The following is a 57,671-nucleotide window of genomic DNA, read 5'->3' on the forward strand; positions in this document are numbered from 1 at the left end:
CCCATCAGCAGGAGCAACAGCATATTTCCTGCCTGACCCCAACTCAATTCATCGGTCATCGCCACAGCCGCCCGATCCCCACACTGTTCCAGAAGTTCTCGGGCGCCTTTCTCGGTGCCGTGGAGCATTCCCTGGCTCCAATTCGCCTTGCAGAGTGGCGAACCGTCCACAACGTGTCCGAAATTCAGTATCTGCAATGGCTTTCGCACGAAGGCATCGACCATATCCGCCTGCATGCGCGCCAATATGTTCTGCGGATTCGGTCGAGTGTCTCCGGACAGGCCCGCTCCTACCGAAATACCCAGATTGCGGCCGAGCGCCAACCATCCGTCCGATCCGATCAGTTCGCCGATCGGATCCCGAAGAAACAAGGGTCCAAGCACAGCAGTCCCGCCCATGACCACTATCTGCATGGTAGCTTTACTATAGAAGCCTCGCATGATGAACCATGCGACAATGAATGCACCGATTCCCGCAAATGAAATGAGAATATAAGGCGATGAGAACATGTCGTACATCGAATTGGCGATCGACCGAACAGGTTTGCCGATAAATGCGATGATCCTGAGTCCGACACCGAAGTCCAGTATCCAGATCGCAAAGTTCGACCCGAGGATCCATATCAGAAACACGAAGCCGAAGCAGACATTCACTGCTACGCCGATCGGATTCAGGATGCCGGGTTTTTTGCTCACCACGAAATAGGAGGTGATGGGGACACCGCTCGAGTCCCGCACGGCCGGAATTCCCATTGCGGCGCTCGTCGAATCTCCGAGACTCCCGTCCGTCGTCGCGTTCGCCACCGCGTCCAGCAGGCCGGGAATTCCGAGAACGACCAGGAGCGCGACCACCGCCCGCGTGGTCCAGCGCCGCCGCCGCGTCGTATTGGCCCACACCCATGCCTGCCGCAGTAGCGCCGACGGCATGATCGTGGTCGGATGCCGATCCAAGAGATTCGCGAGATTCATGACAGGGCCCGGCTCGGTCCGCGCAGTGCTTTCGCCGAACTGGTCGGAGTGCTGGTGATGGCGGCGGCGCGGTCCGGTCGAGCCGGTCCCAGCACCTTCCCGCGTCCGATGCGATTGAGCGCATCCCGCATGAACATTTCGCCGCGGCGCTCCTCCGGCACCGTCCGCCCCGGCCCCACCGGCGGCGAGGTGTGCTCGCGCAGCACCTGCACCAGGAATTCGGCCTCCGCGGTATCGACACCGAGCCATTCCAAACTGTTGCGCGCCAAGGTTTCATCGCGCTGTCGGAAGACGAACCGATTGGGGATCAGGTTGTGTGCGGCGCCCTGGAAGTCGGTCGCCGGATCGTGCGAGGCCAGACCGATCGCGGCCAAGTGCTTACGACCGTCGCGACTGAAGTCGGAGGTGACCGCCGCGCCGACGGTGGTTTGGGTGAAATGATGCGCCTCGTCACCCACCAGTAGACCGAATCTTCCATTGTCGGTGAGGAAGGCCTCCCTGGCGGCGATGCCGACGAGTTCGTACAGTGCCGTCCCCAGGCGTTTGGTCAGCGGCAATCGGTGATAGAGATGGGGGGTTGTGAGTTCCTCGGCGGTCGGGAGCGCCAACTTGTGGCTGCGCACCACGGTCGCGGCGGCGTCGAGGTGCAGCGGCGGCAGCGTCGGATCGAAGAGGACGGGCACCCGGTCGACAATGGTCCCGAGCCGGGCGGCCAGATCACCGTAGTCGTGATCACCCGGCTGATCCCGCAGCCTGCGCGCCACCTCGAACAGGTCGAGCAGGCTCCGAATACGGTGCTCCGCGATACCTCTCGAACTCAGCAAGCTACTGGCCGCGGCACCCGCGCCGGAGGTGGGCGACAGATCGAGCAGCGGAAGGATGGAGTCGAGCGCCCGCTCCCCTGCTACTCGAGTATCGAACAGACGCAGTGGATCCAGCGATACTTTCGGCTCGGCCAAATCGATGACGACGGCATTGTCGATGGCCCGAGCGAAATGCTCCCACTCACCGACCTGGCTGCGATCGATGGCGAGGAATTGCCCACCCATATCGTGCACCAATACGGCGATGAGCTTCAGGAAATACGATTTTCCGGAGCCCAACTCACCGGTCACCGCGAACGATGCGGACAGGTCGTGCAGTGCGGCCTCCATGATGCCGAAGTGAATCGGCTCGAAATGCCCGGACATCAGGTTCAGTCCGATCACCGGCCCGCTGTCGTCGCCGATCGCACTGGTGGTGAAGGGCACGAATCCGGCCCACATATCCGATGGCACGATATGCGCGAAATCGTCGTAGGCCCGGCGCGCCTCGCTGCCGGGGATCAGCATGGACCACAGATCGACCTGGGCGCCGACCGGCGCCGTCAGCTCGATCTTGAATCGCCGATACCGACGTTTGAGCGTATTGACGGCGTCCAGGGTTGTTTCACGCGATGAGCTGCCGATCGCGATCACCGTCGTGAATGACACCTCGGACTCGCCGTTATTGACCTCGAAGTGGTTGTTGTATTCGCTGAGCAGGCGCGCCTTCGCGGCCAGCGTATTCTGCGCGAAAGAAATCTCCTGGTCGCGCTGATCCATCTGTTCACCGAGACGCCGCAGATTCAACTCATTGCCCTTGAGCACCTGCTCGGCCGTTCTGGTCGACACCCGGATACCCCAGTCGACCGTCACATCGTCCATACTCTCGAGCACATTGAGGAATTCGCTCCCGCCGGGAAAATTCATACCGCCGTAGGGAAACGAATTCGGCGTCAGCATCGTTTGATACGACGGGCGATAGGCGAAATCGGTCTGCACGACCTTGATCACGGGCGCGAACGAGGGACGCACCCGTCGGTTGCTGTCCGCCTGCGCCCCCTCGTCCAATGCGGCGGAACGGAACACCGCCGCCGTCGCGTCATCGAGCGCGCCCGCCTGCGTCGGCGCGACCGGATCCCCGGACGAACCACGAGACAGATGGTGCTCCCACAGCCATTGGAACAGGCTCGCCGGCACCGGAGTCGGCTCGAACTCACTGCCGATCTGCGACAGAATTTCCTTGGCCTTCTCGTCGAAGACCTCGAGTTCGGCCCGCGCGAGCGCGGTGGCGTCGATCGTCGCGGTGCTACCGCGCCACACCCGCGACAGCGCCGACATACCCTGACCGCTGGAGCCGACCGGAATCGACAGCAGGTAGATCCGCGTCTGCGGCATGATCGCCCGGACCCGCTCATACGAGGCGACCACTTCGTTGGCGTAATCCTCGCACTCGTCCAGGTCGACGCCCTCCACCATCTTGTTGAGTACGTCGAGAGTGTTGAGTTTGGCTTGAATTCCGAGCAGCAACGAACCGCTGGGCAAATTGTTGATCAGCGAGTGGTGCACCAACTTCACATCGTGCTTGTCCGACGCACGACGCAGACCGTAGCCGAGCGGGTTGACGAAATAGGTCGCCGTAACCAGACCTGCCGTGGTGAATTGCAGATTTCCGCGAATGGCCGCGGTGGGCTGCAGATCGCGCCGGAACGCCATCAGCGCCGACCTCCTCCCGCGTGCACCAACTCGGCGGGTAGCACGACAACAGTTGATTCCTCAATGAACAGTGTCATTCGCGTCGAATCCGTGGCAATCGGCATTCCGGAGGCGGAAACCGGTCGACGGACTAGTGCGAGTCGGATATACCAGAAGAGACGGGACAGGATCCGGACCCCGGAGTACGGAATCATGCTGGTGAGATAAACAGCAATGGCGGTGACCGCGAGACCCGATCCGAAGACGACGGCCGGATTCGCGGGCAATGCTTCGGCGCATATCGACACCACGACGATGCCGAATACCGCAACGACTATCTGGGGCATCGTATAGGGACCGAACGGCAAACGCTGACCGTTCGGCGCCTTGCCGATCATCGTGGGAACACGTTTGATCGGCGTGAAGACCCGCACCTCGGTTTGGCTCACGGGTAGTAGGCGCCCGGAGTCGAGTTGTGACCCACCGTATTCGCGTCCATGCGGCCGAGCGCCATGGCAGTCGGCAGCAGATAGAGTGCGACCGCACCGATTACAGCACCGGTCCCGAAGACCAACATCTTGGTCACCGAGAACTTGCTCTGAATACCCAACCCGACGAAATACGCGGTCGCGCCGGTGACATACACGATCCAGAGTATGGGTTGTGCCGCGTCGAATATATATTTGAAGGTCTGCAGGAAGTAGGACATGATGCCGCCTCCATTTTCAGTTCTGCGTCGGGGCCGGGATGCGCACCGAGGTCGGTGGCATCGAGGAACTGGTCGGACCCGATCGGGAATCCTGATCGGTGCCGAGGGTCAATGGGTTCGGAAGCGCGGGCAGCGAGTCGATGGAGCGCACCTGCCATCGACCATCCGCGCGCACCAACGTCAGCGGATAGGAGAGCGTCGGCGCGGGACCGCTGTCGGACTTCGGATTGATCGTGGCCATCAGATGTTCCGCGGTGCCGTTCAGCCCGCAGCCGGAGTCCTCGGCGGCGATCGTGACGGTGTCGACGGAACTGAACGGAGCGGGTTTCATGGCGGTCATTCCGGAGTCGACCGTGGTATATCTAGCCACGTCTCCGGTTCCGGTCAGGAAGGCGGACAGGAAGCCGGTCGCCACCTGTCCCAGTGGCGATTCCGGCGCGCAGGTCGTCGGGTAGTGCAGGGACAAATCCGGCCCCTTGGTCGGAGCCGTCACCAGCGCGGGTAGCGCGAGTGCGCGCAGACGTCCTTCCGTCAGTGACACCGAAACGCGGTAGTACTGACGAGTGTCCGCCGGCTGGGTGGCGGATTTCCCCGTGCGGACCGAGACGGTGACCGTCCAGATCTCGAGATTTCCCGCAGTATATGTGCGCGCGAGGTGGACCACGATCGGATCGGCGACCTGCTTCGCCGTGGCGGGCAGGCTCATCTGCGGCGTCGAAACGAATTCCGCGATCCGCTCCTGCTGGCCCGACGTGGCTCCCAAATAGGTGAGCAAATATTGTTCGGCGAATGACCCGGCCAATTGTGCGTGGCCGACGACCACCGGGGTCTGATCCACCGGCGGCGGTCCACCGGAACTCAGGAAATCCAGGATCGCATGGCCACCGCCCAGTGTCGCGAGAACGGCCAGGACGCCGACCAGTATATTCTCCCGACGGCGACGCAGAGCCATTCGGCGCAGCAATTCAGCGCCCGAATTCTCCTGCCCGGCTGCCGGTTTCCACATATACCGAATGGTAGAGATCGAACCGCCACCCCACCCCCGCGCTATCCCCAAGAACGGGAAGGTGATTCACCACATAGCGGTGCGAGACATCCCACCGCGCCGATGTCGTAGCTGATCATCGTATCCGCGCACCGCCAGCGCTGCGACGTCCTCCCGAGCCTGCGGCGGCGATGTCGGTAAATATCCGGCGACACTGACGAGTTGGGCAAGTGCGCGCTGCCTGTTGGAACATTCCGGATAGGCACTCAGCAACAATGAGGTCTCCGAATATCCGCCCCAATATCCGAGCGTACGCACAGTAATTCCCGCAGTATCTCCCGAGCCGAGTCGATCACCGATTCCGATCAGCCGGTCGCGGTCATCGGGATGAAATACATCGGCGGGACGGAACAGATAGTCCCACCGAATCCACGGCGCCGGATCGGTGAGCCAGTGCGCAATATTCGCATGTTCGAGTTGAATTACCGCCAGATAGGTTCCCGAGCGCCGGTGCGCTTCACGCAACCCGGCGCGTTCGAGCGTCGGACGCGCTACTCGATCATCCGAGATGGCCGCTTCGATCAATAGCCAGGCGCCATCGCCATGCTCCGTCGGGCGGTAGCGACCGGTGATACGCCACTTGGCGGGACGATCGGTATCGAGCCCGACGGCGACGTCACATTGGAGCCTGCCGTCCGGTTCCGGACTGTAGAACAGGTCGAGCATGTCGGCGTGCCGATCGAACGACACCTGCTGGAAGAATTCCGCCACCGAGATACGTGGTACGTACTGGTCGTCCGAAACACCGTGCACGAGCCTGGTGATCTCGCGGGAGAGCAGTAGCGTCTGCGTCTCGGCGTCCCAGACCACTCCGGCCGCCTCCGGAACCGGCGGCGGCTCCACGGAGGCGGGACCCAGCCAGAGCCGAACCGCGTGCACCCCTCCCGTCGGCCCGACAACCGGATGCAGTTTCACCTGATGCGGACCCGATCCCGTGCGAATCGTCAACTGGGTGACCTCGCCGTCCTCGCATGCGGCAGCGATCGCCGCACCGAGGGCGACGGTCGTCAAACCGTCATAGAGCGCAGGGGCCTTGGCGAACAGACGTTGCAGAACGCGCTGCCATCCGGCGAAATCGCGCGGTGTATCCCCCACCGAGACCACCGACATGGCGGCGGGCGCCAATGTCTCGATCGTCACCCATGGATTGACACCGTCGCTTCTCATCGCACTCGCCCGCACCAGCCCGTTCTTTGTGGATCACGCCTCCTCGGCCGCGAAGGGCGTTCGGGGAAGCATGCTCCGTGACTTATACAATGTACCGTTATCCAACGTATCGTTCAACAGATACTGAACGGCACGGGTCGCTAGTCGGGTAGCGAGGAGATGGCGATAATCCCGGCGCCCCGCAGAGCGGCGTCCGCGCCGAGGTTCGACGGCACCGCCCGTAGGCCCGGCAGAAAACTCAATCGGGCATGCGTGGCGATCGAGGCATTGAGCGGCTTCCACAGCGCGGGACCCGAACGCGCCAGTTCACCACCGATGACGGCGATTTCGAGATCGAGCAGCGCCGCGACCGAGACGATCACGCGACCGAGTGCGGTTCCCGCGCGCTCCATGGCGGCGACGGCGATCGGGTCTTCCGCCAGTGCGGCATCCACCAGGTCCGCCACCGAATCGCCGACCCAGCCGTGGGCGCCTGCCCAACGAACCAGCGCGGCCCCACCGGCGACCGCCTCCAGACAACCACGCCCGCCGCAGGTGCAACTCTCATCGAAACCCGGCACCAGCATGTGACCGAGATGCCCGGCGTTTCCGGTCCGGCCGACCACGGTGAATCCCCCCGCCACCACCCCTGCGACCACCCGGTTCGACACCGAGATCGCCAGCAGGTCGGCAGCCGACCCGGCCGCACCCACCGCTCGCTCGGCTATCGCCAGGCACGAACCGTCCAGCGCGAGTGAGACCGTTGCAGCGGGAAAGATCTTGTTCACCGCGCCGGCGATGTCGAATCCCGCACGCCACTCGCGAATTTCGGTTGGCGCGATGACACCGGCGCGCAGATCGATCGGGCCGACCGACGCAATGCCGACGGCCCCGATCTCGGCACCGGCCGCGAGCTTCAGCAACAGGTCCGCGCATTGATCCCACACCCGTTTGGCGGGCAACTCGACGCGCTGAGCCTCGGACTCGATGGCTCCCTCGTCGACGCGGCCCGCGGTGAAACCTTCGGGACCGATCGCCAAGGTGAGCACGCTCACGAGTGGCTCCCGATTCGCTGACCCAGCACAATTCGCCGCTTCGGGGTCGCCTTGACCGTTTCGGAACACATCGGGCGCGGTCCATTGCGCACGATCCGAATCGGCCGCTTGTGGTCGGCGGAGACGACGCGGTGGGCCTCGAGATTCTCCACGACTTTGCCTGCGGCATCATAGGCGACGCCCGCCCAGATCATGGCGCGGGGGCCGTCGCCGCGGGCGGTGAGTGTTTGGGCCAGTTGACGACATTGGGTCAGCAGGGGGCAGCCCTGGCACAGGCGCACTGCGGTGCGCCAGGTGTCGGGGGTTCCGGTGTCCATATCCCAGTCGCGGGGCAGGTCGGCGCAGGGGGGGCGCTGGGCCGATTTGGGCGCGACGGGGGCGACCGGATGCGCGTGGGTCAGTGTCATTGCGTACTCCGAGGGATGCCGAGGGCACGCCGCGACGAGGGGCGCGCTCTGGGTGAGGGTCTTCGTCAGGGCTGCTCAACAGTCCCCGGAAGCCGGCCGTGTCAGCCGGTGCACAGGCACGTTAACCGACCGATCGCCGCGCGGCAAGAGTTTATGCCGCTATGTAACGGCACGTTGACCAAAGGCAACATGTTATATATCATCACTTGACGGTCCGTTTTCGCACGGCTCGTTTTTCTTCGGCTCGAGGTTCGTTCCGGAAGTGATATGGGTGCAGAGACGGAATACACGATCGACGAGCTGGCACGGGTGGCCGATACCACCGTGCGCAGCGTTCGCGTGTATCACGAGCGTGGGCTGCTTCCCTCCCCTGACGTACGGGGGCGGATAGGCTACTACGGGACCGACCATGTCAGCCGATTGCAGACGATCAGTCGGCTGCTCGGCCGGGGCATGAAGCTCAACGGGATCCGGGAATTACTCGATGCCTGGGATCGCGGCGACGGGCTCGCCGATGTGCTCGGCGTACCCGTGCCGGAGGAGCCGCAGGCGAGTCCCGTTCCGGAGCTGCCCGACTACGCCAAGGAGGCGCTCGCCGCCACCGGCGATGCGCTGAGCACCTTCCGCATTACCAATCCGCGGGCGTCCGATCTGATAAACCGCCTGGTAGAGGCGGGATTTCGACTCGAGGACGCGCTGGGGACACTCGAGAGTCTGCGCCTGGACTGCGACCAGATGATCGACCGCTACGCCGCCGACCTGATTCATTGCCTGGCAGGACAGGGTTTCGAGAACTCCGCCCGAACTCCGCAGGACCGCACCAAATATGAGACCGATCTGGCCATTGCCCGGCTCATCGCTACTCGCGCCACCACCGAGCTGATCGACCAGGCCTTCGCCCGGCATATCGACCAATTCTCGGCCGCCGCCGACGTGCTGCCCGCCGAATCCGTCGACTGATTCGCCGACAACCCTTTCCACACCCTTCGCGCACCCGCCACGGGCGGCGTCGAAACGCGCCCTCGGTAGGCCGGATATACCCGGCCGACACGTCACGGTGACACATCCACCAACGCTCTGACGTCGCGGTTTACAGTGTACCGCTATCCGACGGCACGTTTGACAAGGGTTGATTCGGCCGGCATCGCCCGGCATTCGTACAGCGTCGAATCCCGGTCCGCGGCATCCGAACGACGGGGCGTATCGCGCACAGAAAAACGGCCGGTCGTGGATCGACCGGCCGTTCGAGATTCGAGCAATCCCCGCGTTCAGCGCCCCGCACCCAGGACGACGCCTTCGCGCCGCGGATCCGCACCGCCGATCCAGCCCCCTGGTTCGCGCTGTAACGCGCTGAGGCCGCTCAACTGAGGGGCGACATTCACTTGGTGTCCGAGCTCGCGCAGACGGCGCACCAGCGGGTCGTGGTCGCCGCGATCCGACGGATCGATGGCCGGGTGCTCACCGCCGATTCCCGTGACGGGGGTATTGGCCGCGCCGAAGTCGACCTCGGAGACGGCCTGCTGCGGGTCCAAACCCCAATCCAACATGCCGACCAGGGTTTTCAGCACGTACTGGATGATCACCCCGCCACCCGGCGAGCCCGCGACATGGGTGAGCTCACCGCGCGAACCGTCGGCGGCGCGGGCGAAGATCAGGGTGGGGCTCATGGAACTGCGCGGACGCTTACCCGGTTGGAGCCGGTTGGCCAGCGGGGTTCCGTCGGGGGCGTGCGGGTCGGCCGAGAAGTCGGTGAGCTGATTGTTGAGCAGGAAGCCGTCGACCATATGCATGGAGCCGAACGCGGATTCGACGGTGGTGGTCATGGCCGCGGCATTGCCGTAGCGGTCGACCACCGAGATGTGGCTGGTGCCGTGCTCGGGCTGTTGGGGACCGACACCGAGTGGCGACGGTCCGAATTCGCCCGCGCGGGCGGTGCCCATGCTGTGCGCGGGATCAATCAGTTTGGCGCGGCGGGCCAGATAGTCCGGATTCAGCAGGGTCTGCGGCGAGTTACCGGGCAGCGGCACGAAATCCGGGTCGCCAACGTAGCGGTCGCGGTCCGCGTAGGCCAAGCGCTCGGCCTCCGAGATCAGGTGCACCGCCTCGGGATTGGGGCGACCGCCATTGCGGTCCGCCGCCTCGGGGCGCAGCGCGGCGAGATCGAAGTGCGACAGGATGCCCAGTGTGGCCGCGACGGTGATCCCGCCGGAGGACGGCGTCGGCATACCGCAGATCTGGTGACCGCGATAGTCGGTGCACAGGGCCTCGCGCTTCTTGGCCTGGTAGCCCGCGAGATCGGCGAGGGTCAACTGTCCGGGGGTCCGACCGCCGGAGGCGGTGTTCGCCGCGTCGACGATGTCGTGGGCGATCGCGCCGCTGTAGAACGCGCCGACGCCGTCGGTGGCGATCGCGCCCAGCGTCTTCGACAGCGCCGGGTTGACGAGGGTGACGCCGACCTTCTTCGGCGAACCGTCGGGTTGGAAGTAGAGCGCGCGGGCCGCGTCGTCAACGGACAATTCCTTGGCCGAGTCGGCGATTTGGGCGGCCAGGCGCGGGCTGATGGCGAAACCCTGATCGGCCAGGGCTATCGCGGGGTTGAACAGATCACGCCATTTTTCCCGGCCGTGTTCGCGGTGGGCCGTCTCCAACATGCGCAGCACACCGGGCACACCGATCGAGCGACCGCTCGCTCGGGTATTGGGCGCGGGTTCGGTGCGATCGGTGTCCGACTTCCACCGCAGATAGTTCTCGGTCGCCGCAGCGGGGGCCACCTCGCGACCGTCGTATGCCTCGACGGATTTACGCGTCGCGTCGTAGTACATCAGGAATGCGCCGCCGCCGAGGCCGGAGGACTGTGGCTCCACCTGTCCGAGCATCAACTGCGCGACGACCAGGGCGTCGGCCGCGGTGCCGCCCGCGCTGAGCACCCGGCAGGCCGCCTCGGTGGCAATGGGATTCGCGGTCGACACCGCGAACGCGCCGGTATGCACCGCCGCCATGCCGGCGCGGTATCCGGTGGCGATCTCCGGGTTGGTGCTCAGATTCCCGATGGCGCCGACCTGCGGCGGCGGCGCGGCTGTCGGTGTGCCGCTCGCGGGCGTCACACAGTCCGCCGCTGCAGGCGCACCTTTGTCCGCGCACGCCGTCAGCAACCCCGGCACCAGCAGCGATACTGCCGCCGCGCGCCACCACACCTGTCGTCCGCGTCGCATCAGGGCACCGTATCCACCGTGCCCGATCCTTCCCGGCACTGGCAATGTCGCGCGGCTATCGCCGAATGCGGTGCGGCCCATGGAAATCGGGGGTATGCCCAGCGCAGACGCTGTCCGGTCGCCAAGACCACCGTCCCGTACGATCGACCAACTCGAACGATCCGCGGCGACGCATATTCCGCCGAGAATTCGCCCCCGGCGGGGTAAACTCGCCCTCGCGACGGAAATGGATTACCGCACAAATATTTTCGGGGGTGCTGTGGTCGCGAGGAGGGCAATACTGCGGGCAGGCTTGGCGCTGCCCCTGGTTTCGGCCTGCGGCGTGCTCTCGGGCGACGAGCGCAAAGTCCGAATCGCGGTGCCGTGGAGCGGTTTCGAATTGTCCGCTTTCCGAAAGGTGCTGCGGGACCGCGAAATCGAGGGCGCGGTCGAACTGCTACCACTCGGCGACGATATCGGGATCGCGCTGGGTGCGCGCGGCCGCTCGGCCCCGGATATCGTGCTGCTGCCCGAGGCGGGCCGGGTCGCGGAGTTGGCGGAGGAAGGGCTGCGTCCCCTGGACGAGAGCCTATGGGTCGATGCCGATGGTTGGCGGTACGCTCCCGAATGGCAACAATTGCTGTGGCGCAATGGACGTCCCTACGGTGTGCCGTTCAAGGCCGCCAATAAATCCCTGGTCTGGTACGACCGCTACGCATTCGGCAAGGAGCCCGGTGACGAGCCCCGCTCCTGGACGCTGTCGGAATGGCCGCAGCGCATGGAGGAGGATTTCTCCGGACCCGATCGACCGAATCTGCTCGCGCTCGGCGCGGCCGACGGCTGGGTGCTGGCGAATATGTTCGAGAACGTCCTTTTCGACGTATCCCTCTGGGAGAATGGCACACCTTGGGATTACCAGGATTTGGCAGGCCCCGGCGGCGGCGTGCGCTGGACGCGCCAGTGGGATCGCGATGCGGTGCGCGCCACGCTCACCGTACTCGGCCGAATATGGGGCAATAAGTTCGCATTTCCCGGCGGCGTCGCCGCGACGCTCACCCGTCAATACCCGGATGCGGTGCGCGATGTATTCGAACATCGCCGCGCCGCCATGGTCGTCGCCCCCGATTTCGCCGAACCGGTGGTGCGCCGCAGCCTGGCGCGCGCGGGTCGCCCGGCGGACGCGGTCGGCGTCATGCGCTTTCCCCCCGCGGTGCCGGGCGGGCACCGTCCGCTGATCGCGGGCGGCGATGTCATCGTGCTCACCGCAGGGGCGAAAAGCGCGGCCACACAGGTGGTCTCGGCGCTGGCGGATCCGGCGGCGCCGCTCACCTGGATCCGGGACAATGGCGGCTTCCTCGCCCCCAATCGCCGCACCCCGATCCGCTCCTCGGAGCTGCTGCGCGCGCTCGAACCGACGGCCTGGATCGATTCCTGGACCGAATTCGACCTGGCCGACCTGGTGGGCACGGTCGGCCGCCGCGATGGACTGTGGCGCATCCTCACCGAATTCCTCATCGCCGTCGGCGACGGCAAGGTGGACCGGCTGCGCGAGCAGACCGAGCGCGCCGTCGCCGCGCTGGCCCGATTCGAGCGGAAAACACCGTGACCCCAGTCGAATTCGAGGCGGGTGGCCTCATCATCGAGCTCGCGCCCAGGCGCATGAGCGGCCCTTTGGTGCCGGGGTGGAACCTGTGGGGCAGGCTCGTCTGGGTGCTGCTGCTGCCCGCCGCCGCGCTCACGGCCGTACTGGTCGTGCCCGCCGCGGCCACCGTGGTCGAGGCGGCGCGAGCGCGCTGGGTGGTGGTGCTGTGGTGCGCGGTCGTACTCGCGGCCGCGGTGGTGGCGCGCGGGTTGTGGTCTCGGTACGCGGCACAAATCCTGCGGCACAAGGCGATCGCGGTCGGTCTGTTCTCGCTGCCGGGCGTGGTCGCGATCGGCACACTGGCCGCGATCCTGGGCGCGGACGGGTTCCTCGCCTATGCCCGCACCACTGCGGGCGTCGTGGTCGCGGTCGCCGTCCTCGGTCTCGCCCTGCTGGCGGCCCGCAGGCTACGGCGGACCTGGATTCCCTGGTGGCCCTTGATCGTTCCGTTCGGCGTCGCCGCCTTCGTGGCGGGCCTGGCCTTCCGGCTGATCTTCGAACTGCCCATCGATGTCGCGAATGATATTGTCGCGCAGAATTTCCGGGTCCAGGCGCAGTGGTTGCTGTACGCGATCCTGCTCGGCGCGGCCTTCGGTTGGACCTGGGCGGGCGCGCTTTTCGTGCTGCTGCGCACCGCCATCGGCGAGATCGAGGCCGACCCGGTCCAGTCGGCGCACGTGCGCGGCCCCGACGGCCGACCCACCCTGCGCGGCCTGTATACCCTGCTGCGGCCGATGCTCTGGGTATTCGGCCTGGTCGTCGGGGTGGCCGCGGCGCGGCTGTTCGACGTGGTGCTGATCGCGGTGCCCGGCTCTCGCCAATACGTGCTCGACAGTGCGACGGTGCATTGGTGGCGGATGACCACCGATGGCGCGGATCCCGGTGCGGCGGCGGCCTTCTCGCTGCCCTTGGCGGTGCTGATCGGGGTGGCGGCCTGGCTGTCGCAGTCGCCGGGACGCGGCGCCGCGCGACCCGAACCGCTCACCCGCCCGGTGCCGGTGCGCATCCGACTCGAACCGACCGCCTCCCGCGCCGGTCGACTGCTTTCCGGCGCGCGGCCGCTGCTGCGCGTCACCCTGGTCGCGCTGGCTTTCCTGGCCCCGATCGTGGTCCTCGTCGTGGTCGGCTGGATCGGATTCGATGGTTCGGCCTTCGACGGTCCGTTCGCGATCTGGCACGACCAGGAGATCTGGCGCTCGCTGCGCAAGACTGCCGTCGTGGCCGTCATAGCGACCTGCCTGCTGCTCACCGCCGCACTGCCCGCCGCCTACTACACGGCCGCGCTGCGGCCCGAACACACGCCGGCCCGCATCGCGGTGACCTTCCTGATCGTGCTGACCGTACTGCCCGCACAGCTGTACGTCGGCCCCATCCACACCGCCATCGAACATCTCGGACTCACCGGAACCTCGTTGCCGCTCATCGTGACCCACGCGGCCATCGGCCTGCCGATCTCCACCCTCATCCTGCGCGGCGCGCTGCTCGCCCCCGCCGCCACCGCCGAACCGGAGGCCCCGCGCGGGCGCGCGCTGCGGCGCATCAGGACGACGGCGGCGCGCGCGGTGGGTGCGGTGGCCGTGCTGGAGTTGGTGCAGGTGTGGAACGACTTCTTCGTCGGGCTGCTCGTGAGCGGGGCCGATCTCAGCCCGTGGTCGCTGCTGCTGTGGGGTGAGGCCCGCCAATTCAACGAGGGCGCGGCGCATTTGGCCGCCGGTGCGCTGCTGTGTGCCGCGCCGCCGGTGCTGTTGGTGCTGCTCACCTGGCGGCGCCTGCTGGTGCCCGGACTCACCGGAGGGGTGCTGCGATGAGCCACGGCGCTCGCTCGGCCGACGAACCCGCCGTCGCCGTCCTCGCCAAATCCACGCTGTGGCAGGGGTTTCTGGGTGGTGCGTGGGTCATCTCCACCTCGATGCTGCTGGAGATCACCGCCAAACTACTGGAGATCTGGATCGGGGAGAATCACCTGCTCGCCCCGATCTCCGGATGGTTGACCGGGGTCGCGGTCCTGATTGTGGCGCTGGCGGCCGGATATGTGCTGTGGGGCAAGGCCGTGGCGCTGCGGCGGCGCGCCGAACTGCTGCGGACCGTGCGGTCGACCGCCGACCTCGTACCGCTCGGTTCGCTCAATACCGCCCCGGTGCGCGAGGATCCGCCGGATTTGCGGATCGATCCCGACCTCCCCCGCGATCCGATCGCCGCGATCCTGCGCGAAATACCGTGGCGCACCTATGAGATCGCCGCGCTGTACGACGTGCTGACCGCCGTGGTATCGGCGACGACCCGGATTCCCGGCGCGCGGATCGAATCGCGCACACCGGGCGCGGTCATCGCCCAACTTATCTATCAGGGTGTCCTAGCCAACGGCACACAGGATCGCGTCACATTGATCGCCGCGCCATCGGAACCGGGACCGGCCGAGGTGCGCGCCGATCCCGCATGGTCGGCGGCGCTGCCCGCACTGGTGCGCCACTACGCGCGGCTCGCAGGCCAGTGGACCATCGCGCTCGACGCGGCCGCCCTCAGCGCGGGCGCGCAACGGTGGTTCGCCGCCGAGGCCGACGGATTGCGCGATCTCGTCCTCGTCCTCGCCGCCCCCGGAGCCGGAACCGGAGCCGGAGCCGGAGCCGGAGCCGGAGCCGGAGCCGGAGCCGGAGCCGGAGCCGGAGCCGGAGCCGGAGCCGGAGCCGGAGCCGGAGCCGGAGCCGGAGCCGGAGCCGGAGCCGGAGCCGACGAGACACAACCACTCGAGCCCGACGAGACGCAACCACTGGATTCCGACGAGGTCCGCCCGCTCGTCCCCGATTTGGCGGTACTGGCCGACGCTTTGGACCGCTGGTCCGCGCGACTAGGCCGCGAACCGGATACAGAACTGACACAAGCTGTTTCGAGGCTGACCGCAGATCCGGAGTTCGCGATCGAGCACGAATTGGCCGAGATCAGGGCAGGCGCGCCTGCCCTGCGGTCGCGAGTCGCACCGCTGCACCGCTACGCCGCGGCCCTGCGTGCCCGCCGCACCCACCGCGAGGCGCTGCGACTGTCCGAACCCAATCCCGATGCGGCGCAACGCCTGCTGGACCAGGCGTGGCGGCAATCGCCCCGCGCCGATATCGCGGGCCGGATGTGCGTACTCATCGACCTCGCCGTGCTCCATCTACGCGGCATGCGCCTCGACGCCGCGCTGCACTGCCTGCGTTCGGCCGAGGAGTTGACCGCCGACGGGCGCGACCCGGCGGGCCGTGCCCGTATGTACGAGACTGCCGCCGCCCTGTTCTGGACCCGAGGCGAACACCGCCGCGCGCTGCGCCACTGGCAGTCCGCCCTCGTCGGCTACCGCGATCTGGACCACGCCCTCGGCATCTCCCGCTGCCTGCAGCATCTCGCCGGCGCAGCACTCATCGACACGTCATATGGCGGCCTGCTTCTCGACGGCACATCGAACCTGACGCACACCGAGGTGCTGCGGCAGATCACCGGCTGGCTGGCCGAGGCGCTGCGATTGCGCCCTGACGTCCCGCGCGATGGCGAGCTGCTCGCCGAGCGCTACCTCGCGGACGCCAACCGCAGACTCGCCGCTCCTTCTCCCCAGCCCCGGCAGGCGCTCACCGCCATCGATCGCTGGCCGCTCCCGCATACTCGATGAGTTCGAACCGAATCACGTTCGCGCCAAGCATGCCGACAGAACTGTCCGCTACGCGCCTACGCAACGGCCGGAAATGGCGAATATGTCGCCTCTCTTGCCTCATCGTGCCCAATATTGCATTTTTCTCCGAAATGGCAGTTCGGGATCCTCGCGCGGTGCGCGGTCGCGCTGCGGCATCAGATGGATAAACTCAGCACCCGCTGGTAGGCGGGAATCCCGGCCTGCGCCAGAGGTTCGGGCACGTCATCCAACCCGCCGGAGACGAAGCGCATCTTCTGTTCGTACCACTGCTGACCCGTCGAGCCTTCGGTGGTGTACAGCCACACTCTGGTCACACACATATTCGAGAGTTCGTTCAGTACGCGGTTCATCAACCGCTGTCCGATTCCGCGACCATGCCAGCCGGGCAGGACATAGACGGCGGCGATGTATGCGGTGCCGTTGTCCGGTGGCTCATGGTTGATGTAGCCGACGACAGCACCCCGTGATGTCCGCGCGACATAGATGGCCTCGCCGCTCGCGATCGCCCGCGCGCATCCGACAACTCTGCGCGGGCCGAGGGATCTCAACAAGAGGGTGCGCACATGCTCGTCGCGGTCGAGATGCCGAAATGCCTCGCGGCTGCCGAGCACGTAGGCGCGCACGATACCCGCGACATCGCAGGCACGTGCGCGTTCGATCCGGACGCGCGCATCCCCTTCGGGAAAGTCGCCGGGGAGATCGTCGAAATAGGTTTCGGGTAGATGTTTATTGGGCGCGGTATCCGATCCACTGGCGACGGTCACTGGCTCGGCGCTGCGCATTGTCACCTCTCGAACACGGTTTTGAGATTTCCTTCAGTATCATTCATTCCCGGCCGGGGGAATCGAAGAGAAAGCCGATTCGACAGTCGTTATCCCGCGTAGCGACCGCCGGGACGAAGATTGGCAACGCTGGGAACATTGCCTACCCAACCAAAGCGTTCGATCGAGTAGCGTTCGCCCGCGGTGATATTGCCCGGGCGAGCCGCTTCGGCCTCCGGCCCGCCCGGAACTGCGGCAGGCCACCCTGCCGATCAGCCGGCCACGTAGGCGATATCCGGCCGGCAGTCAACGATCCGGCAACGTTTCGCCACAACCCCCTGTCGCAAACACGCGATTAAGTACTCTTTGCGACATGGACGTCGCCGTTTTCGCAGTCAACGGGGTGGCCGATTTCGGTCTCTCCGCCGTCCTGGAAGCCTTCAGCACCGCCAACGGTGTGCGCGACCAGATCGAGAATCCGCCGGAGCCGTGGCGGGTGCGGGTGGTCGCGCTGGGCGACAGCGTCGAATCCGGGCGGGGGCATGTCATACCGACCACGCCTCTGGCGGATTTTCAGCGCACCGTCGACCTGGTGATCGTGCCCGCGGTGCAGGTTCTGCAGGCCGATGCGCTGGTCGAGTTGGTGTCGGATCCGTCGTCGCGTCCGGTGCTCGATCGCATCGCGGGTTTGAGTCGTGCGGGCGCGAGTTTGGCGGCGGCCTGTACGGGGACCTTCTTCCTCGCCGAATCCGGTGTGCTGGACGGTCTTTGCGCGACGACGAGTTGGTGGCTCGGTCCCACCTTCCGGCGGCGCTATCCGCGGGTGGCCGTCGAGGAGGGGCGTGCGCTGTGTCGGGCCGGTCGGGTCACCACCGCGGGGGCGGCGCTGCTGCATCTGGATCTCGCGCTCTCGCTCATCGCCGCCCGCAGCCCGGCGCTGGCCGAGCTGACCTCGCGCTACATGGCGGCGGGCAGCAGCAGGACACAGAGTGAGTACGCGATCCCGGAAGTGCTGGCGCGCGGCGATTCCCTGGTGGCCACCTTCGAACGTTGGGTGCGCGACCACATGGCCGACCAGTTCCAGATCACCGCCGCCGCCCGTTCGCTCGGTATCACCGCACGCAGTCTGCAACGCGCGACCAGGGCGGAGATCGGCATGTCGCCGCGCGATTTCGTGGACGAGATCCGGTTGCAGCGCGCCACCCAGTTGCTGCGCACGACGCCGCTCACCGTCGAGGCCGTCGCCACCAAGGTCGGCTATCTCAACGCGGGCACATTGCGCTCGCTGTTCCGGCGACGTCGCGGCCGGACCATTGCCGAGGTGCGCGCCTCGATGCTGTCGTGGGAGTAGGGACCGACGCGCGTCCAGCGGACTTGACGGAATGTCGCGAACGGCACCCAAAGTGTCGTTCGCGACACTCGGGTCGCGTCGAGCGGCGTCGTAATCTACGGGGACAGCCGACGCACGGGTCAGCGGGACTCGCTGCGACGGCACCCTCGGCGTCGGTCCGACGTCGTCTTCCGCCTCGGAGAGTTCGGAGTTGTCCATGGCCCTCGTCGCCACCGCAGGCATCCACCACGTTCGACTGACCGTCACCGATATCGATCGGTCCCGCCGCTTCTACCACGATGTGCTCGGACTCGCGATCGCGGCCGAATCGGCGGGCGACCCCGGCAACGAAGCGGTGCGCAACGATCCCGAACAGCTCTACGGCGGCGTCGTCTTCCAGATCGGTGACATGCTGCTGGGACTGCGCCCGGTAGCCCCGGCGGGCGACCGCTTCGACTCCGCCCGCGTCGGACTCGACCATCTGAGCTTCTCGGTCGACTCCGAGGCCGAATTGCACAGCGTCGCAGCGCGTTTGGCTGCCGCCGAGATCGAACACGGCGCGGTGACGCCACTGCCGCAGTTCGGTATCACCATTCTCTCGTTCAGCGATCCCGACGGCATTCACCTCGAACTGTCCGCACCGCTGCGATGACCTCACGATCGGAGCGGGCATGAGACTGCGCACCCGGCATTGCCGGATCTTCGAATACACGGTGCTCGCGGGCACCCCGGACGCGATCGACCTCGAACCGGCCGATATCGGTGTGCGCCATCCCTTCTTCGACTGCCTGCTGCTGACCGTCGGCGTCGAGCACGACAATCCTCGGGTCGCCGAGATCGCCGTGCCGGTGGTGCGCCGCATCGTGGCCCGCGCGGGCGCGTGGCAGATCGTGGTCAACGGTTTCCTCGACGCCGCCGAACGGGACGTCGAGAATCGCGCCGACGCCCGCGCCATCCTGTCCGAACTGAGCGAACGCCTCGAGGAGCGCGGCGAACTGGTTCACCTCATGCCCTTCGGCTGGGTCAATACCTGGTACGCGGACCTGCTGGACACCGCCGATACCGAGATCTCCATCCATGTACCGCTATTCGACGACACATACCCCAACGTCCCGCTCTCGCGAACCTGCCCGACCCCCTCCGTCCGATCCCGACATTGATCGCATGACCCACACGCCTTGCGTGTACGTATACATCTACTTATAGTGTGCTTATCCGCAGTCGTATACGTATATCCGAGGAATGGGTATGAGTGAATCCCTGCACACCGTCACCACGATGCCGACGGCGCGCCAATCCGGTTGTCCCTTCGATCCGCCCGCCGAACTGCTGCAGGCCCGCACCCACGGACCCATCAGCCGCTACCCCTTCCCCGGCAATCACCCCGGCTGGCTCGTCACGGGATACGACCTGGCCAGAGCGGTGCTGGCCGATTCGCGATTCAGCTCGCGCAAGGAACTGATGCGCCACCCGAGCATCGACGTCACCGGGATCGAGATCCCGCCCGCGCCGCCCGGCGAATTCCTGATAATGGACGAACCGCAGCACAGTCGCTACCGCAAACCGCTGGTCGGCAAGTTCACCGTGCGGCGGATGCGCCAACTCACCGAACGCATTCGGCAGATCACCGACGAGCACCTGGACGCCATGGCGGCGGCAGGCCCGCCCGTCGACCTGGTGAGCGCCTTCGCCAAACCCATTCCGACCATTGTGATCTGCGAACTGCTCGGCGTGCGGCACGAGAACCGCGAGCACTTCCACGAGTGGGCCGAAATACTCCTCGGCGGCGAGGCGAGCAATGACGAACAGATGACGGCCTACTTCGCCATCAATGACTACCTCGCGGAACTGGTCGCCGCCAAACGCGCGCAGCCCACCGACGACATCCTCAGCGACCTCACCGACACCGATCTGTCCGATGAGGAACTGCGCGGCATCGGTCTGCTCCTGCTGGTAGCGGGCCTGGACACCACGGCGAGCACGCTTTCGCTCGGCACCTTCGCCCTGCTGCGCAACCCGAAGCAACTCCACGCGCTGCGCACCGATCCCGACCTCATCGATCAGGCCGTTGAGGAAATCCTGCGGTATCTGAGCGTGGCCAAGACCTTCATGCGAACCGCGCTCGAGGATGTCGAACTGGGTGGCCATCCAATCAAGGCGGGCGACACGGTCATGGTCTCCTACAACACCGCCAACCGCGACCCCGACCGCTTCACCGACCCCAATGTGCTCGATCTGTCCCGCAGCGAGGCCAGGCATTTGGCCTTCGGCCACGGCATCCACCAGTGCCTGGGCCAGCAGTTGGCCCGCGTCGAACTGCGCACCGCCTTCCCGGCGCTGTTCGAGCGTTTCCCCACCCTGCGCTTGGCCGTCGAGCCCGAAGAGGTCCAGTTGCGCTCGGAATCCGCTGATATCTATGGCGCGAAGAGTCTGCCGGTCACCTGGGACGTATAGCGAACCGCCGTGTCTACCCGCCCCGAGACGGGACTGCGGCATGATCCCTGCGTATGGAGACGCTGAAAAGTCGTGCCGTTTACGACAATCCGTGGATGCGGGTGCGGGAGGACACGGTGCGCCGGGCCGATGGCGGTACCGGGATCTACGGTGTCGTCGACCGGGTCGACTTCGCGTTGATCATCCCGCTCGACGGTGACCGGCTGCATCTGGTGGAGCAGTTCCGGTATCCGGTGCGGCGACGCTGTTGGGAATTCCCCGCGGGCACACCACCGCCCGGCACCCATGACGATCCGCTGCGGTTGGCGCATCGGGAGTTGCGGGAGGAGACCGGGCTGCGCGCCGCGACCATGACCCCGCTGGGCGCCTTCGATGCCGCGCCGGGGATGACCGCGCAGCGCGGATATGTCTACCTGGCCACGAATCTCACCGAGGGAGCACCGCATCGGGAGGTGGAGGAGCAGGATATGCGCTCGGCCTGGTTCTCCCGCGCGACCGTGGAGACCATGATCAGCACCGGCGAGATCAGCGCCGCGAGCTCCCTGGCCGCCTACACCCTGCTGCTACTGCACGAGCGTTGATCACAGCACGTTCATGCCCAGGGCGCGGCAGATTTCGGCCGCCTGTTCCGGAGATATTGTCGCGCCACGCAATTGGCGCGGTGCGTTGGTGCTGATACCGCCGAGGTCGGCCCCGCGCAGATCGGCCCCTTGCAATCGCGTCTCGGAGAGTTCGACTCCGCGCAGGACGCAGTCCTCGAAAACCGCGTCGCGCAGGTCGGTTCGGTGGAGGTCGGCCTCGGTGAGGTCGGAGCCGGTGATGCGCAGCCCGCGCAGCCTGGCCTCGGCGAGGTTGGCCAGATGCAGATTGCAGTCCTCGATGGTGAAGGTCATGGCCAGTCCGCGCAGCGAGGTCAGATCGACGCCGACCATCCGGCAGCCGACGAAACGCGCGTCCGCCGGCAGGGCATCGTTGAATCGGGCCTTCCTCGGCGATGCGGTTTCCGACCAGCACCACGATCAGGTCGGCCATGCGGACCGCGGAGAACCGGTGCGAGATGAGAATCGTGGTGACACCGGCGGTTTCGGCGAGCAGCCGGGAGAACACCGTGGTCTCGCCCACCACATCCAGATTGGCCGTCGGCTCGTCGAGGATGACCAGCCGCGCGCCCGACCGGACACCGCAGAGCACGCGCGCCAGGGCCACCCGCTGCCACTGTCCGCCGGACAGCTCCGTGCCACCGGCGTAGCCCTTGGCCATCGGGGTGTCGAGATCGGTCAGGAAGTCCGCGCCCGCGTCCCGCAGCGCGGCCCGCACCTGTTCGTCGTCGCAGCGGCCCGCCGGGTCGACATTCTCGCGCGGGCTGCGGTCGAAATGGGCGAAATCCTGGAATACTGCGGCGATTCGGCCACTCCAGGCGTCCAGGTCGAAACACGAGTTCGGCATTTACCCGATCAATGCCATTCGCTATTGCCTGGAAGTCGCAGATTTCTATCGACGCCTGCGCGAAACCCAACCGGTCGACAAGGCAACGATCCGCCGACAGGAAAGGCAGTTGTCCACCGTCCATCGGGATACGCTGCGCACACTGCATCGACAGGAACTCGGGCGAATATTCGGCAGTGCCGATATCCCGGAGATCGTCGGCACCGAATACCACTACACTCACGCATTCCAGGCCGAATACGAGAGTCCCTACTCGGATGCGCACCTTCCATGCTTCCGGGATGGATGTCCTGGCCCTGGGGAATTTCGTCGTCCGAAAATCCCGGATGCGCTAGCGAATTCCGGGACAACCGGGACGAATGCTAGGCTCTGCGAATGCCGAAAGTACTGGTCACAGGAATGTCGGGAACAGGAAAGTCGACCGTTCTGGAAAAGCTCGGTGAAAATGGTCATCGCGTGGTCGACACCGATACCGACGCGTGGTGCCGATGGGTCACCGAGGACGACGGCGACACCGATTGGATTTGGCGCGAGGACGCGATCACCGAACTACTCGACGGGCATCGCGAAGGAAAGCTTTTCGTCTCCGGCTGCAAATCCAATCAATACAAATTCTATAAGTCCTTCGATCACGTGGTCCTGTTGAGCGCTCCGGAGCAGGTCATGCTGGAGCGCATCGCGCAGCGCAGCAACAACCCCTACGGCAAGAGCAAGCAGGAGCGCGAAATGATTCTCGAACACCGCGCCCTGGTCGAACCGCTGCTGCGCCGGGCCGCCACCGTCGAGATCGACACCTCCGTCCCGGTGGACGAGGTGGTGCGTCAACTGGAGCAACTCACGGCGTGATCCGCGCGCCGAGACAGTGAGGTCGAGATGGATCTGGAACAGGTCGAATTCCGCGGACACCGCATCCAGGTCGTGCGCCACCGCGACCGCCCCGTCCAGATTCCCCAACACTCGATATCCACTGTCCACCAACGCCTTCCGATCCTCGGCGATGAACCGGGCCGAACCACCGCCGAGAATCACATCCGCACAGGCCGTTCGCTGTCCGCCTCCACCGAGTAGGTCGACACCGCCCCCAGATGCTCCATATTCAACCGCCCACCCGCCCCATAGAACCGATCACGCGCCGCCGTGATCTGACTGCGCCCCATCCCATCCCCCAGCAGATAGATCACATTGCGCACCCCCTCTGCACGCTGCCACACCCCACCAGTCCCCACCCCGCCACCAACCCCACCGCCACCAACCCCGCCATCCCCCTACGATTCCGCCAACCCATCGCGCACCTCCGACCGCCGACGCCCCGATCCGGCCGCTCCGAATCCCGAGCGCGGCGACCGTATCCACCCAGCCCACCCACCACCAACCCCTCAACCGAACGGTTGAGCACCCGCCGGAACCGACGACCCGATACACTTCTGCACCATTCATCAAGACGGCGATGGGGTGTGCGTGCAAGTACAGCTCGGCGTTGAAGCGGACAGTGCCGCAAACGAATTGCGCTCGCTCTGGGGGCGATTGGTGGCCGAGGACGAGCTACGTCCACGGGTCGCGTCCACCGAGCAGGCACCGGAGCCTGGCACCCTCGGGTCGGCCCTCGGTGGTCTCATTTTCATTCTGACACCGAGTGGACTGGGTATCTTGGCGGCTCGAACGCTGGTCACCTGGATCCGCAGCCGGGTCGGCGATGTGACGCTGAGAGTGACGATGCCGGACGGAAAGCACTACGAACTCGAATCCACCAGCGTCCGAAAACTGGACGCCGCTGCCATACAGGCGCTCACCGAGAGTCTCGCGAAGGTAGGTGGCACGGACCCCGCCGCTTCGGAATGAGGTTGGGATCCAAGGGTTCTCGCGCACTGGTCGTAGGAACGGGCAGGCATGCGCCGAATTCCGCGCTGCCCGATATCCCTGCGGTATCCGACACCGTCCGCGCGCTGAGCGCCGTGCTGATCGACCGATGCGGCCTCGGCCCGGAGGAAGTGCACACCGTAATCGACCCGCACCCGGCCGATTTCGAGGCCGCGCTCGTACAAGCGGCCGCACGAACCGACGGCGTATTCCTGTTCTACTACGTCGGACACGGCCTCGTCGACGACCGAAACCAGCTGCATCTGGCGACTCACGACACCGACCACCACCGGGATCGGCTCGAGTTCAAGGCCCTTCCCTACTCGGCGGTGAGCCGAGCGCTGCGGCGGTCCGCGGCGCGGACGATCATCGTGGTGCTCGACTGTTGCTTCGCCGGACGGGCCTACGACGTGTTCGGCCCGGCCACCAAAGACGCCTTCGACCTCGCCGAATCGGGTGGTATGTATGTGCTCGCGGCCGCATCCTCGAGTGAGGTCGCGCTGGCTCCGGAGGGTCGGGAACACACCGCGTTCAGCGGGGAATTGATCACTGTGCTTCGGCACGGCGTGGCCACCGAGACACCCGATCTGACCCTCGAGGGAGCCTATCGCCATCTGCGCCGCGCATTGCCGCTGAACGGGAGTCCCGCTCCGGTCCGTCATCTCCGCGGCCAGGCAGGCGAACTCGTGCTGACGTCCAACCCGGCGCACGCACCGGCGCCCGTCGCCGCGGCGCCCGAACCAGTGCGGGGTTCCGATGAGCGTTGCCCATACCGCGGACTCGACACGTTCACCGCCGACGATGCCGCGTTCTACTTCGGTCGGTCGCGGTTGCTCGGCGAATTGCTTGGCAGGCTCGCCGAGTGGTCCGCCGACGGGAAACCGATCGCTGTGGTCGGCCGCTCGGGGGTGGGCAAGTCCTCACTGCTACGGGCCGGGCTCATCCCCGCTGTCATGGATGGCGAACTGCGGGTTCCTGATTCGCACCGGTGGCCGCACATGATCATCACCCCCGGTGAGCAGCCACTCGAGACACTCGCCACACGACTCGCCACACTGATTGATACGACGCCGGACACCCTCCGAAACCAGTTGACGGTCGATCCAGCGAGCCTGGCCACGATCATGCGCGGGCCGATGCCGAACGAGCAGGTGCTGCTCGTGGTCGACCAAATGGAAGAACTGTTCACCCTGTGCCGTGACGAGACGCAAAGGCGCCGGTTCATCGAGGCGATCCGCGCGGCCGCGCAGGAGCGGACGGCGCTGGTAGTGCTGGGTATACGCGCAGACTTCTACGGATCCTGTTTGGCCTACCCCGAATTGGCCGAAGCGCTCGCGGGGCGGCAGGTCACGGTCGGCCCCATGACCGAGGGCGAGATGCGCGAGGCGATCGAAAGGCCCGCTGCGCAAGCAGGTCTCGGGATCGAGCCCCGCTTGGCCTCGCGCGTCCTGAGTGATGTCGGCGCCGGTCGCGAATTCGCCGCCGGGGCGCTACCACTGCTGTCCTACGCGTTGCTGCTCACCTGGCAGCGGCGGCGCGACAAGACTCTCACTGTGCTCGGGTACGAGGCGACCGGTGGCGTGTGGCACGCGGTCACCCGAGCAGCCGAGGAGGTCTACCACCGACTCGACGAGGCCGGGCGCGACGCGATGCGGGTGATGCTGCTGCGGATGGTGCACCTCAACGAAGACACGGAGGACACCCGCAGGCGGGTGGATCTGCGCGCGCTCACCCGAGAGTTCCCGGCTGCCGCCCGCGCTCGGGAGGCGCTGGCGTCAGCCCGCCTGATCACGGTTGATGGTGATACGGCTCAGATCTCCCACGAGGCGTTGCTACATGCGTGGCCCCTGCTTCGCGGCTGGATCGATACCGATCGCGCCGGCCTGCTCGTTCACCAGAAACTGACCGACACCGCACTCGAATGGGAGCGGAACGGGAATGATCCGAACCTGCTCTACCGCAGCTCCCGGCTCCAACTGGCAGCTGACTGGGCGGACGCACATCCCACCGAGGTCAGTCCGCTCGAGCGGCGCTTCCTGGACGCGTGCGCGCGAGCGGAGCGACGCGCGAGCCGAATTCGCCGAGGCGTGATCGTGGCATTGGTGGTCTTGCTGGTAGGCGCACTGACCGGGATGACTGTTGCCATCTACCAGCGCGGCATCGCAGAGAAGCGGCAGCGCGCGAGTGTTGCTCGCGGACTTGTCGATCGAGCCGCCGCCACGCGAGAAAGCGGGCCGCAACTCGCGTTGATGCTGGGTATCGCCGCCGATCGACTCGACAGCACGACATCGACCACCGCCGGTTTGATCACCAGTCTGATACAACCCTACGCGGGCACGATCACGGGAAACGGTGCGGCGAGCGCGATCGCCTACAGCCACGGCGGGCAGTTGCTGGCAACCGGTTGGAGTAGCCGCGAAATCACGGTATGGAACGGCGCCCGCAAGGTCACGGCGTTCACCAGTGCGAGTGTCCCCATCTCCTTGGCGTTCGCTCCCAACGGGCACCTTTTGATGGTCGGCGGAACCGATGGCTCGGTGTCGCTGTGGGACTTCGCCGATCCGGCCCTGCCCATTCTCCTCAGCACACAGCCCGGTCATACCGCCAGCGTCAATACGGCCGGCTTCAGCCCCGACGGCAGGCTGCTCCTCACGAGCAGCCCGGACAAGTCCACGATTCTCTGGGATGTCGGTGATCCGGCGATCCCGAAGCAGGTCGGCCGGATCATCACACAGTCGAGTTGGTCGCGTTCGATCGCCTTCAGCCCCGACAGCCGCAGACTGATCACCGGAGACCGCGACGGGGAAATAGCCTTGTGGGACATCACCGATCCGGCCGCTCCGATCAGACTCACCGATCTCACCGCGCACGCCGATTCGATCGCCAATGCGGTCGTCTTCAGCCGGGATGGTCGCCGCTGCGCAGTCGCGAACGAGAACATTGTCCAAGTTTGGGATCTCACCGATCCCCGCAGGCCCGGCAGGCCGGCGCGGCTCACCAATCTGCCCAACACTGTCGAAGGCCTCAGTTTCGACCAGACCGGCGATGCACTCGACATCGCCACTATCGAAAGCGGATGGATCCACAGCGATCTCACCGATCCGACGAAACCGACTCGAGACATCGTGACCACCGGCGGGCACCGTCCCTACAGCGTGGTCACGATCGCCGATAACGGAAGCGAGATGGCTTCGGCGGGTGTGGGCGGGGCCGTAATCCTGAGCCGCCCCGCGGGGAGCGCTGTTCCGGCAAAGCCACCCGCACTCGGACATTGCGGTGCGGCCGTGCGCTCGACACGCTTCAGCGCGGACGGCGCGATGCTGGCCGCCGGATGTCTGGACGGCACCGTCGAACTCTGGACGACGGCGGGCCGATCCCAGCCTGCCCTGGTCGGCTCGCTCACCGGGTCGGCCGGGCCGGTCGGCGGCGTGAGCTTCAGCCCGGACAGCCGAATCCTCGCCGCAGGGCGGTATGACGGCAATGTGGATTTCTGGGATCTGCACGACCCGAGCGCTCCCCGGCTGCTGATGACTCGAAATGCCGGCATCGGTGATGTCAGTTCCGCAGCGTTCGCTCCGCAGGCCCGAATCCTCGCCGTCGCTGGAAACCTCGGCGCGCTGCTATGGGACGTCACCGACCCACAAGCACCCCGGCTGTCGACCAGGCTCGATACGGACACAACCGTTCAGGAAGTCGCCTTCAGCGACGACGGGCACACCGTGGCGAGCGCCCGCAACGACTACACCGCGACGCTGTGGGATGTCACCGATCCGAGCCGAGGCACGCGCCGAGGCACCATGCATCATGTCGGCGTGGTGAGCACGCTCGCTTTCCGGCCGCAGGGGCGCACACTGGTCACCGCAAGTCTCGATGGCAGCGTCATCGTCTGGGATATCGACGACCGTGACCATCCGAAAATGGCAAGCAGTCCACTGATGGAACACACGGACTGGGTGCGTTCGACGGCCTTCAGCCCGGATGGACGCCTCATGGCCACCACCGGCAATGACGAACGCCTCGTCCTGTGGGACACCTCCGATGTCACCAACCCGCACAAACTCGTCACGGTATCCTCCGAACAATCCGCGATCACCGTCACATTCAGTCCCGATGGACGCACACTCGCCACGGGTGGACTCGACAATCTCCTGCACCTGTCGGACCTGAGCGGAATCCTCGATGCTCGGGTCCACGCCGCCGAACTGGCATGCGGCGCGCGGGGCGCGGTTTGAACGAGACGGAATGGCACGATCAGATCCCGGATCTGCCGTATCAGCAGACCTGCCCGTAGCAGACAAACTCTCCGGACCGAACTCGGCCAAAAAAAGAAGTCCAGGTCAGGAAGTCTTTCAACTTCCTGACCTGGACATTTGTAGCGGGGACAGGATTTGAACCTGCGACCTCTGGGTTATGAGCCCAGCGAGCTACCGAGCTGCTCCACCCCGCGTCGGTAACACAACATTACACACAGCTACGCACAGAAGGCAAATCGCCTACTGAACGGGGGTGCGGCGCAGGTCGGCGGCTCATTGAGCGACACGCCCGACCCGCATATTCGGAGGGGAGGACGGGGTGGCGTGTCGCGCGAGCAGGGCGATTTCGGCGGCGAACGCCACAGTCGATCTAGGTCAAGCCGAAGAATGTGACACACCCCACGATTTCAGAGTGATCTCGGTCACATAACGACACTATTACAGACCGGCCGGATTCCATTCTTAAATTCGCAACTACCTGCAAAAACCGGGATTTCGGATCGATTCCCATCATAGAATGGTCTCGTTATCAAGATGTGATTGACAGTGATTTGTTCGTTACCGTCGTTTCACGGCCCGGATCAACCGTGATGGGCTCGAACTCGAACCGTCGCACACCGGCACGAACAAGCAACCCCTGCCCCGCGGCTAGAGGATCCCCGACGACCTTGGGGGCAGGGAACCGGCAGCGCAGTATCGGCCGGGCGGGTGGGCGCAGGGAGGGAAACGACATGTCTCACCACCGAAAGTTCAGCACCCGCGCCCTCGGTTACGTCGCCGTAGCAGGGGCATTCGTTGCGGTCCCGTTCGGTCTGTCCACCGCGACCGCGTCGGCCGCCGCCCACAACTGGGATGGCGTCGCACAGTGCGAGAGCGGCGGCAACTGGGGTATCAACACCGGAAATGGCTACTACGGCGGTCTGCAATTCACGCAGAGCACCTGGAGTGCGCATGGCGGTGCGGGCAACCCCTCGCACGCGAGCAAGGACGAGCAGATCCGTGTCGCGGAGAATGTGCTGAACTCCCAGGGCGTCGGCGCCTGGCCGGTCTGCGGCCAGTACCTCAGCTCGGGCGTTTCCCAACCCGAACCGGAACCCGAGCCCGAACCGGCCGTCGCCCCCGCGCCCTCAGCCCCCGCGCCCTCGGCCCCCGCGCCGGGCAGCCAGCAGGCACTGGTCGACCAGGCCAAGTCCGTCGGCACGGATCTGGCCCGCCAGTACGGCCTGGAGCAGCAGTACGAGCAGATCCTGCAGCAGAACAGCGCTTTGATCGATTCCTTCGGTCGCTGAGACCGAAATAGCAGGCAGATTTCAATGACCGAAATCCGCTAATCCCGAGAACGAAGCAGCGGTGCCACCCTCGCGAAGAGGGTGGCACCGCTGCTGTTTTCGGCGACTACTTCCCGGCCGCCTCGTAGGCCTTGATGGCCTGATCCAACCGGTTCAACGCCGCACCGAGCTGACCGAGGTCACCGCTGCGCTGCGCATCGTGCAGATTCCCGAGCGCCGCGTCCAACTCGCGCACGGCCGCGTCCTTGCCCGGAGTGGTGGACGGCCCGGGCGGCGGCGGATTGCCGCTGCTGGGCGCGGGTGCCGTCCCCTGCTCCGGCGCGGGCGGCGTACCGCCCGCAGGAGGTGTGGGTTCGCCACCGGGCGCCGTTGCCGCGCTACCGCTGCCGGGGAACAGTCGATCCAATGCCGCGGCAAGGGTCGGTTCGTAGCCGACCTTCACGGTTCCCGATTCCGGGTCGCGGTAACTCACCAGCACCCTGGCCAACTGCGGGAAGGTCGAGGTGTTGGGACCACTGTTGCGTTCGGTGTACAGCGGTTCGACATAGAGGATGCCGCCGTCGGCGATGGGCAGGGTCAGCAGGTTGCCGTAGCGGATCTTGTTGGAGCCCTGCAGCAGTGTTCGATCGCGGGAGACCTCGTCATTGATGGTCATGGTGTTCTGCGTCTGCTGCGGACCCAGCGTCTGCGAATCCGTGGGCAGTGTGAGCACCGTGAACTTGCCGTAGCTGTCGGGATCCGAACGCACCGAGATGTAGGCCGACAGGTAGTTCCGGTTGAAGCCGACCATCGCGCTGGTCAGGGTGAACACGGGTTTGCCGGTCTTCGGGTCGCCTGCGAGCACGTAGTACGGCGGCTGTTTGAAGTTGCCGCCCTCCACGGTCGGATCGCTGGGCACCGACCAGAACGCGTTATTGGTGAAGAATTCGCGCGGATCGTTGACGTGGTACTTGGTGAGCATCTCGCGCTGCACCTTGAACAGGTCCTCCGGGTAGCGGAAGTGCGAGCGCAACTCCGGGGAGATGTCGCTCTCCGGCTTCACCGCGTTGGGGAACACGCCACGCCACGCCTTGAGCACCGGATCGGTGGAGTCGACCTCGTAGAGGGTCACCGTGCCGTCGTAGGCGTCGACGGTGGCCTTCACCGAGTTGCGGATGTAGCTGACCTGCTTGCGCGGCACCAGCCGACCCGTCTTCTGGTCGATGCTGTCCTCGACCGCGCCCTCCAGCGAGGTGGACTGCGCGTACGGGTAGTTGTCGAGGGTGGTGTAGGCGTCGACGATCCAGACGATGCGCTTGTCCACCACGGCCGGGTAGGCGCTGCCGTCGGTGGTCAACCAGGGGGCCACCTTCTGGACGCGCTCGCGCGGATTGCGATTGAAGATGATCTTGGAGTTGTCGCCGATCGCACCGGAGAACAGGATATTGCGCTCGGCATACTTGGCCGCGAAGGCCAGCCGGTTGAACCAGTTGCCGATCGAGACGCCGCCCTGGCCGCCATAGGTGAATTGGGCCTGGTCGGTGTCGTATTCGCGGGCGGGCTGGCCGTCCACCCCGCCGACGATCGCGTAGTCGGCATTGGACTGCGAGATCAGCGGACCGTAGTAGATGCGCGGCTGCTCGACCTTGATGGCCTGGCGGTCGAGCGGGGTGAACAGGTCGCTGATGTAGCTGGTGGCCCCATCGGCGAAGACCGGGTAGCCGCTGTCGCCCGAGGCCGCGGCCTGCGCGGCGTCCTTGGCGGCCGCCTTGTTCACCCGGTTGGCGGGTGCGGCGACGAAGCCGTTGCCGTGGGTGTACACGGTGTGCCGGTTGATCCAGTCGGTCTGGTTGTCCTTGAGGCTCTGCGGTTCCAGTTCGCGCGCGCCGACCACGAAGTCCTGCACTTCGCCGTTGATCCGGTAGCGGTCGATATCGAGCGGGTTGGCGAACCCGTAGAAGTTCTTGCGCTGCTGCAACTGAGTGAAGGTGGGCGAGAGGATATTCGGATCGAGCAGCCGGATATTGGCGATGGTGGTGCGGTCGGCCGCGACATCGCGCGGATTCTTGGTGCCGTCGCCCTTGTAGTTCTGGTAGTCGATCTTGTCGGGGGTAATGCCGTACGCGTGGCGGGTGGCCTCGATATTGCGCAGGATGTACTCCGACTCCTTGGTTGCCGCGTTCGGGCGCACCGAGAACTGCTCGACCACCAGCGGCCACACCGCGCCGACCAGGATGGACGAGAGCACCAGCAGCGCCGCCGCCATGGCGGGCACCCGCAGATCGCGCAGCACGATCCCGGCGAAGAAGGCGACAGCGCAAATGACCGCGATGGACAGCAGGATCAGCTTGGCGGGCAGCACCGCGTTGATATCGGTGTAGGAGGCGCCGGTGAAGGTGGGTTCCTTGCGGCCGCTCGACAGCAGTTCGTAGCGGTCGAACCAATACGCGATCGCCTTGAGCAGCACGAAGATTCCGGCCAGCAGCGCCAACTGCATGCGCGCCGGCTTCGTGAGCGAACCCTCGCGCCCGGACAGGCGCAGACCGCCGAAGACGTAGTGCGTCACCAGATTCGCGAAGAAGGCGATCACCGAGGTGACGAACAGCCAGTTCAGCACCATGCGGTAGAACGGCAGGTCGAAGGCGTAGAAGCCGACGTCGAGGTGGAACTGCGGATCGGTCTGGCCGAAACTGCCGCCATTGAGGAACAGCTGCACCGTCACCCAATTGGACTGGGCGACAAGCCCGGACAGCAGCCCCAGCAGCACCGGGACAGCGATGCCGAACAGCCGCAACCTGCCCATCACCGTGGTGCGGTAGCGGGCGATCGGATCATTCGGGCCGTTGACCGGAACGAATACCGGGCGACTGCGGTAGGCCAGCAGCATCGCCAACCACACCAGCACCGCGACGAAGGCCGCGACCGCGAGGAAAAGCAGCACCCTGGTGCCGAGCACCGTGAGATACACCTTGCGGAAGCCCACCTCGCCGAACCACAGCCAGTTGGTATACGTATCGGTCAACCGGGGTCCGAGCAGCAGCAACGCCGCCAGCACGATGGCTGCCACCAGCAGCACGCGGCTGCGTCGGGACAGCGAGGGTAATCCGGTGGGGGGCCGCATGCCCACGGTGCCACTCTCCCAAGGGTCCGGCGGCGCGCGTCCGGCGGCCGTTCCGCCCTCCGCCGCACCGCAGTCCTATGTTTGCGTTTCCGGCCCACTCTACGGCGTGTGTCTGATTTGCCTGCCCACACCGCGATGCGCGCCATCGCGTGCGAACCCGCGGCGATCATTTGATTGGATGGGCACCGTGACCGCAGACCTGCACGCCGAACTCGTCCTAGCCCGCTGTGTCCGGGAGGTCGCCGAGTTCGTCGACGCCGAGGGGTGGGGCCGTCCGCCGCAGATGTTCGCGCTGGTGCCCACGGCCGATCTGGTCGCGGCCGAACCCGCCCTGCTCGACCAACTGGAGGACGGCAGCGAGCTGACGCCCGTCGCCCAGGAGGCGTTCCCGGACGATATCTCCGGCGGCTCGATGGCGCTCGACGAATTCCTGGCCACCACCAGTTGGCCGCCCGCCGTGCGCGGCTGCCTGCTGGTGCAGGAGATCGTCGTGCTACCGCCCACCGCCGAGAGCACGCTCGACGACGCGCTGACCCCGCTGCTGGCCGACCACGACGCCGCCGATGCCGCCGCCCGCGCCGCCGCGGTGGCGCATCCGGAGCGGCGCGAGGCGCGCCTGTTCGCGGCGGTGCTGCGGGAGGGTCAGTCGCTGTGTCTGCTGCAACTGCGCCCGGAGGACGAGGACGATTTCGGCGCCGAACTCGACCTGCGCACCTATCCGAATCTGGCCCCGAACCTGGTCGAGGCGCTGCTGAACACCTTCGAGTAGTCAGCCGCAGCCGACGACGTCGCGGCCGGCATTGAGGTCGTCGAGGGATTTGACCGCGCCCTCGAGATTGTCGACCTTCACCAGCCGCAACCCGTCGGGCGTGCGCGCTCTGGCCTCATTGCAGTTGCCCGCGGGCACCAGGAAGGTTTCCGCGCCCGCGTCGCGCGCGGCGATCATCTTGTACTGGATGCCGCCGATCGGGCCGACCTTGCCTTCCTGATCGATGGTTCCGGTGCCCGCAACGAATTTGCCGCCGTCGAGTTCGCCGGGTGTCAGCTTGTCGATGAGCGCCAGGCTGAACATCAAACCGGCCGACGGTCCGCCGATATCGGCCAGGTTGAAGGTGACCTGCATGGGCTGGCGCGCCCCTTCACCGGTGTTGATGCCCAGGTAGCCCTTGCCGGGATCGCCGGGTCGCGCGCCAAGGGCGACCGAGACGGTCTGTTCCTGGTTGTCGCGCAGCACCACGATGGCGACCTGGCTGCCCGGCGGTTGTGCGGAGACCGCGCCGACCACATCCTTGGGCGCGTTGATCGGCGCGCCGTTCACGCTGACGAACTGATCGCCCACCCGCAGCGCATCCTTGGCCGGACCGTCCTCGGTGACCTTGCGCACCAGGACCGCCGTCGGCAGGTGCAGGTAGCGCATGACCGCCATCTCGGCGTTGCTCTCCGAATCGGAGAAGTCCTGCTGGTTGGAGCGGTCGATCTCCTCGCGGCTCTTGTTCGGCGGGTACACCTCCGCGCGCGGGACCAGCCCGTGCTCACCGCTGAGCCAGAATCCGAACGCCTCGAAGATACTCAGCCCGTCGCGCACCGAGACGGTCGTCATATTCAAATGTCCGCTGGTGGGATCCAAGGGGACGCCGCGCACGTCGACGACCTGCTTGTCCTGCACCTCGCCCAGGGTGTTCACGGTGGGTCCCGGTCCGAGCGCGACGAACGGCACGGTGACCATGCTGCCCCCGACGCCGAGTACGACGATCGGGATCAGGGCGGCGAACAGGGTGAGGATCCGACGATTCACTCGGACCACAGTAGTGATGACCCTCGCGACGGCGCGGCACAGGCGCGGATTGTCCCGATCGCGGATTTCGCTCTGCGCGGACAGCGGCTATCCCACAGCCGCCGCTCATGATCCGGTAACACCGGCCGCGTAACGTTGTGACCATGAGTGACACTCCGTTCGGATTCTCCAATCGCGACGATGACGAGCGCAAGCGCGACGAGGATGCGGCGCGCGGGCGTGCGGAGAACCCGAGCGCGAGCAATCCGTTCGGCTTCGCCATCGGCGGATCCGGCGTCGGTGGATTCGATCCGGCACAGCTGGGTCAAATGTTGACCTCGATCGGTCAGATGCTCAGCGGTATGGGTGGCGTCGGCGGGCCGGGCATGCCGTCCGGCCCGGTCAACTACGACGTCGCCAAGCGGCTGGCCCGCCAGCAGCTCGGCGCGAGTGTGAACCCGATCTCCCAGGGCCAGGCCAAGGCCGTCGCCGATGCGTCGCACCTGGCCGAACTGTGGCTCGACGCGGCCACCACGCTGCCCGCCGGGGCCACCCGCACCGTGGCGTGGACCGGCAACGACTGGATCGAGGAAACGCTGCCCACCTGGAAGCGGCTCTGCGATCCGGTGGCCCAGCAGATCTCGAGCATGTGGACCGCCTCGATGCCGGAGGAGGCCAAGGAGTACGCGGCGCCGATGCTGGGCATGCTCGGCCAGATGGGTGGGCTGGCGTTCGGCTCGCAGCTCGGTCAGGCACTGGGCCAGCTGGCCAAGGAGGTGCTGACCTCCACCGATATCGGTCTGCCGCTCGGCCCCAGCGGCACGGCGGCGCTGTTGCCCACCGCCATCTCCGAATTCAGCGCGGGTCTCGAGCGCCCGGAGAGCGAGATCCTGGTCTTCCTCGCCGCCCGCGAGGCCGCCCATCAGCGGCTGTTCGCGCATGTGCCGTGGCTGCGCCAGCAGGTGCTGGGCACGGTCGAGGAGTACTCGCGCGGCATCAAGATGGACTTCTCCTCGTTGGAGGCGGCGGCCCAGAACATCGATCCTGCGGCGCTCGCGGATCCGGCCAGGCTGGAGGAGATCCTGGCGCAGGGTTCGTTCGAACCGCAGACCACGCCGGAGCAGAAGGCGGCGCTCGAGCGCTTGGAGACCCTGCTCGCGCTGATCGAGGGCTGGGTGGAGGTGGTGGTCACCGAGGCCATCGGCGACCGGCTCCCCGGCGCGGAGGCGCTGTCGGAGACGCTGCGCAGGCGCCGGGCCACCGGCGGTCCCGCCGAGCAGACCTTCGCCACCCTGGTCGGGCTGGAGTTGCGGCCGCGCAAGCTGCGCGAGGCGGCGGCGCTGTGGCGGCGGCTGACCACCGACGCCCGTATGGAGCAGCGCGACGGGGTGTGGGCGCATCCGGATCTGCTGCCCGATTCCACCGATCTGGACTCCCCCGCCGGTTTCATCGACCGGGTGATGGGCGGCGGCGCGACGGCCTTCGACGACCCGCTGGCACAACTGGCCGAGACGGAGGCGCGCGAGCGCGCCGAGCGGGAGCAGGGCCGCAAGCAGGCGGGTGAGGGCTCCGACAGCCCCAAGGACCAGTCCTGATCCCCACGTTGTGAAGCCCGCGAAATCCTGTGGATAACCGCAGGTTTCGCGGGCTTTCCGCAGCACGGCATCGCCCATACTCGTGGCCATGACGACACGACACGGCCCGATGCTGGATCCGGCGGTTGCCGTCCTGCGCCGTCCCGGTGGTGCGATCCAACTGGGCGTCGACCAGGAGTACGCCCTGCTGCTCACACCCAAGGATGTCGAGATCGAGGCCGTCCTCGGCTTCCTCCGTCTGCTGGACGGTCTGCGCTCCCGCCCGGAAATCATCTGGCGCGCCGGGGAATACGGTCTCGAACCGGGCCGTGCCGTGGCGCTGCTCACCGAGATCGACGCGGCGGGGCTGCTGGTGCATCCGGAGCCGCCCGCCGCACATATTCGCGCGATCCACGTGCACGGGCTCGGCCCACTGTCCGACGCGCTGGGCAACGGCCTGCGTCGACTCGGCCTGCGCCCCACCCGCTCCCGCGACTTCGACCCCGAAATCCGGGTCGACACCTGGCAATCCGATCTGGTCGTACTCACCGACACCGTCGTCCCGGACCCGCGCCTGGTGGCCGATCTACTGCGCTACCGGATCCCGCACCTGCAGGTCCGCATGCGAGCGCCCAAAGGCGTGGTCGGCCCGCTGGTGCTGCCGGGCGCCACCAGTTGTCTGCGCTGCGCCGACCTCACCCGCTGCGAATACGACGCCGCCTGGCCGCACCTGGCCGCCCAATTGCTCAATCGGGTCGGCTACGCCTCCCATTCCGGGATCGCCGCCACCGCCGCGCTGGCCCTGCGCGAACTGGAGGCTATCCTGCGCTGCTCCCCGCAGCAGGAGCCCGACACCCTGGACGCCACCTTGGAACTGGATCTCTGCTCGCATCAGGTCCATTTGCGGCGCTGGGAGCGCAATCCGGCGTGTGAATGTCGCATTGTGAGTGCGGTGCCCGCATGAGGGAGGGATCGATAGTTCCAGTCCGCCAAGCGAACACCTCGAGATGGGCATGGCCGATCGGTGGGTCTTTCGGCAATGATGGTTACGTGTCAGAGATCGTGCGCCGTCGCTCGTCCCGCAATGCCAAGTTGGCCAGTATTCCGCTCGGCATCGCCGGGCGGGCCGCCGTGGGCTTCGGCAAGCGGCTCGTGGGCGGGGATCGCACCGAGATCAGCGCCGAACTGAATCAGAAGGCCGCCGCGCAACTGTTCACCGTCCTCGGCGAACTCAAGGGCGGCGCGATGAAGTTCGGCCAGGCGCTCAGCGTCATGGAGGCCGCCATCCCCGAGGAGTACGGCGAGCACTACCGCGAGGCGCTCACCAAACTCCAGGCCGCCGCCCCACCCATGCCCGCCAAAACGGTGCACCGGGTGCTCGATCAGCAACTCGGCACCCGCTGGCGCGACCGTTTCCGCAGCTTCGACGACGAGCCTGCCGCCTCGGCCAGTATCGGGCAGGTGCATCGCGCGGTCTGGTCCGATGGCCGCGCCGTCGCGGTGAAGGTGCAGTATCCGGGGGCCGACGAGGCGCTGCGCGCCGACCTCAAAACCCTGTCCCGCATGACGGGTCTGATCGCCGCCGTCATTCCCGGCGCCGATATCAAGCCGATCCTGGCCGAGATCACCGAGCGCACCGAGGAGGAACTCGACTACCGCAACGAGGCCGCCAATCAGCGCGCCTTCGCCAAGGCCTTCGAGGGCCATCCGGAGTATGTGGTGCCCAGGGTGGTCGCGGGCGCGCCGAAGGTCATCGTCTCCGAATGGTTGGACGGCACCCCGGTCTCGGCCATTATCACCGCGGGCGCCCAGGACCCGGCGGCCACGCGCGACCAGCGCGACAGGGTGGCCTTCCTGATGGGTCAATTCCATTTCTGCGCACCGGAAATCGTCGGCCTGCTGCATGCCGACCCGCATCCGGGCAATTTCATGATGCTGCCCGACGGTCGCTTGGCGGTCATCGATTTCGGCGCGTGCGCCCCACTGCCGCACGGCATCCCGGACGAGTTGGGCCGCATTCTCGGCCTGGCGGTCGAAGAGAGGTTCGACACCCTCGCCGAACTGCTACATACCAATGGGTGGATCATTCCGGGCCGCACCGTCACCGACCGCGAGATCGCCGACTATCTGCGCCCCTTCACCGACCCGATTCGCACCGAATCCTTCCACTTCACCCGCAAGTGGATGCAGCGGGTCGCAGGCGTCGCCTCCGATATCACCAGCCCGGAGATGAAAACCGCCCGCGCCATGCAACTTCCGGCCGAATACGTGATGATCTGCCGAGTCCTGGCCGGATCCATCGGCATCTGCGCCCAACTCGACGCCACCATCCCCTTCATGCGTCTGGCCAATACCTGGCTCCCCGGCCTGCGCGAGGAGCGCTCCGCAAGCTGAACCGGCCCAACCCGCCCGCGAAGCGGTCGTTTCGAATCTCGCGAACCCGCGACCCGAAATCTATGCCACGCACAACCCGAATCCGACGAAAAGCGGCCTAGACTTCAACTCAGTTGTTGCCACAGAGACCGAGGAGAAGCTGTGAGTGCTGCGCACGACTTCGGCCCATCCTTCGGGATCGGGCCATACACTTCGGAGGATCTTCGCAACAGCCCCGAGGAGGGGAAAGGCTTCGAACTCTGGAACGGATGGCTGATCGAGAAGATGTCGCCCTCGCTGCGCCACAATCGGATGGGTCGTGGGTTGCGTCATCTGTTCATCGAGGCCGCTCGGCGTGCCAATGCCGATGTGTTGGTCGATGGGGGCGAGTACGAGTTCAAGCTTCCGTCCGGGATTCGGAAGCCGGATGTGTTCATTCTCGAAGCGAAGGCCGAGGAGACCGGGTTCGCCGAGGATGAGATCTTCATAGACCCCTCGGATCTATTGCTGGTGGCCGAAGTGGTGTCGCCCCGCAGCGGCAGTGAGGCGCACGATCGCAAGATCAAGCGGGACGAGTACGCGATGGTGGGGATTCCGCACTACTGGATCGTGGATTTTCGGCCGGTGCCTCGGATTCACGCCCTCGATCTCGAGCGGGGGCGCTACGTCACCAACAGCGTCGTGACCGCCGACGAGGTGTTGGTCGTGGAGCGGCCGTTTGAGATCAGCGTTGCGCCGAGCGCGCTCTACGAACTCGGTCGGCGCGACTTCGCCTGAGCGGATGCGATGACGCCCGGCACTGATCATGTTGTCGGGTACGTGATTTCGCCCGGGTCGAGGTATCCGGGTAACGATATGGGAACGCAGGCGTGCCGCCCACCGGATCTCGGGGTGGGCGGCGCGTCTGCTTTCTCGTTCCTGGACCCGCCGGGGTCCGTGAGGACCGCAGGCCGCAGCGACCGGAGGGAGGGAGGGTCGGGTGGCCGGGATCATGAGCCGTAAGCTCACGCCGGCACCGCGACCTTGCGCGGACGTCCGCGCGGGCGCTTGCGGGCGATCACGACACCCTGGTCGAAGATCTCACCGCCCCAAACACCCCACGGCTCGCGCCGATCGATGGCTGCGGTCAGGCAGCCCTTTCGGATCGGGCACGACTCACACAGGGCCTTCGCCTGTTCCAACTGGACCGGGCTCTCGGCGAACCACAGATCGGGATCGCCTACTCGGCAGGGCAGGGACAGGGACACCTCCCGGCCACGGGTCGGCCTTGCCACGGTTCGGCATGTTCCGTCAGCAGTGGCCGTGGGCCAGCACTCTGCGGTGAACACGTCGGTTCTCCTTCAACTCGTTTGCAGCGGTTCGTTTCGGTATCGCGAAACCGGTGCCAGTTGGCTGAGGAGCCGAAGAAATCTGGCCACGGTTTCGCGGTGCGCGATCCGTGGCCAGGAGGTCGGGGAGTTTGTTCCCTACCTAGGTCGACATCTGTGTCGAGACCTGTTCACGGACGCTGGGTGTGCGGCGCGGAGGCGTGCTGCCTGCTTATCGACGCCAAACGGCAGATATGCCTGCTTATTGGCGTTATCGATAGCGATGGCTCCGACTGCCGCTTCGGCGAATGCCGGGTGCCACCCCGCGTGGGACATGTCCTGAATGACGGATTCGATGGGCGACTGCGCGAACACATCGCGGCTGTCCGCGAGGTGGTGCATCGTGTCGAAGGCGCTGCCGAAGGACAGTCCGATCCCCTGCAAGGCGAGGATCCCCCTGGAGGCCGCCACGGGCGCAGTCATCCCAACGCCGATCGCGTTGAAGGTCTTGAAGCTCATCGTGGTGCCTCCCTCCTGTGCTCGTAAGTCCGATGGTCTGTCGTCGCGCAACGGAATGCCCTCCCGCTGCGTGCTATCCACCATATGCAAAGTAGCCGAAGTGGACAACCTATTTTCTACCTGCGGTTTTCGGGTCTTGCCGGTGTCTGGCCGCCACCAGTGCCAATACCTCCGCGCCGTACTGATCGATCTTCTTGGCACCGATTCCGGGGATGGCCGCCAGCGCCGCGTCGTCGGCGGGGAACTGTTCGGCGATCGCGGTGAGGGTGGTGTCGGTGAAGACCACGAATTCGCGCACCTGTAGGTCGGCCGCCTTATCGGTGCGCCACTCCTGCAGCAACCCCAGGAGTTCGGCGTCGAGTTCGGCCGGGCAGCGGCGGCAGCGGCCGAGCATGGTCGCATAGGTGCCGATCAGCGGTTTCGCGCAGACCCGGCAGTACGGGCGCGCGCCCGCACTCACGGATTCGGCGGTGGGGGCCGCGATGCGCGAGGCCGGGGAATCGTCTGGAATCAGGCCGTTCAAGAAGCGCGAGCGCCTGCGGGTGCGGCGACCGCCCTCACCGCGCGCCAGCGCCCAGGACAGTTGCAGATGTTCGCGCGCCCTGGTGACGCCCACGTAGAGCAGCCTGCGCTCCTCCTCCAGCCCCGCCTCATCGGCGACCGAACCGTCCTCGCCCAGGACGTGCGCGATGGGCATGGTCCCGTCGGACAGTCCGACCAGGTAGACCGCGTCCCACTCCAGCCCCTTGGCGGCGTGCAGAGAGGCGAGAGTCACACCCTGGACGGTGGGTGGATGGCGGGCCTCGGCGCGGGCCGCCAGCTCGCGCAGCAGACCGGGCAGATCGAGTGCCGCGTCCTGGGCGGTGAGTTCCTCGGTGAGCGCGACCAGCGCCGTGAGCGCCGACCAGCGCTCGCGCGCCTGCGCGCCCACCGGTTCGGCGGCGGTCAGCCCGAGCGGGCCGAGCGCGGCCCGCGCCAGCTTGACGATCGCTGTGCCGCTGCGTGATTCGGCGGGCAGATCGTCGCGGGACGCGACCTGACGCAGCGCCACCACCGCCTGCTTCACCTCGGGACGCTGGAAGAAACCCTCCCCGCCGCGCACCTGATAGGGGATGCCCTGTTCGGTGAGCGCCTGCTCGTACGCCTCGGACTGGGCGTTGATCCGGTAGAGCACGGCGATCTCCGCGGTGGGCACGCCCGCCGCGATCATCCGTTTGATACTCGCGACGACCGCGCCCGCCTCGGCGGGAACGTCCTGGTATTCGGCGAAGGTCGGTTCCGGACCGTCGGCGCGCTGACCGATCAGTTGCAGGCGGGTGCCCGCGATACGCCCCCGCGCCACCCCGATCACCCTGTTGGCCAGCGAGACCACCTGCGGGGTGGAGCGGTAGTCGCGCTCGAGCCGCACGACGGTGGCCTCCGGGAAGCGGCGGGAGAAGTCGAGCAGGTAGCCGGGGGTGGCCCCGGTGAAGGAGTAGATGGTCTGGTTCGCGTCGCCGACGACGGTGAGGTCGTCGCGATCGCCGAGCCAGGCGTCGAGGACGCGCTGCTGCAGCGGGGTGACGTCCTGGTACTCGTCCACCACGAAACTGCGGTAGCGGCCCCGGAATTCGTCGGCGACGGCCGGATAGTCCTCCAGCGCGGCGGCGGTGTGCAGGAGCAGGTCGTCGAAGTCGAGCAGCAGGCCGTCGGGGGTGGTTTTCAGCGATTCGTACGCGGTGTACACCTCGGCCACACGGGCCGCGTCGTAGGGCACGTCGCGATGCTGCCTGGACGCGGCGGCCGCGTAGTCCTCCGGGGCGATGAGCGAGGATTTGGCCCATTCGATCTCGCCGAGCAGGTCGCGCACGCTCTCGGTGTGGGTGGGCAGTCCGGCGCGGCGGGCGGCCTGCGCGACCACCGGGAATTTGCCGTCGAGCAGCCGCCACGGCACATCGCCGACGATCTGTGGCCAGAAGTAGCGCAACTGCCGCAGCGCGGCGGCGTGAAATGTTCTGGCCTGCACCTGATTGGCCGCGCCGCCGAGGCCGAGGACGCGCAGGCGATTGCGCAGTTCACCCGCGGCGCGAGCGGTGAAGGTGACCGCGAGCACCTGGTCCGCCTTCACATGACCCGCCGCGACCAGATGTCCGATGCGGTGGGTGATGGTGCGAGTCTTGCCCGTGCCCGCCCCCGCGAGGACGCACACCGGACCACGCGGCGCCGTGACCGCCGCGGCCTGTTCGGGATCGAGCGCGTCGAGTTCGTGGGCTGACACGCGCTCCATCATGACAGCGAGCACCGACAGGGTCCGGCCCAGCGGTACGGAAATCTCCCGCCCGCCGCGGGCGGCATCGTCGGTCCGTCAGGCCCGCTCGCGCAGCAGGCGCAGGGCGGCGGCGAAGTCCGGCCCGTGCGCGCCGAGCGGTTCGAAGAATTCCCGATCGCAGTCCTCGACCGCGACGATCGCCCGATTGACCAGCGCGGCACCGGCTTCGGTTGGCGCCAGGGATTTGGCGCGGCGGTCGCTCGGGTGGTCGCGGCGTTCGATCAGACCTTTCTGTTCGAGCGCGCGCAGCACCTGGGAGGTCATCATCGGGTCGGTGGCGGCGTGTTCGGCCAGGTCGCGCTGCATGACCGGGTCCGCGGCGCGGGCGGCGAGGTAGGTCAGCGAGGCGAGCAGCACGAATTGGACGTGGGTCAGGTCGAAGGGGGCCAGGGCCGAGCGCTGGGCCGCCTGCCAGCGATTGGTCACCTGCCAGAGCAATAGTCCGCTGCTTTCGTCGGCAGCGGCGAATCCGCTGCGCAAAGCGGGGTGTTCACTCATCGTCCTCCTCGACGGGGGCTCGTACCGGAACTGTCGGCGGGAGCGGATTGCGGCATATCTCTCGACCGCGGTTCCAGCATGGCCCGCGCGATGCGGGCGTGTTCGTTCGGGGCGAGCTCGATCAGGCCGCGCCGCAGGACAATTCCCCAATTCGGTCGGTGGTCATACCGCCACCCCCGCGGCGGCCTCGACCAGCCCGTCCAGGTCGTGCTGCAGGGTTTTGGCGATATCGCCGCCGAGGATCCTGGCCCAGAGGAACGCGAGTGGACCTTCCATCGTGACGGTCACGGTGACGGTGGTGTGCTCGCCCGCGGTTTCGACGCGGTGGGCGAAGATCAGTCGCGCGCCCGGCAGCTTGGAGACGTCGATGAATTCGTCGTCGGTGAGTTTGGTGATGACGAATTTGGTCCTGGGGCCACCCTTGGGCTTGAGCACTCCGGTGGAGCCCTCGGCGAAGGGGCCATCGAGGCGTGCCCATTCGGTGTCGAGGTTCCATTCGTGCCAGGTGCCCATATCGGCCCACTTGGCGAAGAAGGCGGCGGGGGCGATGGTCGTGGTGGTCTGTGCGGTGCCGATCTGCGTCATGCATTTAGTATGCGCGCTTATTAAATGCGCTGTCAACCCCGACCTTGGAACAGTTGTGGACCCCGCGGTGTTGAACCACCCGTGACTAACGCGACCCCCGCCGTGACGATGTACTCCACCACCTGGTGCGGCTACTGCCGCAGGCTCAAGAAGCAGATGGAAGAGGCGGGCATCGGCTACGTGGAAATCGATATCGAGCAGGACCCGGCCTCGGCCGAATTCGTCGGCAGCGTGAACGGCGGCAACCACACGGTGCCGACCGTGCGGTACGCCGACGGTTCGACCGCGACCAATCCGTCACTCGCGCAGGTCAAGCAGGCACTCGCCGCGCTGAGCTGACCCGAAACATCCGTCCACGCCGCACCTTTCGTGCGGCGTGAGGCTGTGCCGGAGTCCGGGCCTAACCCTGCGCCCAAGACTCCACGATGGTGCGGGCAATGGAGATCGAGCCGGGCAGCAGCAGGCGCCGGTCCTCCCGTCGGGCCGACCAATCGCCCTCGGCCAAGGCGGCACGCACCTCGTCCCTGGTGAACCAGTACCCCTCGGCGATCTCGCCATCGGCGAAGACCAAAGGTTGTTCCGGATCGGCGACGGCCTCGAAACCGATCATCAGCGAACGCGGAAACGGCCACGGTTGACTGCCCAGGTAGTGGATATCGCGCACATCGACGCCCACCTCCTCGCGGATCTCGCGCGCCACGCACCGCTCCAGCGACTCCCCCGCCTCCACGAATCCGGCCAGCAGCGAGAACAGCGTCTCCGGCCAGGTGTGCTGGCGGGCCAGCAGCACCCGGTCGCCGCCGTCGTGCACCAGGCAGATGACGGCCGGATCGATGCGCGGGAACTCCTCCTTGCCGCCCGCGCTCAGCCGCGACCAACCGCCCTTCACCGCCGTGCTGGCCGAACCGTCGGCGGCGTGGAATCCGGCATGATCGTGCCAATTCAGCAGTGCGACCGCCGTGGTCACCAGACCCGCCACCCGATCGTCGACCGCCCTCATCGCGCGCAGATCGGCCACCTCCCCGGACAGTTCGTCCTCGCGCACCGCCCACACGTGGCTACCCGCGTCGATACCCAGGAAGACCGCCGCCGGATCCGGCTCCGCACCCAATTCGACGGCCTTGTCGAACAGCAGCGCACCCGCGCTGTAGCGGACCTGGCCGCGCCGCGTCACCCGCAGCAGTTTGGCCTCCGACCAGCCGTTCCGCAGCGCCTGCTCGTCGCCGCGCACCTCCTCGGCCCGGTCGACGACGGAACGCGAAAGCACCGGAACAGCATTCAGTTCAAAGGACACGCTTCGAGACTATCCGGCGCGACTATTTGCCGGTGCGCCGGATATAGAGCAGCTTGTCCCCCGACTCCAGCGAGTCGACCTCGGGTTCGCCCACCCGCAGCAGCAACCCCTCGCGCACCACGCCGAGCACGATATCGCCGAGATGGCGCGGCGAGCCGCCGATCTCGGCCGCCTCCACCTCGCGTTCGGCGATCGCGAAACCCGCCTCGGGGGTGAGCAGGTCCTCCATCATCTCCACCACGCTGGGGGTGGTGGTGGCCAGACCGAGCAACCTGCCCGCTGTCTCCGAGGACACCACCACCGAATCCGCGCCGGACTGGCGCAGCAGGTGGGTGTTCTCCGCCTCGCGAATCGCGACCACGATCTTGGCCTTCTTGGTGAGTTCGCGGGCGGTGAGGCTGACCAGGACGGCCGTATCGTCCCGGTTGGTCGCCACGATCACGGCGGCGGCGTTCTGGACGCCCGCCAGCCGCAACACATCCGACTGGGTGGCCGACCCGTGCACGGTGACCAGACCCGCGTTGTTCGCCACCGCCAACGCCGCCGGATCGGTGTCGACCACGACGATATCGGTGGGCCGCACCCCGTCGCCGAGCATGGCCGCGATGGCGGTGCGCCCCTTCGTCCCGTAGCCGACCACCACCGTGTGATTGCGCACCCCGCGCCTCCATCGCTGAATCTTGAACGCCTGCCTGGACCGTTCGGTCAGCACGCCGAGCGTGGTGCCGACCAGCACTATGAGGAACAGAATGCGCAGCGGCGTGATGATGACGATATTCGCCAACCGCGCCCCCGGACTGATCGGCGCGATATCGCCGTAGCCGGTCGTCGACAGCGAGACCGTCGCGTAGTAGAAGGCGTCGAGGAAACTCAACTCGTCGCCCGCGTTGTCGTGATACCCGTCGCGGCCCACGTAGACCACCAGAGCCGCGGTGAACAGCAAACCGATGGCGAACAGCACCCGGCGCATCAGCGAACGCCATGGACTGGTCCGGATCTCCGGGATCTTCAGCACACCGACCAGGGCGAAATCCGGATCTCCCGCCAAACCGAGTCGTGGCGCGCGCTCACCGAACATCGGCACCGTCCACACCCGCTGCACCCCTCGACACAGCCCGCAGCCTACCGGGTATCCGCCGAGAAACCGCTCCCGACGCGATCGGTCCGGTGTCGAATCACTCGGCGGGTGCGGAAGTTCTGATCAGTTCGGCCAACTCCCGCGGCCCCGCCAGGTGGCGCGGTGCGATGGTGCGACCGGTGCGCACGTAATGGAAGGCGGCCCCGATCTTTTCGAGCATCGATCGCTCATCGGATCCGGTGCGGGCGGCCATCAAACGCGCCCAGGCCAGCCGATAGACCGCCAACTGCACCGCCACCGCGGACTCCTCGGCCGGTTTCGGTTCCGCACCCGTCTTCCAGTCCACCACCAGCCAACCGCCGCCCGGCTCGGTGAACACCGCATCGATCCGACCGCGAATCACGGTGCCCGCCAGGGAGGTTTCGAACGGCACCTCCACCTCGATCGGCGTGCGCGTCGACCAGGCCGAATTCAGGAATGCCTCCTGCATCCGGGTCAGATCCGCGTCGGCCGCCTCGGGCGCACCGCCGTCGGCCGCGCCGGGCAGCTCATCGAAGCCGAGCAGACCGCTGGAAGCGAACCAGCGCTGCACCCATGCATGGAACGCGGTTCCCCTGCGGGCCAGCGGATTCGGCGGATACGGCAGCGGACGACGCAGGCGCGCGGCCAGTTTCGCCGGGTCGGCGCGCAATTCCACCAGGGCGGTGGCCGGGAGTTGGCCCGGCAGTTCGACTTCCCGTGCGGTGGCCTCGGCGGAGGCGAGTTCCGACAGCAGGGCGTCCACGTCGGCGGCCCAGCCTTCGGGGTCGTCGGGATTGCTGCCCGGTTGGTCGTCGAGTTCGGCCGGGCCGAAGGGGAAGTCCGGGTCCTCCGGTGGGAAATCGAGGTCAGGATCTTCGAACTCCGGTGGGTGGTCGGGATCGTCGGGCGGTTCCGGCAGGAATTCGGGGCTCAGGTCGTCGAGTCGGGTCGGATCGGATGTTTGCCGGTCCGGTTCGGTTTTGTGCGAGCGCAATTCGATGAGGGCGGCGTGAACGAGGGCAGCGCCCTGTTCGATGGGATCGCGGCGGGAACCTAGGGGGTCGCGGGGCCACTCGGCGGCGGCGGGGTTGTCGGTGAACGGGTTGACCGCGTCCGGTTCCGGGGCGTCGGCCCAGTGGTCGACGGTGAGGACGCCGGTGGCCGGGCCGTCGGGGGATTCGTTCGCCGACTTCAGTTCCAAAAGGAAATCGGACGGACCTTTGGGCGAACTACCGGATTCCGACCAGTGGTGGGCCGAAACCAGCAGGGTGCGTTCGGTTCTGGTGAGGGCGACATAGAACAGGCGGCGTTCCTCATCGATCCGGCGCACCTCCAGCGCCTCCTTGTGCGCCTTGATGGCGCGCTCCAGATCGGCACGGTCGCCGACGTCGGACAGGTCGAGGACGGGGACGCCATCGGCGGAATCCTCCTGTTGTCGGTCACCGCGCAGGCTGGTCGGCAATTCGGCCGGCGCGCCGAGCCAGGTGCCCGAGGCGGCGCCGGAGGGAAAGACGCCGCGCACCACATGCGGTACGGCCACCACCGCCCATTCCAGCCCCTTCGCGGCGTGCACGGTCAGCACCTGCACGCGGTCGCGCGCCACTTCCACCTCGCCCGGTTCCAGACCGTTCTCCACGGATTCGGCGGCGGCCAGGAAGGCCAGCAACCCGCCGAGCGAGGCGCCGGAGTCGGCCGCGTATCCGGCGACCACCTCGGCGAAGGCGTCGAGATGTTCGCGCCCCGCGCCGGTCCCGGACATGGCGCGCCTGGCCTGGGTCTCCACCCCGACGCCGATGGTGCGTTCGATATCGGCGACCAGTTCGGTCAGCGGCTGACCGCTCCGCTCGCGCAGCAGTGACAGTTCCCGACCCAGTTCCTCGATGCGCGCGTAGCCGAGGGCCGAATATTCTTCCTGCGGACCGGGATCGGCGATGGCGTCGGCCAACCCGGCCTGTTCGGCCGGTTCCGGAGCGACCTCGCGCAACGCGCCGTCCAAGGCCGCCGCGTCGGTGATCTCCGTCGTTTCCCCCGAGCGGGGTCGACCGATGGACAAATCCCTGGCGCGGCGGGCCAGCGCCGCCAGATCGGTCACGCCGATCCGCCAGCGCGCCCCGGTGAGCACCCGCATCGCGGCGCTACCCGCACCGGGCTCGGCGATCAGTCGCAGTGTGGCGAGGATATCGGCCACCTCGGGCGTGGCCAGCAGACCGCCGAGACCCACGATCTCGACCGGTAATCCCTTGGCGCGCAGGGCCTCCGCGAGCGGCGCGGCATCGGCATTGCGCCGCACCAGCACCGCGGAGGTCGGCGGCGGGTCACCCCCGAGGCGCGCGGGCGCCCACTCCGCCGCGATCCGATCGGCGACCCAATCCCGTTCCTCGGCAACGGTTTCGGTGAGCGCGAGCGCGACGATTCCCGGCCCGGCCGCCGGTTTGGCGCGCAGGGCGTCCACCGTCACCCCGCCTGCCGCCTTGGCGTTGCGCCGCAGCGGTTCCGCCACCAGATTCGCCAAAGCCAGCGCCTCGGGCGGATTGCGCCAACTGGTCAGCAGCGGCAGCGTCGGGGCGGGAACTCCAGGGGCGCTGGGGAAGTCGGTGGCGAATCGCGGCAGGTTGGCCGCCGAGGCGCCGCGCCAACCGTAGATCGACTGCATGGGATCGCCGACAGCGGTGACTGCCAAACGCGACACTTCGCCCCCAGAGGGCGAATCGTGGTCGTGCGTTGCGGGCGAACCGGATTCCACTGGACCGCCGCCGAAGAGGGCGGCAAGGAGTATGCGCTGGGCGTGTCCCGTGTCCTGGTATTCGTCGAGCAGGACCAGACGGAAGCGGCGGCGTTCGGCCGTCGCGACCTCGGGATGTTCGGCCGCGAGGCGCGCGGCCAGCGACATCTGCGCACCGAAATCCAGTGCGCCGCGCCGACGCAACGCCTCGGCCAGGCGCAGGACGAGCGGCAGCAGCGCCACCCGTTCCCGCTGGGCCTGGACGATGGCGCGCAATGTCTGACTGGGGCCGCCGCGCTGGCGCGGACCCGCGGGCAGGGTGTTGACGAGTTTGTCGAGTTCGGTGTGGGCCTCGGCGAGTTGTTCGGGCTCGACGAGGTGTTCGGCGAGTTGACCCGACAGGGCGAGCACCGCCTCGGTGACCGAGACCGGCGTGCGTTCGGTATCCAGGTCCCCGTCCCAGGTCCGCACGACCTGGTGTGCGAGTTGCCACAACTGCGTTTGCGTGAGCAGGGTCGCGGCGGGTTCGACCGGAAGCAGCAGACCGTGTTCGGAGAGCAGACGCCCCGCGTACGAGTGGTACGTGCTGATCTCCGGTTCGGCCCCGGCGAGTTGGGCGCGCAGACCGCCGGCGGGGTCGAGTTCGCGCAGCAGCGGCGATCCGGCCAGGCGGGCCAGCCGGGTCCGGATGCGAGAAGTCAACTGCTGGGCGGCCTTTCGAGTGAAGGTGAGGCCAAGCACCTCATCCGGCAGCACCAGCCGGTTGGCCACCATCCACACCACCCGCGCGGCCATGGTCTCGGTTTTCCCGGCGCCCGCGCCCGCCACCACCAGTGTCGGACCCGGTGGGGCCGCGATGACCGCGGCCTGCTCATCGGTCGGGGTGGGCAGGCCGAGTGCGTCGGCTATTCGCTGGGGGGTTACCGGTGCCACTACTCGTCGGTCACCTGCCTCCCGGTGTCGCGCACCGGGCAACTGCCCGCCACCGAACAGTGGCGACAGCCGTCATTGCGCATGGCGAGGTAGCTGGGGCCGCGGGTGGCCGCTGCCGCCTCGTGAATGGTGTCCCGCCAGGTTCGCAGCGCCGCCGCGTCCAGCGGCGCCTGCATTCGCTGCGTGGCCCCCTCTTTGCTGCTCGGTTTGGCGACATACACCAGTCGAGCACCGCCCGGTTCACCCACGATGCCGCTGCTCGGACCGGCGAATTCGTCCGCGCCGGTGGAAGATTCCTCCACTGCCTCGGCGGAATCCGCCGCGCCCGCCGCCCCCTCATCGGTTGGGTCCAGTGCGCCGAGGGCGGCGGCGACCTGGTAGGTGGCGAGTTGCGCGTGGTCGATCGCGGCCTGTTTGGTGACCGGGTTCTTGCCGGTTTTGACATCGACGATGACGAAGCGGCCGTCGCGGTCGCGTTCGAGGCGGTCGACGCGGCCCCGAATACGCACGGGCCGTTCGTCTTCCGCGCGGGCGGGCAGCACGCAGTCGACGGGGACCTCCACCCCCGCCTGGGTGAGCTCGCCTCGGGTGTTGCGCACCCAGGCCATGAAGGTCTCGAGCATGGCCTCGGTGCGGCGGCGTTCCTGGCGGGAGTGCCAGCCGGTGCTCGAATCGACCTGCGCCCAAGTGCGTTCCAGGGCCGCACGCACCTGGGCCTCGGGGACTCGGCCCGCCAGCGCCTGGACCAGCGTGTGCACCAGATTGCCTTTGACCGCGTGCGGATTGTCGCCGTCGGTGCCGCCGTTGCGCTCCAGCGCCCAGCGCAGTGGACAGGTGCGCAGCAGTTCCACCGTGGACGGGGAGAGCGCGACGGCGGATTCGTCGTCCCCCCACAGCGGTTCGGTGGAGCTGAGGTCGGCGGTGCCGTACCACTCGTCGGGGTGGGTGCCGCGCACACCCGCGTCGGCCAGTCGCGCCAACTGGTGCGCGGCGCGTCCCTTGCGCTGCGGGTCCGCCTCGGGATCGCAGACCACACCGCGCAATTCGGCCACCAGCGCGTGCATCACCAGGGCGCGACCCGGATCGAGGACGGGTATCGCACCGGCTTCGGCGGCGTCGTCGTGGCCGAGCAGTTCGGCGAGGAACCGCGACGGCACCAGATCCCGCTCCCCCGACGCGGATTCGACGGCCGTGACCAACAGTGAGCGCCGCGCTCTGCTGCACGCCACCAGCAGCAGCCTGCGTTCCTCGGCCAGGATCGGCGCGGCCCGGCTCACCCGCTCGCCCGGCGCGATGCCTGCGGTGAGGTCGATCAGGTCCTCGGTGTCGAGCAGCGTGCCCCGCGGCCGCGGATTGGGCCAGATCCCTTCCTGCACGGCGGCCACCGCCACCACATCCCACTCCCGGCCCGCCGCGGCGTGCGCGCTCAGCAGGGCCACCGCATCGCCCGGCGCGGTCAGCGGTGCGTTGTCCAGCGGAATCTCCTGCTGGACAAGGTATTCCACGAATCCGGCGATACTCGCGCGCGGCAACCGATCCACATAGGCGGCAGCGGCGTCGAAGAGGCCGACTGCGGCGTCCAAATCGCGATCGGCCTGCATCCCGCCCGCGCCACCCCGCGCCGACTGCGCGGCCCAGCGCCGCTCCAACCGCGAGGCCGTCCACAGCGCCCACAGCACATCCTCGAGCCCACCGCCGCGCTTGCGCGCCAGACGCGCCCGATCCAGCGCGCCGAGCACCCGCCGCAGCGGCGCGGCCTCCACATCGGTGAGCCCGGCGAGCACGGCGCGATTCCCCACCCCCACGAACAGATCCCGCAGAATCTCCGCCGAGGACATATCGATCAGCGGGGGTGTGGACGCATTGCCGTCGAGCCAGTCGTCCTCGGACCGCGCCTCGGCGATCCGCTCGGTCGCATGCGCCGGGTCGACGCGCGGCGCGGCGACACCGCCCGCGGTCGCGTGCTCGGCGGCGCGCGGCGCTGCCGCCGACTCGGCGAGGGTTCGATCATCACCGGAAGTCCACCCGTCGTCGATCCCGTACCAGTCCGCCTCGTCCGCGATGCGTGCGGCATCGGTGAAATACCGTTCGGGGGCTTCGGGTTCCGGTGCCGGCTCAGGATCGGGAATCGGCTCCTGATCGGGAATCAGCTCCGGTTGGGGCATTGGCGCGGCCGGATGGGTGCGCTCGAATTCCAGGACGCTGCGGCGGATTCCGCGCCGCAGCCTGCGCAGCGCGATCTGGTCGGCGCCGCCGAGCGGACCCGCCAACAGGTCCAACGCGTCCTCGGGGGTGAAGGTGTCCGGATCGCGGTCCGGGGCGAGCAGGGCGCGCAGCGCCAACAGCTGCCAGGCCGCGCCGCGACGGCGGGCCAGGGGTGTATCCAGGACCGGCTGCTGCACCGGCACTCCCGCCGCGATCAGGGCGCGGCGCAGCGGCGCCAGCGACAGCGGCACGGACCGCACGATCACCGCCATCCGCGACCACGGGACTCCCCCGGTGAGATGCGCGCGCCGCAAATGATCGGCGATCAACGCGGCCTCCTTGGCGGGCGTGGCCAAGACGCGCACCCGAACCGAGGTGCCGTCCGCCGCGGGGCGGGTATCGGCGGCAGGTGGCGCGACCCGGTGCGGCGCACTCCTCGGCAACCTCGCCGCGACCCGCGCCAGCGCCAGTTGGACGGCCGCACCCGCACGATGATTGCGCCGCAGCACGATACGTCGCTGCTCCGGGGCGCCCGGATCGGCGACGAAGCGCGAATCCGCGCCGCGAAAGGCGAAGACGGCCTGATCCGGATCACCCGCCACCACTGTGGTCGCCGACGCGCCGAGCGCGCGAATCAGCATGGCCGCCTGCGGGTCCAGATGCTGGGCGTCGTCCACCAGCAGGTAGCGGATTCGATTGCGCTCCGCCGCGAGCAGATTCGCGTCGCCCGCGAACGCGTCCAGCGCCGCGCCGACCAATTCGGCGGCGTCGAGGGCGGGCGCGGTGGCTTCGGGCGCTGTCACCCCGACCGACCAGCGCAGCAGCATGGTCTGTTCGAAGCGCAGTCCGAAGCGGCCCGCCGCGACCCATTCGGCGCGGTCGTGCTCGCGGCCGAGGCGGATCAGATCCTCCGGTCCGAGTCCGCGTTCGGTGGCGCGCAGCAGCAGGTCGCGCAATTGTTCGGCGAATCCGGTGAGGCCGAGTGCGGGCCGCAGTCGCTGCGGCCAGAGTCCGCGCGCGCCCTCGGCCATATCCGCCAGCTCGCCGCGCAGCATTTCGCGCAGTGCCGCATCCTGTTCGGCGCCGGTCAGCAAACGCGGTGGCGGATTGCCGTGCGCGGCGGCGTGTCTGCGCAGCACCGCGAAGGCGTAGGAGTGCACGGTCCGCACCAGCGGTTCGCGGGTGGCGCCGGGCACCCCGCCCGCACTCCCGGAGGCAGGGGTGAGCCGGGCGGTGACGGCATCGCGCAGTGCGCCCGCCGCCCGCTTGGAATGCGTCAGTACCAGCACCGATTCCGGATCGGCTCCGGCCGCGACGCGTCCGGCGGCCAGCTCGACCAGCAGCGCGGTCTTGCCCGTCCCCGGCCCGCCGAGCACCTGCCATGGCGACCAACCGGGACGCGGCGGACCGCCGCGCTCCAGCGCCTCGAACAGCGCGCGCACCTCGGCGCCCCAGGTCCGAGCCGGGGGTGCCGCCACACTTCGGCGAACAAGTCGCACCGCGCTATCCGATCGCACCACACGGGCTATTGCAACAGACACCTCCGACAGACCGTTCGGTCCCCCGCACCGCCCACAGCCGACCGTGCCCGAGCTCACACGCCACAATGGTGTGGTGGCTCAGCTTCATGTGCACCGATTCGGCCCCGCCGACGCGCCGACCATTCTGGCCCTGCACGGACTGACCGGGCACGGTCTGCGCTGGGCCGCGCTGGCCGAACGCCTGCCCGAATACCGGATCATCGCCCCCGACCTGCGCGGGCACGGCGCGTCGACATCGCTGCCGCCCTGGGATTTCGAGACGATCAGCGCCGACCTGCTCGAACTGGTCGAGGCCGAATCGACCGGTCCGGTGCTGCTGCTCGGCCACTCCTTCGGCGGCGCGTGCGCGCTGCACCTGCTGCGGCGCCGCCCCGATCTGGCCCACCGGCTCATCCTGCTCGACCCGGCGGTCGCGCTGGATCCGCAGATGCTCACCATGATCGCGCTGGCCTCGCTGGCCGCCCCCGACTACGCCGACCGGGACGCGGCCCGCCGCGACAAGCTGGCCACCGGCTGGGACGACGCGGATCCCCGCCTGCTCGAGGCGGAGTTGGCTCAGCATCTGGTCCCCACCGACAACGGACGGGTGGCCTGGCGCACCAACCTCGCCGCGACCACCGCCTACTGGGGTCAACTGGCCCGCCCGTTCGTCGTTCCGCCCGCGGAACTGAAAACCGTTCTGGTGCAGGCGATGCGGTCCCAACCCCCGATGGTGACCCCCGAGTTCCGCGCCGCGCTCGTCACCCACCAGGGCGCGAATCTCACGGTGTTGGAATGGGATTGCCAACACATGGTGGTGCAGTCCCATGCCGACGAGGTCGCCGCTCTGGTGCGCGGGCAGTGAGATGCCCACCTCCGACGCCGAGATCGAGCGCGTGCGCGAACTGGTCGCGCTGATCCCGCCGGGCCGGGTCGCCACCTACGGCGATATCGCCGCCGCGGCCGGACTGTCCACCCCGCGCACCGTCGGGTGGATCATGCGCACCGACGCCGCGGATCTGCCCTGGCACCGGGTGATCGGCGCGAGCGGCCGCCCCGCCGCCCATCTGGCCCACCGCCAACTGGCGCTGCTCGCCGCCGAGGGCACGCCGATCCTGGACGACCGGGTGGACCTGCGCGCGGCGCGATTCCCGTTCGCGGCGAATCCATAACGACACAGTGGGGCCGCGACTACGGTGGTGGGATGTCCACCCGTCTGGCATGCGTCGTCTTCGATGCGGACCGGCTCGGTCTGGTCGCGCGGTTCTGGGCCGACCTGCTCGGCTGGATCGTCGCGCTGGACAGACCGGATCGCATCGATATCGCGCCGTGCGATCCGGACGGGCCGGGTCCCGCGCTCACCTTCGTGCCCGCCGCGCGGGCCAAATCCGGCAAGAATCGCATCCATCCGGACCTGTCGAGCCGGTCGCTGGATCATCAGCGACTACAGGTGGATCGGGCGTTGGCGCTGGGCGCGCGGCGCATCGATATCGGACAGGGCGCGGTGCCGTGGGAGGTGCTCGCCGATCCGGAGGGCAATGAGTTCTGCGTGCTCGAACCCCGCGAGGAATATGTCGATACCGGCGCGGTGGCGGCCATTGTCGTCGATACCGGCGATCCGGTCCGGCTCGCCGAATTCTGGTCCGCCGCATCGGGTTGGCCGCTGATCCACGCCGACGGCGACACGGCGGGTCTTCGCCCGCCCACCGGGCTCGGCAGTTGGCTGGAGTTCGTCCGGAATCCGGACCGCAAATCCGGCCGCAACCGCTTGCAGTTCGATCTGTCCGCCTTTCCCGGCGATCCCGACGCGGAGGCGGCGCGGCTGTGCGCGGCGGGCGCGACGCGGATCGCGGAGGCGGGCGGCGCGCCGGGACTGGCCCTCGCCGACCCGGAAACCAACGAGTTCCGCGTGCTGCGCCCGCCGACGGCCCACTGCGCGCCGCGCAGTAACTAGCATTTGGACCATGCGGTTGCTTTCAGGGCGCGCCCGATGAGGGCAGCCGACGCCATCGTGCTGGCAGGCGGGCGGGCCAGCCGAATGGGCGGCGTGGACAAACCCGCGATCGTCATCGGCGGCCGCAGCATGCTCGACGCGGCGCTCACCGCGGTCGCGCACTGCGGGCACACCGTGGTGGTCGGACCGCACCGCCCCGAACTCGATCCCGCCATCCGGCAGGCGCGTGAGGTGCCGCCGGGGTCGGGTCCGGTGGCCGCCATCGCCGCAGGCCTCGCCGCGCTCGGCGCCGAGGCCGCGCCCCTGATCGTCGTGCTCGCCGCCGATCTGCCCTTCCTCACCGAATGGACCGTCTGCGAACTCGTCCGCCGCGCCGAGCAGACCGGCGCGGAGGCCCTCTTCGCCGCCGACGATTCCGGTCGTCCGCAGTACCTGATCGGCGTCTGGCGGCGCACCGCCCTCAAAGACGCCATGGCGCAACTGGATTCGCCGATCAATCAGCCGATGAAGGCGCTGGTCCCCACCGAGACGGTGCTGATCTCCGTCCCCGGTATCGCCGACTGCGATACCGACGAAGCGGTCCTGCGCGCCAGGGCCGCCGTCGCCACCGGCGGAAATGCGCTGGTGGACACCGAATCCCACGGTCTCCCGGTCGAGCCGGTAGCCACCGACGGTCATCGGGACCGATCCGCACCGGACTCGTCCACCGGCATTCGGCCCGAACGCGACGAATTCACCGCTTCCGGTCGCCGATCCGCACCAGAGAATCGCACCGCCGCGGCAGCAGCGGCGAACGCACCGAGCACCGCGGGCGCCAGAGTGTCCAGCGCGGGAAACGGGTCGGGCAAGCACGACCACAATGGCGCGCCCGCCGCTCCTGCGGATCCCCCGAGCGCCGACCGGCCGCCGCTTTCCCTCGACGAGGCACGAGACACGCTGCGCGCGGAACTGACCCGACTGGTCGTCTACCACGCCGAACTCCACCTCGTGCGCGGCGCGACCCTCGCCGAGCCCCTGCGCGCGGCGGGTCCGCTCCCCCGCTTCGATGTCTCGGCCATGGATGGCTACGCCGTGGCGGGCGATGGCCCATGGCGACTGCGGCGCGATATCGGATTCGCGGGTGGGCAGCGCCCCGTGGGGTTGCTCTCGGGTGAGGCGGTGCGCATCGCGACCGGCGCGCACGTTCCGGACGGCACCACCGCCGTGGTGCGCGACGAGTTCGCCAGGGTCGCGGGCGAGACCCTGTCCCGACGACCGGATACGCCGGTGCGCGACGATATCCGGCACCGCGGCGAGGACCGCAGGCCCGGCGACCTGATCGCCGACGCAGGCACCCCTATCGACGCGATGCTGATCTCGGCGGCCGCGAGCGTCGAGGTGACGGCGGCGCCGGTGCGCGGCCCGGTGCGATCGCGCCTGATCATGACCGGTGACGAGATCCGGTCGGCAGGTCCGTTGCAGACCGGGCAGACCCGCGACTCGATCGGACCGATTCTGCCGGATCTGCTGTCCCAACACGGTATTCGGACGATCGATCGAACCCACCTGCGCGACACCCCGACCGGATTCGACGAGGTGCTCGCCGCGGCGGCGGAGTGCGACCTGCTGGTGGTGGTCGGCGCGACCGGCGGCGGTGCGGCCGACCAGCTGCGCGCGGCCGTCGCGCGGGCGGGCGCGCGCATCCTGGTGCCGCGCTTGCGTTTGCGACCCGGCGGCTCGACCCTGGTCGCCGCGCTCGACGACGGGCCGGTGCTGCTCGGCCTGCCGGGCAACCCGTTCGCGGCGGTCGCCGCACTGACGGCGCTGGCCCCGGCGATCGTCGACGGACTGACCGCGCGTCGGCCGAGCCGCCCGGTGCTCGGCCCCCTACACAACGCCGCCGCGATCTCGGGTCCGGTCCCGCGCGTCGTCCCGGTGCGCGGTGCGCCGCAGGGGGGTTGGTTCGGTGATCCGAATATCCGCACCGCCCACCTCGGCGGTCTGATCGATCGCGATGGCCTGGCGGTGGTGCCGCCCGACGCGCGCGACGGCGATCCGGTCGAATTCCTGCCGCTGCGCCCCTGATTTCGGTTGCCATTCGACGAATTCCGATCCGATAATCGCTGACATGTCCGATGATTTCACGCAATTGGTGACCGAGGCCGCCGCGGCCCCGATCGACGGCTGGGATTTCGATTGGCTCGCGGGCCGGGCCTCC

At 67.5% G+C, this 57,671-nt stretch carries 47 protein-coding genes, 1 tRNA gene and 1 pseudogene (2 of these 49 cut by a window edge); 24 read left to right on the forward strand and 25 right to left on the reverse strand.

The window, feature by feature from the left end; all coding sequences use genetic code 11:
* The 8 genes from D5S18_RS00910 to D5S18_RS00945 all read right to left on the reverse strand — a co-directional run.
* On the reverse strand, positions 1 to 968 hold the start of the coding sequence (locus D5S18_RS00910; protein WP_120036944.1) for a hypothetical protein. 1,591 nt of this gene lie to the left of the window's left edge; 968 of the gene's 2,559 nt are visible here — the first part of the coding sequence; it begins with the start codon at positions 966 to 968; its stop codon lies off the left edge, out of view.
* Positions 965 to 3,484 carry an ATP-binding protein gene (locus D5S18_RS00915; protein ID WP_120036946.1) on the reverse strand — a complete coding sequence of 840 codons (2,520 nt, stop codon included), beginning with the start codon at positions 3,482 to 3,484 and terminating at the stop codon, positions 965 to 967. Before D5S18_RS00915 ends, D5S18_RS00910 begins: the two co-directional genes overlap by 4 nt.
* A complete protein-coding gene (locus tag D5S18_RS00920) occupies positions 3,484 to 3,912 on the reverse strand; it encodes a hypothetical protein (protein ID WP_120036947.1) in 429 nt (142 codons plus the stop codon). The genes D5S18_RS00915 and D5S18_RS00920 overlap by 1 nt, the downstream gene beginning before the upstream one ends.
* Positions 3,909 to 4,172: a hypothetical protein gene (locus D5S18_RS00925; RefSeq protein WP_120036949.1), complete on the reverse strand. Its 264-nt coding sequence runs from the start codon at positions 4,170 to 4,172 to the stop codon at positions 3,909 to 3,911. Before D5S18_RS00925 ends, D5S18_RS00920 begins: the two co-directional genes overlap by 4 nt.
* A 16-nt stretch (positions 4,173 to 4,188) precedes the next feature.
* Positions 4,189 to 5,178 carry a conjugal transfer protein gene (locus tag D5S18_RS00930; RefSeq protein WP_239003451.1) on the reverse strand — a complete coding sequence of 330 codons (990 nt, stop codon included), beginning with the start codon at positions 5,176 to 5,178 and terminating at the stop codon, positions 4,189 to 4,191.
* Positions 5,179 to 5,244: 66 nt separating this feature from the next.
* A complete protein-coding gene (locus D5S18_RS00935) occupies positions 5,245 to 6,357 on the reverse strand; it encodes a GAF domain-containing protein (protein ID WP_120036951.1) in 1,113 nt (370 codons plus the stop codon).
* 167 nt (positions 6,358 to 6,524) lie between these two features.
* Positions 6,525 to 7,418 (reverse strand): ROK family protein, encoded by an 894-nt coding sequence (locus tag D5S18_RS00940; RefSeq protein ID WP_120036953.1) that lies wholly within the window; start codon positions 7,416 to 7,418, stop codon positions 6,525 to 6,527.
* On the reverse strand, positions 7,415 to 7,825 hold the full coding sequence (locus tag D5S18_RS00945; protein WP_120036955.1) for a hypothetical protein: 411 nt from the start codon (positions 7,823 to 7,825) through the stop codon (positions 7,415 to 7,417). The genes D5S18_RS00940 and D5S18_RS00945 overlap by 4 nt, the downstream gene beginning before the upstream one ends.
* Before the next feature lie 267 nt (positions 7,826 to 8,092).
* On the opposite strand from D5S18_RS00945, the gene D5S18_RS00950 reads away from it, so the two are divergent.
* Positions 8,093 to 8,785, forward strand: coding sequence for a MerR family transcriptional regulator (locus tag D5S18_RS00950; RefSeq protein WP_120036957.1), 693 nt, complete (start codon positions 8,093 to 8,095; stop codon positions 8,783 to 8,785).
* Between the two features lie 308 nt (positions 8,786 to 9,093).
* Here the strand turns inward: D5S18_RS00950 and ggt are convergent, their stop codons facing one another.
* The gene (ggt, locus tag D5S18_RS00955) at positions 9,094 to 11,037 is read right to left on the reverse strand and encodes a gamma-glutamyltransferase (RefSeq protein WP_120037306.1); all 1,944 of its coding nucleotides are present in this window, start codon (positions 11,035 to 11,037) and stop codon (positions 9,094 to 9,096) included.
* A gap of 259 nt (positions 11,038 to 11,296) precedes the next feature.
* Here ggt and D5S18_RS00960 point away from each other — a divergent pair, with 259 nt between their 5' ends.
* Genes D5S18_RS00960 through D5S18_RS35150 form a run of 3 tightly spaced genes read left to right on the forward strand, consistent with a single transcriptional unit; the run spans position 11,297 to position 16,298 of the window.
* A complete protein-coding gene (locus D5S18_RS00960) occupies positions 11,297 to 12,622 on the forward strand; it encodes an ABC transporter substrate-binding protein (RefSeq protein WP_239003452.1) in 1,326 nt (441 codons plus the stop codon).
* Entirely contained in the window at positions 12,619 to 14,466 is a 1,848-nt protein-coding gene (locus tag D5S18_RS00965) for an ABC transporter permease family protein (protein ID WP_120036960.1), read from the forward strand. Before D5S18_RS00960 ends, D5S18_RS00965 begins: the two co-directional genes overlap by 4 nt.
* The gene (locus D5S18_RS35150) at positions 14,463 to 16,298 is read left to right on the forward strand and encodes a hypothetical protein (protein WP_162500963.1); all 1,836 of its coding nucleotides are present in this window, start codon (positions 14,463 to 14,465) and stop codon (positions 16,296 to 16,298) included. The genes D5S18_RS00965 and D5S18_RS35150 overlap by 4 nt, the downstream gene beginning before the upstream one ends.
* 176 nt (positions 16,299 to 16,474) lie before the next feature.
* Here D5S18_RS35150 and D5S18_RS00980 read toward each other — a convergent pair whose 3' ends face one another.
* Positions 16,475 to 17,101 carry a GNAT family N-acetyltransferase gene (locus tag D5S18_RS00980; RefSeq protein WP_120036966.1) on the reverse strand — a complete coding sequence of 209 codons (627 nt, stop codon included), beginning with the start codon at positions 17,099 to 17,101 and terminating at the stop codon, positions 16,475 to 16,477.
* Between the two features lie 352 nt (positions 17,102 to 17,453).
* Between D5S18_RS00980 and D5S18_RS00985 the strand changes: the two genes are divergently transcribed.
* From D5S18_RS00985 to D5S18_RS01005, 5 genes are all read left to right on the forward strand, one after another.
* Entirely contained in the window at positions 17,454 to 18,431 is a 978-nt protein-coding gene (locus tag D5S18_RS00985; RefSeq protein WP_120036968.1) for a GlxA family transcriptional regulator, read from the forward strand.
* Positions 18,432 to 18,627: 196 nt separating this feature from the next.
* Positions 18,628 to 19,062, forward strand: a complete 435-nt coding sequence (locus D5S18_RS00990) for a VOC family protein (protein WP_120036970.1) — start codon at positions 18,628 to 18,630, stop codon at positions 19,060 to 19,062.
* A 19-nt stretch (positions 19,063 to 19,081) separates the two neighbouring features.
* Positions 19,082 to 19,570: a hypothetical protein gene (locus D5S18_RS00995; RefSeq protein WP_120036972.1), complete on the forward strand. Its 489-nt coding sequence runs from the start codon at positions 19,082 to 19,084 to the stop codon at positions 19,568 to 19,570.
* Between the two features lie 88 nt (positions 19,571 to 19,658).
* On the forward strand, positions 19,659 to 20,864 hold the full coding sequence (locus D5S18_RS01000; protein WP_120037308.1) for a cytochrome P450: 1,206 nt from the start codon (positions 19,659 to 19,661) through the stop codon (positions 20,862 to 20,864).
* A 53-nt stretch (positions 20,865 to 20,917) separates the two neighbouring features.
* A complete protein-coding gene (locus D5S18_RS01005) occupies positions 20,918 to 21,445 on the forward strand; it encodes an NUDIX domain-containing protein (protein ID WP_120036974.1) in 528 nt (175 codons plus the stop codon).
* On the opposite strand, the gene D5S18_RS01010 is transcribed toward D5S18_RS01005, so the two are convergent.
* Together D5S18_RS01010 and D5S18_RS36305 are read right to left on the reverse strand one after the other, a co-directional pair.
* Positions 21,446 to 21,796 (reverse strand): pentapeptide repeat-containing protein, encoded by a 351-nt coding sequence (locus D5S18_RS01010; protein WP_120036976.1) that lies wholly within the window; start codon positions 21,794 to 21,796, stop codon positions 21,446 to 21,448.
* Positions 21,797 to 22,010: 214 nt separating this feature from the next.
* Positions 22,011 to 22,310, reverse strand: a pseudogene (locus D5S18_RS36305) (ATP-binding cassette domain-containing protein); the annotation flags it as partial.
* Between the two features lie 375 nt (positions 22,311 to 22,685).
* Here D5S18_RS36305 and D5S18_RS01020 point away from each other — a divergent pair.
* Positions 22,686 to 23,156, forward strand: coding sequence for an AAA family ATPase (locus D5S18_RS01020; protein WP_120036978.1), 471 nt, complete (start codon positions 22,686 to 22,688; stop codon positions 23,154 to 23,156).
* 179 nt (positions 23,157 to 23,335) lie between these two features.
* Here the strand turns inward: D5S18_RS01020 and D5S18_RS01030 are convergent, their stop codons facing one another.
* Positions 23,336 to 23,521, reverse strand: coding sequence for an alkaline phosphatase (locus D5S18_RS01030; protein WP_239003453.1), 186 nt, complete (start codon positions 23,519 to 23,521; stop codon positions 23,336 to 23,338).
* Between the two features lie 247 nt (positions 23,522 to 23,768).
* Between D5S18_RS01030 and D5S18_RS01035 the strand changes: the two genes are divergently transcribed.
* Together D5S18_RS01035 and D5S18_RS01040 are read left to right on the forward strand one after the other, a co-directional pair.
* On the forward strand, positions 23,769 to 24,149 hold the full coding sequence (locus D5S18_RS01035) for an effector-associated constant component EACC1 (RefSeq protein WP_282434813.1): 381 nt from the start codon (positions 23,769 to 23,771) through the stop codon (positions 24,147 to 24,149).
* Positions 24,146 to 28,399 (forward strand): caspase, EACC1-associated type, encoded by a 4,254-nt coding sequence (locus D5S18_RS01040; RefSeq protein ID WP_120036984.1) that lies wholly within the window; start codon positions 24,146 to 24,148, stop codon positions 28,397 to 28,399. The genes D5S18_RS01035 and D5S18_RS01040 overlap by 4 nt, the downstream gene beginning before the upstream one ends.
* A gap of 141 nt (positions 28,400 to 28,540) precedes the next feature.
* Here D5S18_RS01040 and D5S18_RS01045 read toward each other — a convergent pair.
* Positions 28,541 to 28,614, reverse strand: a tRNA-Met gene (locus tag D5S18_RS01045).
* 537 nt (positions 28,615 to 29,151) lie between these two features.
* Between D5S18_RS01045 and D5S18_RS01050 the strand changes: the two genes are divergently transcribed.
* Complete coding sequence (locus D5S18_RS01050; RefSeq protein ID WP_120036987.1) at positions 29,152 to 29,709, forward strand: transglycosylase family protein; 558 nt, start codon at positions 29,152 to 29,154, stop codon at positions 29,707 to 29,709.
* A gap of 106 nt (positions 29,710 to 29,815) precedes the next feature.
* Here D5S18_RS01050 and D5S18_RS01055 read toward each other — a convergent pair whose 3' ends face one another.
* Positions 29,816 to 32,815: a UPF0182 family protein gene (locus tag D5S18_RS01055; RefSeq protein ID WP_120036990.1), complete on the reverse strand. Its 3,000-nt coding sequence runs from the start codon at positions 32,813 to 32,815 to the stop codon at positions 29,816 to 29,818.
* Between the two features lie 172 nt (positions 32,816 to 32,987).
* Between D5S18_RS01055 and D5S18_RS01060 the strand changes: the two genes are divergently transcribed.
* Entirely contained in the window at positions 32,988 to 33,578 is a 591-nt protein-coding gene (locus tag D5S18_RS01060) for a PPA1309 family protein (protein ID WP_120036992.1), read from the forward strand.
* Here the strand turns inward: D5S18_RS01060 and D5S18_RS01065 are convergent, their stop codons facing one another.
* Positions 33,579 to 34,604 (reverse strand): YlbL family protein, encoded by a 1,026-nt coding sequence (locus D5S18_RS01065; protein ID WP_120036994.1) that lies wholly within the window; start codon positions 34,602 to 34,604, stop codon positions 33,579 to 33,581.
* Positions 34,605 to 34,747: 143 nt separating this feature from the next.
* Here D5S18_RS01065 and D5S18_RS01070 point away from each other — a divergent pair, with 143 nt between their 5' ends.
* The 4 genes from D5S18_RS01070 to D5S18_RS01085 all read left to right on the forward strand — a co-directional run bounded on the left by D5S18_RS01070 (position 34,748) and on the right by D5S18_RS01085 (position 39,307).
* Complete coding sequence (locus D5S18_RS01070) at positions 34,748 to 36,178, forward strand: zinc-dependent metalloprotease (protein ID WP_120037312.1); 1,431 nt, start codon at positions 34,748 to 34,750, stop codon at positions 36,176 to 36,178.
* A gap of 88 nt (positions 36,179 to 36,266) precedes the next feature.
* Positions 36,267 to 37,121, forward strand: a complete 855-nt coding sequence (locus D5S18_RS01075) for a hypothetical protein (RefSeq protein ID WP_120036996.1) — start codon at positions 36,267 to 36,269, stop codon at positions 37,119 to 37,121.
* 86 nt (positions 37,122 to 37,207) lie between these two features.
* Positions 37,208 to 38,551 carry an ABC1 kinase family protein gene (locus D5S18_RS01080; protein WP_120036998.1) on the forward strand — a complete coding sequence of 448 codons (1,344 nt, stop codon included), beginning with the start codon at positions 37,208 to 37,210 and terminating at the stop codon, positions 38,549 to 38,551.
* Between the two features lie 141 nt (positions 38,552 to 38,692).
* Positions 38,693 to 39,307 carry a Uma2 family endonuclease gene (locus D5S18_RS01085; protein WP_120037000.1) on the forward strand — a complete coding sequence of 205 codons (615 nt, stop codon included), beginning with the start codon at positions 38,693 to 38,695 and terminating at the stop codon, positions 39,305 to 39,307.
* Between the two features lie 227 nt (positions 39,308 to 39,534).
* Here D5S18_RS01085 and D5S18_RS01090 read toward each other — a convergent pair whose 3' ends face one another.
* The 5 genes from D5S18_RS01090 to D5S18_RS01110 form a co-directional block, all read right to left on the reverse strand.
* Positions 39,535 to 39,804 (reverse strand): WhiB family transcriptional regulator, encoded by a 270-nt coding sequence (locus tag D5S18_RS01090; protein WP_239003454.1) that lies wholly within the window; start codon positions 39,802 to 39,804, stop codon positions 39,535 to 39,537.
* Positions 39,805 to 39,996: 192 nt separating this feature from the next.
* On the reverse strand, positions 39,997 to 40,356 hold the full coding sequence (locus tag D5S18_RS01095; RefSeq protein ID WP_147403801.1) for a hypothetical protein: 360 nt from the start codon (positions 40,354 to 40,356) through the stop codon (positions 39,997 to 39,999).
* A gap of 109 nt (positions 40,357 to 40,465) precedes the next feature.
* Positions 40,466 to 42,622, reverse strand: coding sequence for an ATP-dependent DNA helicase UvrD2 (locus tag D5S18_RS01100; protein ID WP_203236534.1), 2,157 nt, complete (start codon positions 42,620 to 42,622; stop codon positions 40,466 to 40,468).
* A 78-nt stretch (positions 42,623 to 42,700) separates the two neighbouring features.
* Positions 42,701 to 43,162, reverse strand: a complete 462-nt coding sequence (locus D5S18_RS01105) for a MarR family winged helix-turn-helix transcriptional regulator (RefSeq protein WP_120037008.1) — start codon at positions 43,160 to 43,162, stop codon at positions 42,701 to 42,703.
* A 162-nt stretch (positions 43,163 to 43,324) separates the two neighbouring features.
* Positions 43,325 to 43,747 (reverse strand): SRPBCC family protein, encoded by a 423-nt coding sequence (locus D5S18_RS01110; protein ID WP_120037010.1) that lies wholly within the window; start codon positions 43,745 to 43,747, stop codon positions 43,325 to 43,327.
* A gap of 108 nt (positions 43,748 to 43,855) precedes the next feature.
* Here D5S18_RS01110 and D5S18_RS01115 point away from each other — a divergent pair, with 108 nt between their 5' ends.
* Positions 43,856 to 44,086 carry a mycoredoxin gene (locus D5S18_RS01115; protein WP_239003472.1) on the forward strand — a complete coding sequence of 77 codons (231 nt, stop codon included), beginning with the start codon at positions 43,856 to 43,858 and terminating at the stop codon, positions 44,084 to 44,086.
* A gap of 61 nt (positions 44,087 to 44,147) precedes the next feature.
* Here the strand turns inward: D5S18_RS01115 and nudC are convergent, their stop codons facing one another.
* The 4 genes from nudC to D5S18_RS01135 all read right to left on the reverse strand — a co-directional run bounded on the left by nudC (position 44,148) and on the right by D5S18_RS01135 (position 53,499).
* On the reverse strand, positions 44,148 to 45,041 hold the full coding sequence (nudC, locus tag D5S18_RS01120) for an NAD(+) diphosphatase (RefSeq protein WP_120037014.1): 894 nt from the start codon (positions 45,039 to 45,041) through the stop codon (positions 44,148 to 44,150).
* A 22-nt stretch (positions 45,042 to 45,063) separates the two neighbouring features.
* A complete protein-coding gene (locus tag D5S18_RS01125) occupies positions 45,064 to 46,119 on the reverse strand; it encodes a potassium channel family protein (protein ID WP_120037314.1) in 1,056 nt (351 codons plus the stop codon).
* A 97-nt stretch (positions 46,120 to 46,216) separates the two neighbouring features.
* Positions 46,217 to 49,795 (reverse strand): ATP-dependent helicase, encoded by a 3,579-nt coding sequence (locus D5S18_RS01130; RefSeq protein ID WP_120037017.1) that lies wholly within the window; start codon positions 49,793 to 49,795, stop codon positions 46,217 to 46,219.
* Complete coding sequence (locus D5S18_RS01135; protein WP_239003455.1) at positions 49,795 to 53,499, reverse strand: ATP-dependent helicase; 3,705 nt, start codon at positions 53,497 to 53,499, stop codon at positions 49,795 to 49,797. The genes D5S18_RS01130 and D5S18_RS01135 overlap by 1 nt, the downstream gene beginning before the upstream one ends.
* Before the next feature lie 115 nt (positions 53,500 to 53,614).
* Between D5S18_RS01135 and D5S18_RS01140 the strand changes: the two genes are divergently transcribed.
* The 5 genes in view from D5S18_RS01140 to D5S18_RS01160 are tightly spaced (at most 43 nt apart) and all read left to right on the forward strand, a layout consistent with a single transcriptional unit that may run on beyond the window.
* On the forward strand, positions 53,615 to 54,385 hold the full coding sequence (locus D5S18_RS01140) for an alpha/beta fold hydrolase (protein ID WP_120037316.1): 771 nt from the start codon (positions 53,615 to 53,617) through the stop codon (positions 54,383 to 54,385).
* A gap of 1 nt (position 54,386) precedes the next feature.
* Positions 54,387 to 54,692 carry an MGMT family protein gene (locus D5S18_RS01145; RefSeq protein ID WP_120037019.1) on the forward strand — a complete coding sequence of 102 codons (306 nt, stop codon included), beginning with the start codon at positions 54,387 to 54,389 and terminating at the stop codon, positions 54,690 to 54,692.
* A gap of 32 nt (positions 54,693 to 54,724) precedes the next feature.
* Entirely contained in the window at positions 54,725 to 55,474 is a 750-nt protein-coding gene (locus D5S18_RS01150; protein WP_120037021.1) for a VOC family protein, read from the forward strand.
* 36 nt (positions 55,475 to 55,510) lie between these two features.
* Entirely contained in the window at positions 55,511 to 57,538 is a 2,028-nt protein-coding gene (locus tag D5S18_RS01155; RefSeq protein WP_239003456.1) for an NTP transferase domain-containing protein, read from the forward strand.
* Between the two features lie 43 nt (positions 57,539 to 57,581).
* Positions 57,582 to 57,671, forward strand: partial view of a methyltransferase domain-containing protein gene (locus tag D5S18_RS01160; RefSeq protein ID WP_120037023.1) — the 5' end (the start) only. It continues 669 nt past the right edge of the window; the window shows 90 of its 759 coding nt (coding positions 1-90); the start codon lies at positions 57,582 to 57,584; its stop codon lies beyond the right edge, outside the window.

The organism is Nocardia panacis, assembly GCF_003598715.1.
GTDB classification, from domain to species: Bacteria; Actinomycetota; Actinomycetes; order Mycobacteriales; family Mycobacteriaceae; genus Nocardia; species Nocardia panacis.

Bases quoted from the DNA above. Each gene is read 5' to 3' on its own strand.
- D5S18_RS01010 (WP_120036976.1), bottom strand. From the start codon at position 21,796: ATGGTCGGCGTCGATCTGACCTCGCTGCGCGGACTGGCCATGACCTTC.
- D5S18_RS01100 (WP_203236534.1), bottom strand. From the start codon at position 42,622: ATGGAGCGCGTGTCAGCCCACGAACTCGACGCGCTCGATCCCGAACAG.
- D5S18_RS35150 (WP_162500963.1), top strand. From the start codon at position 14,463: ATGAGCCACGGCGCTCGCTCGGCCGACGAACCCGCCGTCGCCGTCCTC.
- D5S18_RS01115 (WP_239003472.1), top strand. From the start codon at position 43,856: ATGTACTCCACCACCTGGTGCGGCTACTGCCGCAGGCTCAAGAAGCAG.
- D5S18_RS01145 (WP_120037019.1), top strand. From the start codon at position 54,387: ATGCCCACCTCCGACGCCGAGATCGAGCGCGTGCGCGAACTGGTCGCG.
- ggt (WP_120037306.1), bottom strand. From the start codon at position 11,037: ATGCGACGCGGACGACAGGTGTGGTGGCGCGCGGCGGCAGTATCGCTG.
- D5S18_RS01070 (WP_120037312.1), top strand. From the start codon at position 34,748: ATGAGTGACACTCCGTTCGGATTCTCCAATCGCGACGATGACGAGCGC.
- D5S18_RS00925 (WP_120036949.1), bottom strand. From the start codon at position 4,172: ATGTCCTACTTCCTGCAGACCTTCAAATATATATTCGACGCGGCACAA.
- D5S18_RS00945 (WP_120036955.1), bottom strand. From the start codon at position 7,825: ATGACACTGACCCACGCGCATCCGGTCGCCCCCGTCGCGCCCAAATCG.
- D5S18_RS01155 (WP_239003456.1), top strand. From the start codon at position 55,511: ATGAGGGCAGCCGACGCCATCGTGCTGGCAGGCGGGCGGGCCAGCCGA.
- D5S18_RS01110 (WP_120037010.1), bottom strand. From the start codon at position 43,747: ATGACGCAGATCGGCACCGCACAGACCACCACGACCATCGCCCCCGCC.
- D5S18_RS01105 (WP_120037008.1), bottom strand. From the start codon at position 43,162: ATGAGTGAACACCCCGCTTTGCGCAGCGGATTCGCCGCTGCCGACGAA.
- D5S18_RS00985 (WP_120036968.1), top strand. From the start codon at position 17,454: ATGGACGTCGCCGTTTTCGCAGTCAACGGGGTGGCCGATTTCGGTCTC.
- D5S18_RS01050 (WP_120036987.1), top strand. From the start codon at position 29,152: ATGTCTCACCACCGAAAGTTCAGCACCCGCGCCCTCGGTTACGTCGCC.
- D5S18_RS01095 (WP_147403801.1), bottom strand. From the start codon at position 40,356: ATGAGCTTCAAGACCTTCAACGCGATCGGCGTTGGGATGACTGCGCCC.
- D5S18_RS00980 (WP_120036966.1), bottom strand. From the start codon at position 17,101: ATGCGCAGCGCCGAGCCAGTGACCGTCGCCAGTGGATCGGATACCGCG.
- D5S18_RS01060 (WP_120036992.1), top strand. From the start codon at position 32,988: ATGGGCACCGTGACCGCAGACCTGCACGCCGAACTCGTCCTAGCCCGC.
- D5S18_RS00930 (WP_239003451.1), bottom strand. From the start codon at position 5,178: ATGTGGAAACCGGCAGCCGGGCAGGAGAATTCGGGCGCTGAATTGCTG.
- D5S18_RS01000 (WP_120037308.1), top strand. From the start codon at position 19,659: ATGAGTGAATCCCTGCACACCGTCACCACGATGCCGACGGCGCGCCAA.
- D5S18_RS01075 (WP_120036996.1), top strand. From the start codon at position 36,267: ATGACGACACGACACGGCCCGATGCTGGATCCGGCGGTTGCCGTCCTG.
- D5S18_RS01020 (WP_120036978.1), top strand. From the start codon at position 22,686: ATGCCGAAAGTACTGGTCACAGGAATGTCGGGAACAGGAAAGTCGACC.
- D5S18_RS00950 (WP_120036957.1), top strand. From the start codon at position 8,093: ATGGGTGCAGAGACGGAATACACGATCGACGAGCTGGCACGGGTGGCC.
- D5S18_RS01125 (WP_120037314.1), bottom strand. From the start codon at position 46,119: ATGTTCGGTGAGCGCGCGCCACGACTCGGTTTGGCGGGAGATCCGGAT.
- D5S18_RS01005 (WP_120036974.1), top strand. From the start codon at position 20,918: ATGGAGACGCTGAAAAGTCGTGCCGTTTACGACAATCCGTGGATGCGG.
- D5S18_RS00990 (WP_120036970.1), top strand. From the start codon at position 18,628: ATGGCCCTCGTCGCCACCGCAGGCATCCACCACGTTCGACTGACCGTC.
- D5S18_RS01040 (WP_120036984.1), top strand. From the start codon at position 24,146: ATGAGGTTGGGATCCAAGGGTTCTCGCGCACTGGTCGTAGGAACGGGC.
- D5S18_RS01150 (WP_120037021.1), top strand. From the start codon at position 54,725: ATGTCCACCCGTCTGGCATGCGTCGTCTTCGATGCGGACCGGCTCGGT.
- D5S18_RS00915 (WP_120036946.1), bottom strand. From the start codon at position 3,484: ATGGCGTTCCGGCGCGATCTGCAGCCCACCGCGGCCATTCGCGGAAAT.
- D5S18_RS00995 (WP_120036972.1), top strand. From the start codon at position 19,082: ATGAGACTGCGCACCCGGCATTGCCGGATCTTCGAATACACGGTGCTC.